Genomic DNA, 57671 nt, shown 5'->3' with positions numbered 1-57671 from the left:
CCTGCTCGATGAGCCCACCAGCGCGCTGGATGACGAAACGGGCAGGCGGCTAGTCAGCGAGCTACGCGCATTCGCCGCAGAGGAATCGAAGACGCTCTTGATCGTCACCCATGACCATGAACTGGTCGAGGACGCCACAGCACACCTCAAGCTCACCGGCAACTCGGTCACGGTATCCGGAGGAATCCGATGAACATGCAGCACACCCAAACCTTCCCGAAGGCGGCTCGGCGCAGACTGGTCCTCATTTCACTTGGTTGGGCACTTGTCGCGCTGGCCGAGGCGACAGCCTACACCGTGCTCGCCCTTGCGATCACACAGCATCAGCCACCGGGAATGGTGATCACGGCAGCCGCAGTCGCACTCTTCATCACCGTACTTGTCTCGCGCACCGGCTACCTCACCGGGGCAAGGCTGGCTGGAGATCTCTTCCAAGGAGTTGGCGCGGCCTTCTCCCACGCCAAACTCTCGTGGTTCACCGAGAAGAACCGGGCTCTTGTCGGCACGGTCGCCGGACAGTCGATCCCCGCCCTGATGAGTGTTCCGGCCCATCAGCTGCAGACATTCATTCTCTCGCCGCTTATACCGCTTCTCTTGCTTGTCGGTATCGCCGTGGTTGCTGGCCCTCTCGCCATGCTTCTGGTGGCCGGGCTTGTGATCATCGCGTTCCTCGCACAACTACTCGCTCAACGAGCCCTCAGGCAAGCAGACGCTGGACGAAACTCAGCCGAGCAGGCCGCCACGGAGGCATCCCTGGAATTCGTCGATCATCTCGAACTGTTGCGGACCGCCGCAGGGCCAGACCGTGCGGTGTCACGCCTGGAAGACACATGGGACACGCATGAGGCTGCGCTCGCGCGTACGAATCGTGTATCGGCTCCCGCGACCTTCGTTTCCAGTCTCGCGAGCATTCTGCCGCTCGCTGGTGTCCTCCTCTTCATCGCGTCCACAGCCATGGAGAACCCGGCTACCGTACTGGCGCTCATCATCCTCACCGCCCGTGCATCTGCACCTTTGGATGCTCTCGCCCTGGCGGGGGTCTCGATCAACGAATTGCGCACCACGATCAACCGGTACCGTGCGGTGCTCTCGGCCCCGGTCTTACCCGAGCCGACCAAATCTGTCCAGAGCGTCGGCCATGCGATGACAGTGAATGATGTCTCGCACATTACCGTGCTGCAAGGGGTCTCTACCGAGGTGCCCGAGGGCTCTACGACGATCATCACTGGTCCGACCGGAAGCGGCAAGAGCACCCTGCTTTCCCTGCTGATGCGGTTCGACGATCCTGACAATGGGCGTATCGAACTCGGCGGGGTCGACCTCACAGACATGCGATACGAAGATCTCGCGAAACAGATCGGCTATGTGCCGCAGGATCCCGTCGTGTTCGACGGAACACTGGCCGACAACATCCGTCTCGGCGACCCATCGGCCACCGATGAAGAGATCATCCATGCGGCAAAACAAGCCGCACTCGGTCAAGTCATCGAACAATCACCGCTCGGGATTCAGCAATCAGTAGGCCACCACGGAAACGCACTGTCAGGCGGTGAGCGTCAACGAGTCGCGATCGCCCGAGCCCTCCTCAAGCAGGCACCGATCCTCATTCTCGACGAAGCGACCTCCGCCCTCGATACCGCCACGGAAGCGAAGATCGCCAAGGCGATCCGCGCGCTCCCGTGCACGAAGATCGTCGTCACTCACCGCGATGCCGAGACAACCTGGCAGCCGACGATTCGCATAGCACTCGGAGAGTCCAGTGGCACAAATAAATGAAATCCCTTCCGCTGTTGAGCCGCAGTGAATGGTGCGCGGAAAAGTTCGCTGAAGTTATGGGCGGATGGTGAGTTGGACATGCAGAAACCTGAAGACCGTGATTCTGCGGCAGGTTACGACGCGGTCGTTTCGGCTGAACCGGATTCCGTAATGAAAACCCGCGGGCGATCAGCATCCCAGATACCGATCATCTTCGTCACTGTTTTTTTGACGTATACCGTGATGACGGTCATGAACCCGCTGATCGCACCGTTGTCACGGGTCATCGGTATGCCTGAATGGCAGATCGGGGTCGGGGTATCGGTTGCGGCTTTGTGCGTTGCCGTCGCCAGCCCGTTTTGGGGGCGGCTATCCCAACGGGTCGGTGCACGACTGATCTTGATCTCGACGATCTGTAGCGCGACTCTGGCGATGGTGGTCTTTGCGGCTGTCGCACACGCAGGTTTTCTTGGGATTGCTTCCGCTGGGGTCGTTTTCGTGGTTCTACTGCTGGTCCGAGGGGTGTGGTTCGGTCTTTCCGAAGCGGCCGTCCTCCCGACCGCACAAGCCTATGTTGCCTCCATAACCCCAGACCCCACCGAACGGGTACGCGGTATGGCCGCTATCGGTGCGGGTGTCGGCACATCATCTATCGCAGGTGCCATCATTGGTGGCCTGCTCGGTGGAATTTCTCTGCCCGTCGCGCTGTGGGCAGTCCCGATCCTCTTAGTGCTGACTCTCGCCATAGTCACTATCTGGATGAAGCGCACCGCCGTACCTGTTCAAGAAGAACCACCCCGGAAGGTCTCCGCAACGGATTCGCGGGTGCGGCCGTATCTGATTGTTTCTTTCGGCCAATACACCGCTTTGGGCTTCATCCAGATCCTCGTCGGGTTCCTGGTTCAGGACCGGTTATTCCTGGGCACCGAACAGGCAGTGCTCGTCACGGGGACCGCATTCGTATGCGCGGGGGTGGGACTTTTGCTCAGCCAGGCGATCGCTGTGACGCGCCTGCGGTGGCAACCAGTTCGGTATATCCGTGTCGGAGCTGTCATCAGCGCCATCGGAATCCTGTTCCTGGTCCCAGACTGGGGTGCCTCCTCGGTGCTGGTGGCGATGTTCATCACAGGGGTGGGCATTGGGATGGCCACCCCTGGTGTCGCTGCGGGGGTGTCGCTTGCAGTTGGTTCCTCAGAACAAGGCAGCGTGGCAGGTCTCGTCGCCGCCACCAATGCGCTCACGTTCATCATTGCGCCCACTGCCGCGACTGCCTTGTATGCGCTATCGCCCCTCGTTCCGCTGATTGCCGCCGCTATTGCGACTGTGCTGGTGATGACGTTTAGTCCCACAAATAGGCGGCTGGCCGTCACCCCCGAGTCCGTTCACGACGACGAAGCGCGTATTTGATGGTATGGACCCAGCATGCTCCTGGTCTGCCAAGGCGCAGTATGAGTTCAGGCAAGGCGAGTCAGCTCATGGATTCCATCCGGTTCTGGCGAGAACTCGCACCTTGCATCGCCCAATCGGGCCTATCGCCTACGACTGCGTGAAAGTCATCATAGTGCGGGACGGCAGCGCACTACTGTTCAGTGAGTTCGGGCAACGGATCGTCACGGCCGGTGACGTCGTGGTGCTCGGCGCGAACGTGCTCTGTGGCAGTGAACCGGAAGGTCACATCACCGCCACCACGATCTACCTCGACACTGACTATGTGATCGACCAGGTGTTCTGGCAACACGCCTGGCTGCTGCACGATCGCTTAGATGCGCAGCGGTTCACTAAGGCTCTCTACAGCGAACCCTCGCAAGTGCTCCGGCTTGGCGAAGACCGCACCGGCATGTTGATGCCGTGGCTGGACGAACTCGTCGCGCGCAGCATCGATGGCGGATTCGCGCATCATTTCCATCGCATGCAGGCACTGTGGTTCGCTATCGCTGACGTGGTCACTCCGTTCGTGAAGGTCACGCCGATACGGCAAAGCCGCACGCAGCGCGCTCACTCCCGCCCGACGCTACCCAGGTGCCGAAATTTCGCACCGGCCAGAGATGAGGCCCACCAAACCCGCGCAACTCTGGCCAGTGACATCGCCACGAACTGGACCCTGGATGTCTTGTCAGCTCGGGTGCATCTATCCCCGAAACAACTCTCGCGCGTGTTCACCGAGGCCTACGGCAAGACCCCGTTGGCATATTTGACGATGCTGCGGGTCGAGGAGATGGCCCACCTCCTGTGTGAAACTCACTTGACGATCGATGCCTCCGCCCGCAGGGTTGGTTGGGCGAGTCGGAGCCGCGCCAATGAGGCCTTCCAAGAGTGCGTGGGCATGACTCCGAGCGACTACCGACGGATGCACCTCGGCGAGAAATGACCGGGGAGCCGGGCGTGGTGGTGCCAATTCGGCGGATCCCTCCTCTCGCCCGGCACGATCACTGTGCTTGCAGAAACCGCACGTGTTTGACGCCACTATCTAGTTTTGCCGACGTCTTTGGTGGAGCACTCCGCAGAATCAGCCCGGTAGTTCCATTCGTACAGGATCGGGTTCGTCGGCCGCGAGATACCCTCGTCATATTTATTCGCGCACGAGTGTCGCCGCAAAGTTCGCAGACCATTGAACAGCGGTATCGAGTGCTGTGTCGAGAGTCTGCCCGAGGATGAGTTGGGTGAGTTGCGGGATCGCGACAGGCCAGGCCGCGAGCCCGATGATCGCGTGGAGCATATGCGCTGCCTGTGAGCGTTGGAGCCCGAACGCATCCGCGAAGGAGTCGACTTTGTTGGAGTACTTCTCACGTCGCTCGCTGTCAATTTCGTTGCCCGGGCGCAGTTCCAGGGCTTCCCATTGCAGCAGGCGCAAGAGTTCGGGATGTTGCCGGTGATATGTGGCCACTGAGGTGACGTACTCGATCACCTTCTCGGTGCGGGTCCCTTGATTAGGTAAGGCAACGATCTCTAGTAAATCGTTGAGGGCATCTGCAACAACGGCAGTGAAGAGTCCTTCCTTGTTCCCGAAGTACGCATACATGCGCTGCTTATTCACCTGTGCCAGCGCGGCAATTCGATCCGTGCGAGCACCCGCGAGCCCGTGCTCGGCGAACTCGGTGCGCCCCGCTACCAACAGGGCCTCTCTGGTGCGTGCCGCCTGCGCCGAGATCGTCATGTTCTTAACCCTACGGGTCACCAACCATCGATGCAACCAACTAGATAGTTGTCCAACTAACTGGTTGGTTGGTATGGTGGTGGCATGACAGTCCAGGAACACCAGAAGGCCGAGACTCGTGTGGCTCCGTTCGGTGCGACGGCGACCGTGATCGCAGTGACCGCGATCGTGGTGCTCTCTCAGCTGTACGGGGCGATTCCCTTGTTCGCGCCGGTGCAGGAGTCGTTCGATTTTGCTGGTGGTGCGGTCGCCTGGGTGCAGACCTCGTTCGGAATCGCCTACGCCGCAGGGTTTATCGCCTGGGGGCCTGCGGTGGATCGCTTTGGGCCCAGGCGAGTCATGCTCGTGGGGTTGTGCGCGTTGAGCGTCGCGACGGTGGCCACGTCCGTTGCGCCCACCGCCTCGTGGTTCCTCACCGGCAGGGCCGTGCAGGGGGCTTTGGCGGCGAGTTTCGCTCCGGCGGCATTCGCCTACCTCGGTGCGAGACCTGCACGAGCGCGCCGTGCTGTGTCGATCACCGTGCTCACAAGCTCCTTTCTCGCGTCGGCGGTGATCGGACAGGTCGCCGCACAGGTGGCGACCGAACGTCTGGATTGGCCGTGGTTTTTCTGGCTCGGCGCCGCAGCCCTCGCCCTTTCGGCTTTCGCAGTGAGGGCCGTGCTCCTCCCCGACATCCCTTCTTCTCAGACAGCCAACAACCCGGCGCGTATCCTCGGTCGCCTCCTCCGGCGAGTACCGGTGATCGTACTGCTTGTCGCGACAGTGCTGGTGCTCGGGCCGATGATCGCCCTCTACACCGCGATCGGCGCTGCTGCCGTGACCGACAGCAGTGAACTTCTCCTCCTGCGGGCCAGCGCGCTGCCCGCTTTGGTGTGGGCTCCGTTCGGCACTCGGTGGCTGAGCCGCGTCTCCCCACCGCGCAGACTCACCGGCGCGTTCATCATGGCCGGGATCGCCGCCGCGGCCGTCGCTCTGGTACCCGATAACGTTATCGGCACGGGGATAGCGATGTTCGGCGTCGCCGCAGCCGTCGCCGTGGCGGCTCCGGCAATGATCCAAACACTCGCCGGGCATGCCCCTGAATCACAAGGGTCAGCCACAGCTCTCTATACCTGTTTCCTCTTCTTCGGAGCCAGCATCGCGCCCGCCATCGTTACGACAACAGCGGCTTCGGTGCCCTCAACCGCGGTGACTTCTGGGCTCATGTCGGTGGCTGCCGCAGCTCTTGTTATCCTCTCCCGCACCCACCCCATTCAAACCTCATCCCGCCGCTCTCGAAAGGAATCATCATCATGACCACTCACGCCACCAGCACGCTACCGGCCGGGCTGACAATCCCAGAAGATTTCACCTACGAGTTCGTTCGGCACGAGTTGCATGAGAACATTCAGGTGACCGTCACGCGCTACCAGCGCACCCCGGGCTTAACCTACGGACATGAACACGTCACCACCGTGATCGGCACCGCCGACGGCATCCTTTATGGCTACACCAATCAGACCGCCACGGTCGCCGAGCACACGCTGCCAGAGGCTAACGCCGCCCGCAACATCGCGTTCGGCTTCCTGAACAGAGTCGACGCGGACTACGCGGCTCGGCTGAGCGAGCGGTGGATCGACCGCCACGATGAACTGATCAGAACCGGCCGGAACGAACAGGCAGTGGTAGCCGGAATCAAAGTCAAAACGGCACACACCAACGGGCTCTACGCTTGGGTCATCGTCAGCGAGCACGGCCAGGTGGTCACGTTCGAGCGCGACGTCGCCTGGAACAGTGCCGAGGCCCGCCGCCACACCCACATGTGGCTCCACGACCAGTGGATCATCGCCCACGACAACGGCGGCCCAGAACTCGACCCGCCCCTCGCTCGCCTCACTCAATAGCCCGCGCAAAGATATGTGCTATGCGGTGAGCCACTAAATTCACGAACCACGCCGACTACAAATATCCCGCAATGAGGAACGAAATCATTGCCCGATCCCATGTGTCAGACTGCGAAGCTGGCCCGTGATGCATGGACGGGAAGCGGTCGGGAATGGGACATCTCCGGTGTCCTTCGGGACGTCTTCCGCGACACCGCCGCCCGAGGCTGGATTTTGACTGGTAAGCCGGTAAGGACTGTCGGGTTCAGTGTTGTTCCTGGCGGTCGTCCCGTACTTTGACTTCCGTCTCGTCGCCCATGTGTTCCCGGCGTACCTGGTAGTCGCAGGCCCTGCTCGAACGGTGGCCTGTGCACAGACAGGTTTCTGGGAGAGGCGGACGCGATGGCAAAGAAGTGGGAGGAAGCACGAGCAGCGCGTGAAGCGAAGCTTGACGGGATCCAGGAGCGCTTGGCCAGCGCGGTCGATGGCCTCGTAACTGGTGAGGATTGGCAGCGCGCGATGACGTTCGCGGCGAGGTTTCGGTCGCGGTCGTTCAACAACACATTGCTGATCTGGTCCCAGCATCTCGATGCGTTCGAGGACGGGCGCGTACCCGTTGCGGAGCCGTCGTATGTGGCGGGGTTCCGGCAGTGGCAAACGCTCGGCCGTCAGGTGGATAAGGGCCAGTCGGGGTACATGATCTTCGCCCCGGTCACCGCTCGGTTTGCTTCGGCAACTCCTGCCGATGCGGCGTCGTGGCGCAGGTTGGAACGCGGTGAGAAACCGCGCGCGGGTGAGGTCGCCCGTTCGAAGATTGTCGGGGTGAAACCCGCTTACGTGTGGGATGTTTCGCAGACCTCGGGTGAGCCAATTCCTGAACGCCCATTGCCGGTGCTGTTGGAAGGCGAAGCCCCCGATGGGCTCTGGGACGGCCTTGCTGCCCAGATTGAGGCCCGCGGGTTCACGGTGCTGCGGGTACCGCATGAGGGCATGATCCACGGCGCGAACGGGCTCACCGACTACGGTGCGAACACGGTCGCGGTGCGGGAGAACATGTCAGCTGCGGCGCAGGTGAAGACGCTCACGCATGAGCTGGCACATGTGATGCTCCACGGACCGAATAATCCCGATACATCAGGGCATCGCGGGGTTGGTGAGGTGGAGGCCGAGTCGGTTGCCCTCATGTTGGGTGCTGCGCATGGAATGGACACTGCTGGTTACACGATCCCGTACGTGACCGGTTGGGCCAGCACCGTGAAGGACTCATCTCCGGTCGAAGTCGTACAGGCTGCCGGTGAACGGGTGCGCAAGGCCGCGACCGAGATTCTCGATCAGCTCGACACCGTACAGGTTGGGGCTGGTGACCCTCCCGGTCTGGTGCGGGACACATCGCGACGCGAAGCGCGTCAGCACTCAACTCCACAACCATTGCCTGAGCCGTCACCGCCCTCGGCTGTAGGTAGCCGTGAACCGGTGAGGGGGCTGTGACATGGCGACCGTGTTCAATGCTCTCGCCCGCATTCAGCACCTACCACTGCTGGATGCTGCGCGGTTGCTCGCGTCGGCCGGGGTGCCGGTGTTTCCATGCGTACCGGGTGAAAAACGCCCTCTGACCAGGCGTGGCTTCCATGACGCGACCACCGATCTGAACCAAGTGTCGGCGTGGTGGGATCGGTGGCCGAGCGCGAATCTCGCGATCCCCACCGGTCCCGCCTCGGGCATCGAGGTCGTAGACGTCGATATCAGTTCAAGCGGTTCTGGGTTCCCTGCGTTCCAGCGTGCACGCCGCGAAGGAATCGTGCACGGGTGGGCGGCGCTGGTGCGCACCCCGTCGGGCGGGTTGCACGTCTATTTCCCCTCCGGTACCTCGCGGGAGCAGCCTTCGTGGCAGGCACCCACGGCACAGATCGATTTTCGTGGCACCGGCGGCTACATCCTCGCCCCGCCGTCACAGGTGCGCCAGCCCGATGGTCACTTGAGACCGTACGAGTTGCAAAGCACCGGCTTGATAGAACCATCGCCGGTGGATGCGTCTCGCCTGCGGGACTTCCTCGACCCACCACGCCCCTCACTTACCCACCAAGATTGGATGGAGCCGCGTCGAGGTCTTGATGTGCAGCGGCTGGAACGGTGGGTCGCAGCCCTGGGTGAGGGCGAACGGAACCGGGGCTTGTTCTGGGCAGCGTGCCGCCTCGCCGAAAACAACACTGCCGTTCGTGACACCCTCGCGGCGCTGGGGCCTGCGGCGGCACACGCGGGACTGGGAGCGCGGGAGATCAGCACCACGATCCGCTCCGCATACCGTCCCACCGATTCCGCTCCTCGTGAGCCAGCAGGCAACGAATTGGCACCGCGCCGTTCTCCACCGCAGCAGGCTCTGGGCCGGGTGATTGCATGACGACCCCGATGTTGCGGCGTGGTGGGCGGCTCGCGGTGAGTACCGCCGTGGCAGGAACGGTGTTGATCGCCCTTGGCGCGTTCTGGTTGTCGTTCACCGCGCTGGCGGACCTCGCGCGTAGGTCTGGGATTAGTGAGGGGCAGGCGTGGGCGTGGCCGTTGATCGTGGACGGCATTATCGTCGTCGCCACTGTCTCCGTCGTTGCTTTGGCTGGTCACCGTGCGGCCTGGTATCCGTGGATGCTACTGGCCGCAGGGGCGCTCGTATCCGTGACCGCGAATGCGCTGCACGCAGTCATCGCCGCCGACGCCGACGTACCAGGGCTACTGGCCGCCGCTGTTGCCGCAGTGCCGCCACTGGTGCTCCTTGCGATCACTCATCTGACCGTCATCCTCACACGCCCGATCGCCCCGAACAGTTTCCCGTCCACGGCCGCGACCACCCTGGAGTTCGTCGAGGAAGCAGATGTCGATGGCGAGCAGGAGGATGCCGCGTGGCTTCCCGTTCCTGACTCTCCTAGCACTGCGACGCCGCCGTCCACTGATGAAGCACCTTCCATCAGCCCCGATCCGGGTGAGCTGGACCGGCGCACGGTTGCTGCTGGGCTTCGCGAGCAGGGCTGGTCAAACAAGCGCATCGCCACACATTTCGGGGTGCACCCCTCGACCGTGGGGCGATGGCTGCCCCAACCGATTTCCATCACGAATGAACAGGAGACATCACCATGAATACCAAGCAACCCCCTCACGTCACCAACCTCCGATCATGGGTCACTCGTGACGACGCGAAAACACTACGCGCCGACCGCACCGAGATCGAAACCTTCCTCCAACAACGCCCATAACCCTGACCGGGCTGGGGAGGGTCGTGCACCTGTCTGACACGGGGCGATCTTCAAACCGAGAAGGCCGCCGCTGAGTTGTCAGGAGGACGGGACCGATGGCTATTCACACGCAGCAGTCCTTTTCAGGCTTTATCGCATCGCAACCGCAGCTGACCTACACCGAGAACGGGGATGCTCGTTTGTTCGTGAAGGTCGGCAAAGAACATTTCCGCCAGGAACAAGATGGGTCGTTCACTGAGCTGGAGCCGACCTTTCACAACCTTGTCGCGTTCAAGGCCGCTGCTGAGCAGGGGCATGCCCGACTGTCGAAGGGCGACCGGTTTATTGCGGAGGGTTTCGTTCGCGAATACACCTACGAACGTGATGGGCAAACTATCAAGGGCGAAGAGTTCACTGCTCGCAGAATCGACCATGACATGGCCCGCACCCGGTACGAGGTGGACCGCACACCGAGAGGGAAGACAGCCGAACGCGAAGCGGTTTCTCGCGATGCATCCGCATTCGATCTTCCAACCCAGTCACGCTCCGGCGCTGCTTCACCCGGTATGGGGATCTGAGGCGGCGATCATGAGCGACTACAGCATTGGACCTGATGAGATCGACGTTGATGCTCTCGGGAATGAGAGTTTTGATGTTTCCTCAGAGCCCCCACACCCGGTGAACTGGAACCCCCTGAGTGCTGATGATTTGGAGGCCGAGTGGCTTGAACTTAACCGATGGGTTGACTGGGTCCGTAAAACATATGGGCTCCCGGCAAGCGTGATCCCACCGTTCTGGCATCACCACCCTGAACTTGTGTGGGAGCTGTCTGCACTACACCTGCACTGGCTCTGTGCCTACGACCCAGAGCAAAACGGATCAGCACCTCTGGGATGGCACCGTGATTTCGTGGATGCCCGACAGCGTCTTCGCGACTGGGTCGCAGCCTCCGGCACACGCCTCGACCGAGACCGCCCGACGCGGCAGACCACCTGGCCCGGCGAAGAACCGGCACCGCACGTCGAAGACATTGTCATCGAGGACCGCGATGACGAGTTCACTGATTTCGTGCTGGCTGAAGTGAACGTTCGGCGTGCACAAGAAGATGAGTTCTACCGAACACTCGATCCTGAAACCGGGGAAGTGTCATGAGTGCCCCCGATCCGCGTCTCCCGGCCCGAATGCGAGACTATGAAGTGCATGCCGAGCTTCGGGAATCCCCCGACCTGCAACGTCTTGCCCAAGTCTTTATCGGAATGGCTCTCACTCGCAGCGAGCAGACCCGCATCGGCCGCGAGGGCTCGGGCAGCGCATCTGGGAGCTGTCAGCCCGGTGAGATAGAATCTAGAGACGTAAGAAGCTAGCGGTCAGGCCTTCGGCTTGTCCGTGGTGCGCAGTCCTGTTTGGCCTATCGTGGCTTACCTGGCTGGCTCCGCTGAGAGTCGTCCAGGTCTTGTTTCCTTTTACGAGTCGCACCGCACGAGCGGTACAGGCTGCTCGTGTTGGCCCCACCTATGGGGAGAGGAAACACAACCCGTGAGCACCACACAGCAACCTGCCGCCAACGACTTCACGCACCTCGGTGCAACCACCGCCGTCGCGGTCTCATACCTACGCGTCTCCACGAAAGAGCAAGCTGAACGCGGAGGTCGTGACGAAGGCTTCTCTATTCCCGCTCAACGCGAAGCGAATCTACGCAAAGCCCGCGACCTCGGCGCGATCGTGGTCGAAGAGTTCGTCGACGCCGGTGAATCAGCCCGGAAGGCCGACCGCCCGGAACTGATGCGGATGATCGAGTACGTCAAAACCAACCACGTGGCCTATTGCATCGTGCACAAGGTTGACCGCCTGGCACGTAACCGAGCCGATGATGTCGCGATCCATGTCGCGCTCAAAGACGCCGGGGTCATGCTGGTCTCGGCAACAGAGAACATTGACGAGACTCCCTCGGGCATGCTGCTCCACGGCATCATGTCCACCATCGCCGAGTTCTACTCCCGCAACCTCGCCAACGAAGTCTCTAAGGGCATGAGCCAAAAAGCGATGACCGGTGGCACCAACGGAAAAGCACCCATTGGGTATCTCAACGTGACCACGCGCGATGAACTCGGCCGCGAGCTGCGCATCGTTGAACCTGACCCCACACGTGCAGAGATCGTGAAGTGGGCATTCGAGGCATACGCGACGGGCAACTACTCAACTGCAATGCTCCGCGAAGCCCTCATCGACCGGGGCCTCACCACACCGCCCACACCGAAACGACCAGCACGGCCACCCGCGCTATCGACGGTGCAGAAAATGCTCTCCAACCCGTACTACAAGGGCAGCGTGTCGTTTCGGGGTGCCACTTACGACGGCATCCACGAACCACTCGTCGGCCCCGAAGTCTGGTACCGAGTCCAATCAGTGCTCGGCGCAAAACAAGTATCAGGCGAGAAAACCCAAACCCACGATCACTATCTCAAAGACACCGTGTTCTGCGGTGAGTGCGGCTCCCGACTCATGGTCACCAACGCCAAGAGCCGCCGTGGCGTCATCTACCCGTACTTCATCTGTGCCGGTCGTCACGCCAAACGCACCAACGGTGAACGCAAAGCAATGTATGTGCCTGATGTTGAAGCCGCGGTCGAAGACTACTACCGGCGCATCCAAATCCCTGAGCACACCATCCAGGGATTGCGTAGCCTCATCACCGCGCAATTCTCTCAACTCCACGCCACCGTCAAGCAAGAACGCAACGCACACGTGCTCGAACACGACGACCTCCAGGCAGAGCGTTCCAAACTTCTGCAAGCCCACTACGCGGGGGCGGTGCCGCTTGATCTCCTCAAGTCAGAGCAGGATCGCATCGGCAGACGGCTCGCGTTCCTCGAAGCACAGATCGAAGCCGGTGACATGGAGTACGAACTGGCAAGTGCCCACCTGGACGACTGCCTCGCACTGGGCAGAGACTGCTACAAGCTATACATGAGCATCGATGACTCGCTGCGGCGCATCGCCAACCAGGCGTTCTTCGACAAGCTCTACCTCAGCGAAGAGGGCACCGTGATCGGTGAGCCAGGCGAACCGTTCAACGCGTTCTTCGACCCGGGTGTGCAGACAACAGCGGCCCGCCACGAGGGGCGGGCCGCTGAGTCGAGGTCTCAAACCGGTAATGTTGCCGGTTTGAACAACGACCTTCTGGTGGGTCCAGAGGGACTCGAACCCCCGACCCTCTCGGTGTAAACGAGATGCTCTAGCCAACTGAGCTATAGACCCAACTGTTTGTTCTCAGTTCACTTTCGATCCCTGAGCACGAACATTCACCTTACCCTAGTTTTTCTGATTTACCCAACTGGGGCGCCCGATGTGGCAATCACCACATCGAACGCCCCAGTTTAGAGCCCGAATTCCAGCCCGCTAGATCCACATCGCCGGGTCGACGTATTCGCCCGGATCGACCGCCGGTTTGCGCTCGTCCGGTTTAGCCGCACGCGCCCTACCTGGCACGCCTGTGATGATCGACCCTGGATCGGCGTCCTTGACCACAACCGCGTTAGCGCCTATCTGCGAATCCGCGCCAATCACAACCGGACCCAGAACCTTCGCGCCAGCGCCGATAGTGACGCGGTCACCGATGGTCGGGTGCCGTTTGATCTTCGCAAGCGACCGCCCGCCAAGGGTCACGCCGTGATAGAGCATCACATCGTCACCGATTTCCGCGGTCTCACCGATCACGACACCCATGCCGTGGTCGATGAAGAAGCGGCGGCCGATGCGCGCGCCAGGGTGGATCTCGATGCCGGTCGCAAAGCGGGTCAGCTGCGAAAGGGCCCGGGCAGGGAGCCTCAACAACGGCGACGCGTTCCACATGCGGTGTGCCAGCCGATGCATCCAGATGGCATGCAGACCTGAATACACGATCGCGATTTCGGCGCCAGAGCGCGCCGCCGGATCGTGTTCCCGCGCGTTCTTGATGTCTTCCCGGAACGTGGAGATGAATCCCACAGAGGGTCCTTTCGGCCAAAGAATGAGCTAAACCGTTTTAGCCGCGGATGTCATCGTAAAGCATCGTGGAGATGTAGCGCTCACCGAAGTCCGGAACAACCGCAACAATGAGCTTGTCACGGTTTTCTTCGCGCTTAGCAACCTCAAGCGCTGCCCACACGGCAGCGCCCGAGGAGATACCGCCAAGGATGCCCTCCTTTGCACCAAGCGCGCGAGCAGTTTCGATGGAAGCGTCGAGCGGAGCGTCGATAACTTCGTCGTAGATCTCGCGGTCGAGGACCTCAGGGACAAAGTTCGCGCCGAGGCCCTGGATCTTGTGTGGGCCCGCGTTGCCTTCGCTCAGCAGTGGGGAATCGGCTGGCTCTACTGCAACAACCTTCACGCCGCTCTTCTGCTTCTTGAGGTAGCGGCCGGCACCCGTGATGGTTCCGCCGGTGCCAACACCGCCGACGAGGATGTCAACGGCGCCATCGGTATCGTTCCAGATTTCCGGGCCGGTGGTTGCCTCGTGGATTTCCGGGTTGGCTTTGTTGGAGAACTGGCTGGCCAGGATTGCGTTATCGGTCTCCTGGACGATCTGCTGGGCCTTCTCAACTGCGCCGCGCATACCGTCAGCACCGGAGGTCAAAACGATCTCCGCGCCGAAAGCGCGCAAGATCACGCGACGTTCGCTCGACATTGTCTCTGGCATCGTCAAGACCACACGGTAGCCACGTGCGGCGCCAACCATCGCGAGTGCGATGCCGGTGTTGCCGGAGGTGCCTTCAACGATGGTTCCGCCCGGCTTCAGAGCTCCGGACTTCTCTGCGGCGTCGATGATCGCGCGACCGATGCGGTCCTTCACCGAGTTAGCGGGATTGTAGAACTCGAGCTTGACCGCGACGTTACCTGGAAGGTCGGCATCAAGATTGTTCAGACGTACGAGCGGGGTGTTTCCGATTGCTTCAGTGACGTTGTTCAGGATTGGCACGTCAGTGCTCCTTTCCTAGAAGAAATGCTTCCAAAAGACGTTTGGGAAGTGGAATGTGGGAGTTGTGGACTGGCGAGTCAGTCACCTTCGTGAGCGAGCCACGTTTGCCTTGGGATGAGAGGCCTCCCGACTGGTTTCGCTGTTCAGCCTAGGGAATTGCTTGCGGGCGTGTCGCTTTCAAGAAACTTAACGAAACGTGCCCTGGCAGCGCTCAGTTTGGGGTCGATGATGACATGGCAGTAGCCGGCCTGCCGGTTGCGTTGGTAGTAGTTTTGATGCTCGGTTTCAGCGGCGTACCACGGGCCTAGCGGTTCGATGTTGGTGACAATCGGCTCTGCCCAGTTGGGTTGATTACGTTCGATGGCCGCCTCAAAGAGCTTGGATTGTTGCTTGCTGTTGGTGAACAGCGCGGAGCGGTATTGGGTCCCGACGTCGTAGCCTTGCCGGTTCAGCGTTGTGGGGTTGTGCATCGTGAAGAACATGTCGAGCACGGTGTCATCGCTGATGACGGTGGGGTCGAAGGTCACGGCGACGGCTTCTGCGTGACCTGTGGTGCCGGTGCACACGCTGTAATAGTCCGCGGGTGCGTCGCCGCCTCCTGTGTATCCCGATTCGACGTGGTTGACTCCTCGTACTTGGCGGAACCAAGCGTCGAGGCACCAGAAGCATCCGCCTGCCATGACGATCGTGTGGTCGCTTTGTTGATTCATCAATTGGTTCAACACGTGCGGCGTTGGGAGTGTTCCCGAGACGGGGTTCACGGGTAGCTTAATTGTTATGAGTTCTACTGCATCGGATGTCTCAGCGGGCAAGGCTCCTACGCTCGCCACGGTTTGGGAGCACATCAATCGGCTGTGGCCTGAGTCTCTAGCGGAGTCTTGGGATGCCGTGGGCCCGGTGACGGGGCGACCTGATCAGCTGATTCGACGCATCGTGTTCGCGGTTGATCCGACCGAGGACGTCGCAGTTGACGCGATCGAACGCGGCGCTGATCTGCTCTTGACACACCATCCTCTGATGTTGCGGGCGGTGAACTCTGTTGCCGGCGACCGCTTCAAAGGCCGCGTAGTGCACACGCTGATCGAGGCTGGTTGCGCACTCTATACCGCTCACACCTCAGCGGATTCCGCTTTGGGCGGGGTTTCCGACGTCATCATCCGCGGCTTGGGCGTCGAACAATCCGAGCCGCTGGCGCCCGTTGATCGCGGTGTTGAAGGTGAAGGCATCGGCCGGGTGGGCGACCTGGCTGAGGAATGCACGCTAGCGGAGTTCGCCGAACGGGTCTACAGCATCATGCCGTCCGTGGCTGGCGGTGTCCGGGTTGCCGGCAGCCCGGAAGGGGCAGTCAAACGCGTTGCAGTGTGCGGCGGGGCAGGGGACTCGCTCTTCGATGCCGTACGCGAATCCAAAGCCGATGTGTACGTAACAGCTGACCTACGCCACCATCCCGCATCGGAAGCCCGCGAAGCCGCGGTGAATGACCGCCCGTACCTCATCGATGTATCGCATTTCGCATCGGAATGGTTATGGCTACCAGCAGCGGCCGATGCGTTGAGCCGTTCCCTGCAAGATGACGGCTTTGATGTTGTATGCCAGGTGAGCCAAGTCAACACGGACCCGTGGGATTTCATTCTGACCCCCTGAAATAGTCTCGCAGTTTGCAACGTTTCCAGCCCCGGCTTCTAGATGCGGGTTCAGGGAAGCGTGGGAGAATAGAAAGATAGGCAGTGAGGCCTCGGATACGGAAGTAGGGATCGTCGTGGTTACTGCAACACGTGAGCATCAAGAGCTGTTGCTTGAGATTCAGGATTTGATCTCCTCGGTGGCTCAATGGCGCCGCGAACACGATGCGGTTGCCACAGCCGAACGCGTCCGTCAGGCGCGCGCCGATGCGATCCAAGCGCGTGCTGAACGTGACGATGAACTGCGCCAGCTTGAGGTGCTGAACCGTTCGGTTGCCGACCTTGAGAACGCGATCGCCGAGCTCGCAACAGATATCGACGTGAAGGAAGAGCAACTGCTTGCCGGTGTGGAGCCCCGAAGCGAGGCCGACCGTTTGGCGCGGATGCTCGATATTTTGCGTGAACGACGCTCCACCCTCGAAGAAACCCTTGTTGACACGGCCGAAGAGCGTGAAGAGAAACGAGCCGACGCTCAAGCCGCTGAACGTGTCCTGAGCTCGGCCGTGGCGGAGAACCACGCGGCACAAGTGTATGTGCGCGATACGCGGGCATCTCTTGTTGAACGTATTAACGAAGCCGAAGCTCAACGGCAAGAAGCGAGCGCCAAACTAGCTCCGGAACTGCTTGAGCTTTTTGAGAAGCTGGTCGCCGAACACGGGGTTGGGGTTGCCCGCCTCGATAACGACACCTGCACAGCGACCGGGTTGCCTTTGAACCCGCAAGAACTCGAACACATCCGGGCACTCGGGGAAGAGGAACTCGCGTTCTGCCCCCAAACCGGGGTTATCCTCGTGCGTGAGCGCGGCTAGTTTTCGTCGAGAACGATCGTGAGTTGTCCAGCCTTGCGTGGGGTGGGTTCGGTGAGTTCTGTTTGTGGCCAGTGTTTTTGCATCGCGGTGAGTAGGGCCTGCGGAGTTTGAGGGCCGTCGCCGCGGGTTTGCATGAGTAGACGAGCGACTATCCCGCGCGTGTGTTTAGCGTGATGCGAGACGACCTTGCGTTTCCCGTCTTTGATCTGGACTACGTTGACGGTCACGGTCTGTTGGGGGTCTGGAACGTAGGCTGCTTGATAGGCCGCTGAGCGGCAATCGACGATGAGCTCGCCTTCCGCGCGGTCTGCAAGCGCTGTGGCGAGCCGTGGTTTCCAGTAGGTCCCGAGTTTGCCGAGCTCAGGCAGCTTCACGTCCATCGACAATCGATACGCCGGGATGCGATCGGCTAGCCCAACAACACCCCACAACGCTGAGATCACAAAGATCCGGTCTGCGGCCTTTCTCTTCTGGGTTGGGCTCATACCTGCGTAGTCCAGCGCGTCGTAAAGCACACCAGTGTAGATATCGTGCGCGGGAGCGGCTGGGGCATCGAAGATATCGATGTTGCGTTCAATCTCGTGAGCAACAGCCTTGCCGACTCCAAGGACTTCCGCGGCATCAGCCCCCGCAGAAACCTCTTCAAGGTGGCGAGCCACTTCACGGCGGGCCTCGGCAAGTTCAGGGCATGCGAGCGAGTCAAGGTCGATGCTCGCGCCGTCGCTGGCGGGTGTCTTACCTTCGGAGGGCGGCAGAAGAATCATCACGATGGCCATCATAGCCGCGCAGAAACCTGAGCGGGCCGCATGCATGGGTAGGATGAAGAATGCGGAAGGAGACGGACAGACGATCGCGACACAGGTGTCGAGGAAAGTCCGGACTCCACAGGACAGGGTGGTGGATAACGTCCACTCAGGGTGACCTGCAGGAAAGTGCAACAGAGAGCAGACCGCCGCGATCCATGATTGGGTGCGCGGTAAGGGTGAAAGGGTGGTGTAAGAGACCACCGGCGCGCTAGGTGACTAGCGCGGCCAGGAAAACCCCACCCGGAGCAAGACCGAGCAGACTACGTGATCAGGCGGTCCGCCGAAGTAGTCGGGTTGGTTGCTTGAAGCCGCCAGCAATGGCGGCTCTAGATAGATGATCGTCCCGCGGGGTGCGGTAACGCGTCACGCGTACAGAATCCGGCTTATGGCCGTCTTCTTCCGCCACAGCACCGTTCTGGTACGCCCCCCTCAGGCGCTTCACGTCCAAGCTAGTCTTTGCGTGGAAGCGGGTGGCTTTATGGCTCTCTTAGCCAGGGCCGCTCCCTTAGGTAGAATGGTATGCGGATTAGCGCGCGCACCGAACAGGTGGGGCGGGCACCACATCGTCTTGGCCAGCGAACGCTCACAACATGCGTGGTTGCTGGCTGATCCAATCAACCAGGAGTTGTCAGTGACCCAGCAGACTGAAGCTGTATACGCAGACTGGAAGAACCGTGAGGCTCTAGCGGAGAAGATGATTCCGCTGATCGGTCGTCTCTACCGCGAGAACAACGTGGTGACCTCGATCTACGGTCGCAAACTGATCAATGTTTCAGTAGTCGACATCCTCAAGGCTCACCGTGTGGTTCGCCGCATTGAGGGCAAGGAACTCGACCCGCAGCGCACCTACGATCTGCTGGTGAAGCTCGATGAACTCAACCCAGGCAACGTTTCGATCGACCTGGGCCGTCTGAACCGTGCACTCGAAGAAAAGGGTGCAGACGACGCGGATGCGTTCCTCGCTGAACTCTACGCAGACGTTCTAGGTCAGAAGGCAGACGCGAGCGGCGCTCGTGACGTAGTCCTTTACGGTTTCGGGCGCATCGGCCGTCTCCTGGCCCGCATCCTCATCGAACGCGGCGGTGTAGGCCTGCGCCTGCGCGGCGTTGTAGTACGTAAGGGCGCAGATAACGACCTGCAGAAGCGCGCATCCCTGCTGCGCCGCGACTCCGTCCACGGTGCATTCGACGGTTCGATCGTTGTTGACGAAGAGAACAACACGATCACCGCTAACGGCACCCAGATCCAGTTCATCTACGCTAACGATCCAGCCCAGGTGGACTACACCCAGTACGGCATCGAGAACGCCATCGTGGTTGACAACACCGGCCGCTGGCGCGACGAAGAAGGCCTCGGCCAGCACCTGCAAGCCAAGGGCACGAGCGCCGCTCTGCTGACGGCCCCAGGTAAGGGCGAGATCAAGAACATCGTGTTCGGCGTCAACGACGACGACATCACCGCCGAAGACACGATCCTCTCAGCAGCGTCCTGCACGACCAACGCGATCACCCCAGTCCTGAAGGCCGTCAACGACCGCTACGGCGTTGTACAGGGCCACGTCGAGACCGTCCACGCGTTCACTAACGACCAGAACCTCATCGACAACTTCCACAAGGGCGAGCGCCGCGGCCGCTCCGCAGTCCTGAACATGGTGCTCACCGAAACCGGTGCCGCGAAGGCAGTAGCGAAGGCCCTGCCAGAGCTAGAAGGCAAGCTCACCGGTAACGCCGTACGCGTCCCAACCCCGGATGTTTCGATGGCGATCCTCAACCTGACCCTTGAGAAGGAAACCTCGGTCGAGGACATCAACAACTTCCTACGCGAAACCTCGCTCTCGGGTGAACTGCACAAGCAGATCGACTACACCGACTCCCCAGAGGTTGTGTCCACTGACTTCGTCGGTTCCCGCCGCGCCGGCATCGTTGACGGCCGCGCAACCATCGTTGCAGCCGACAAGAAGCACGTGATCCTCTACGTTTGGTATGACAACGAGTTCGGTTACTCGTGCCAGGTGGTACGCATCATCGAGAAGATGGCAGGTAGCCACCCGGTCGCAATCCCAGCCGTCAAGTAAGGCAGCCGATTCAGCCCGAGTAGCGGCATAGAACGAAAGGTGTGGCCCGGAGGAAAACCTCCGGGCCACACCTTTCTCCGTTGCATGCCTGTATCTGTCTGGCAGCGGGCGGGTTCCTAGTGTCCGAAGGGGTCAGGGTCAACACCGGGCATCCAGGTTAGCCCTGGCTCGGTCATCCCGGCTTTCTTCCGTTCGCGTTTCCACCGGCGGGTCCAGCGGTCATTGAGCATGTCAACATAGAGCTTCCCTTCAAGATGCCAGTATTCGTGTTGCAGGATGCGAGCGAACCAACCGGTCGCTTCGAAGTCAACGGGGTTACCGTCAACGTCGATACCGGTCAGGTGCGCGTAGTCGGCGCGCTGCAGCGGGAAATCCAGCCCGGGAACTGACAAGCACCCTTCGGTGTGCCGCTCCGGGTCAGGGTTAGCACCCGAGACCTTCGACAGCGTGATCTGAGGGTTGATGACCACGCCGCGGCTCGGTGCATCGTCATCATGCTCATCGTAGTCCCACGTGAAAATCCGCAAGCCCACACCAACCTGAGGTGCTGCAAGACCCACACCGTTAGCCGCATCCATGGTTTCGAACATGTCAGCAACCAAGGTGCGGACCTCGTCGTCAATCTCTGTGACGTCAGCGGCACGCTGATGCAGAACCGGCTCTGTATAGATCACGATGGGGCGTACGGCCACGAGGGAAGCTCCTGGTGTTGTTGGAAAACTGTGGGGTTTAGCGTTTGTTGTAGACGCCACGTGCTTGGAACACAGGCTCGGACGTCACCTGCACACCAAGGTTACGGAAGATGCCTTCGTCGACTGAGCCGAGGATTGTGGTTGTGTGGACGTCGCACCCGCGTAAGGCCTGGAGCTGGTCCAATGCGGCACGTGCGTTCGGGTCACGCTCCGCGGAGACCGACAACGCAATCAGGACCTCGTCGGTGTGAAGCCGCGGGTTCTGGGATCCGAGGTGATCGATCTTCAGCGACTGGATTGGGCGGATCGAGGTAGGCGCGAGCAACTGCACTTCTTTGGGAAGCCCTGCAAGATACTTGAGCGCATTCAGCAGGGTCGCCGAGCACGTGCCGAGCAGAGCGGATGTTTTACCCGTGATGATGGTGCCGTCGTGCAACTGGATAGCTGATGCCGGGGCGTCGGTTGCTTCAGCGACTTCGAGCGCTGGAGCGACGACCGCGCGGTCTTCGGGCGCGCAGCCTACCTTACCCATCACCAGAGAGATGCGGCGCGAATAGATCGGGTCAAGCCCCTCGCGGCGCTCTTGGACTCGAGCCTTATACCAGCGGCGGATGATCTCTTGGGTCGCGGCATCCCGGCAGACATCGTCGTCGATGATCGCGTCAGCAACCATGTTGACGCCCATGTCGGTGGGGGATTCGTAGGGGGAACCGCCAGCGAGTTCATCGAGCAGGGTCTTCAATAGCGGGAAGACCTCGACGTCGCGGTTGTAGTTAATGGCTTGCTCACCGTATGCGGCGAGGTGGAACGGGTCGATCACGTTGACATCATCAAGGTCCGCGGTCGCTGCCTCATAAGCGAGGTTGACCGGATGATTCAACGGCAGGTTCCAGACCGGGAAGGTCTCAAACTTCGCGTAACCAGAGGTCGTGCCGCGTTGGTGATCGTGATAAATCTGCGAAAGGCACGTCGCAAGCTTGCCAGACCCTGGCCCCGGGGCAGTGACCACGATGAGATCGCGGGTTGTTTCGACGTATTCGTTGCGCCCTAAGCCCTCGGGGGAGACCACCTGGTCTGTGTCGTCCGGGTAACCGGAAATGGTGCGGTGCACAGCGACCTTGAGTCCGAGCTTGATCAGGCGCGCCTTGAAGCGCTCAGCGGCCTCATTGCCTTCTTCGAAACGCGTCAAGACGATGTGCTCCACAAGGAAGCCCATATCGCGGAACGCGTCGATCAAACGTAGCGCGTCTTCTTCGTACGGGATGTTCAGATCGGCCCGGACCTTGTTCCTCTCGAGGTCTTTAGCGTTGAGCGTGATCAAGATCTCGAGTTCATCCGCCAGCGTCTGGAGCATCCTGATCTTGTTATCAGGGGTGAAACCCGGCAACACACGGGAGGCATGGAGGTCATCGAAGAGTTTGCCGCCCATCTCCAAATAGAGTTTGCCGCCGATCTGCTGGCGGCGTTCCGCGATGTGTTTGGATTGGAGGTCGATGTAGCGGAGAGGGTCGAACCCGACTTTGCGCTGGATCTGCGTGGACACGGTGCTACATCCTCCAAACTGTCGGGGGCGATTCAACTGCGGCATAGCCACAAGTTCCGCACCCTCCCAGCAGTCCGCGTGTGAATGCGGGCCTGGGCCATACAGAGGATAAGTCTAACCCCCGGAAGCGCCCGGAAAGGTATTTTGCTAGAAATGGCATGAGGTGGCCGCATAGTTGCGCCGCACTGAGGAGAAATGTTGTGCCGGCCACACCAGGAATGAGCGCTTCACGAACTTGGCAAGAAAGGTGTGTAACTTTCACTGATATTTTGCTGGAGATGTGGGCAACGTTGAGGATTCTTCTGGTTCGAGAAGGCGTTGAATGAGTCGGCGAGGAATAGCATGTTGGTTACGGCATCGAATACGTAGACCAGACGCGCGGGTTTGCACCGCGTACCGTCTCTAGTAACGCTAGTTCCCATACTGTCGGGAATCTCCGGGGCGGGCTAGTTCAGCTCCCGACCTGCCAACATCACTCGTTGTGAAGCGTCCTGGGTTTAGTTCCTACCTCAGCTAAGGAAGGATTGAACTATGCCTAGAAAGTATTCCGTCGAGTTCAAGGAGAAGGCGGTCCATCAGATCATCGAAATGGTCCGCCTGGAGTCCTGCTCACTGCAACGCGCCTACACGGAGGTTGGTGAGCTGCTTGGAGTGTCTCACCATACGTTGCGGGCTTGGTACCGTGACAGCGCTTCAGTACGCGATGACTCTGGCGCGTCTGGCGGCGAAACGATGGAAGAAGAGCTCAAGCGTCTGCGCCGCGAAAACCGTGAGCTGAAACGAGCAAACGGGATTCTTAAGACTGCTTCGGCTTTTTTCGCAGCGGAACTCGACCGACCCACGACCAAATGATCTCCTACATCGACGCATACAAGGATCAGTTTGGGGTCGAGGCCATCTGCCGAGTCCTCAAACAAGCAGATCGTGGATTCATTACTTCACGTGGCTACCGCAAAGCCACCACACGTGTTCCCAGTGCAAGGGCCTTAAGCGACAGCCTTCTCATCCCAGAGATACAACGTGTGCATGCGGAGAATTTCTCGGTTTACGGTATCCGCAAAATGTGGCACGCGATGAACCGTGAAGGCTTTCATATCGGCCGCGATAAGACCGCCCGATTAATGAAGCTAGCAGGTGTTTCCTGCCGCAGGCGTGGGCGAACGCCCGTGACAACGATTAGCCCGAAGACACCGGATCATCGCCCGGACCTAGTGCAGCGAAACTTTCGTGCACAAGCGCCAGGCAGGTTGTGGGTTGCTGACATTACTTACGTTCGCGCCCTGTCGGGATTCGCCTACACCGCGTTTGTCGTGGATGCCTACAGCCGAAAGATTGTTGGTGTTGCTACACGCTCGACGATGCGTACCGATGCGCTGCCCATGGAGGCCTTGGAGCATGCGTTAACGACTGCAGGGCGAATCCATGGAAACCGGTTAATTCACCATAGCGATCGGGGTAGCCAGTACGTGTCACTGAAGTATTCCACCGCGCTAGCGGAATCCGGAATCCGTCCGAGTGTGGGAACAGTCGGCGATTCTTATGACAATGCACTTGCCGAAACAGTCAATGGCCTCTACAAGGCGGAACTGATTCATGCCCAAGGCCCGTGGACATCGGTCGGAGAAGTCGAACTGGCCACCTTGCGGTGGGTGCATTGGTGGAACACTAAGCGGCTTCACGAAGCTTTGGACTACGCCACCCCACAGGAAGTCGAAACCGAGTACTATCTCACCCAGCCCATCAACACAGGGCCGTAAAAGAAGCGGAACTAAACCCAGGACGCTTCATTGCGTGCTACCCAAACTCAGATCACGCACAGAACACACAACCGTCTCCACGCTGGGACTGACTCGCAAGTTTAAGGCGACAGTAGGACCTAAGACTCGACGATTGCTAAGGATAATTAAGTATCTCGCGACATACGCAAAAGCCGCTCGAGCGGTTCCGCTGGCGTGTCAGTCTTCAGGCTACCTGGGTCGTTCGGAACACTTAGTTGCGAGAGCTCCGGTCCACATATATTAGGGCAAATATAGGTTTCCGTTTTTGTGGAATTGCTGCAGTCTGAACTCGGGCTTGCATTCGAGTAGTTGGGGGAAGGCTAGATCGGAAGCGCAGCACTTCGAGAACAGCCAATCTCTTGCTAGTGCCGGGCGTGTTCTTTATAAACGGCAACAAAGAGACGAGCACTGTCAGCAGTATGTATGCACACACAGCGAATGCAAGGGCGTAGTAGTTGTCAGTGAGCTGCATCGAATCATTCGCTTTAGAGGAAGCGATCACGCTCTCAAGCGCTGTCCCAAACGCGAATATGGTTGTGACTAGTAGCGCTGAGAGCGTTATTACGATCGTGAGGATCTGCGTTGCTGAATGAGCGTACGCTGCCTTGTATGACAAATAGGCGATCGACTGCTCTTGTGGGTCAGCAATATGTTCTTGTTCTTCCTTGGACATCAGCTCATTCACCGAGTCAAGGATCCGACGCCGCTTCCGCGTAGGACTAAAACGGTCAGAAACCCTTTTATAAAAACCTTTCATGCAGAAGATATTATCGCTTGATGAAAGGGGGGTCCATAAACATTTTCCAGCAAAGGCGCCCTATAGGACGTCTAAAATCACAACGAGAAGCGGGAGAAGTTGTGGTGACCATGAGTCCATTGACCTGGTACCAAGGATACGTGGGGACTAACTATCGAGGTAGCAACGTGTATCCATATCTCGCTTGCTCGGGTAGGTATTTCGGCAAGGATGAATTTAGAACGCCTGTACCACTGAGCCAAAGAATCTAGTGCCTCTTGGAGAACTGCTAACAAGTCAGCGAAGTCTCGCCCGGTTCGTCGCGAAGGAGATGAAAAAGGTCTCCCGACCTACAGGAGAAGCGGGCAGCACAGTTACGAGCCTCTCCGTTTCGCTCTTGGGTAGTGATGCTTGGTGAAGGATCTGAGTTGAAGGCCCGAAGCGAACAAAACGACGAGGCCCTATTCGTTGAGACAAGTATGTTGCTTGTCTCAACGAATAGGGCCTCTCGTACCTGGGTGAGTGACGGGGCTTGAACCCGCGACCTTCTGGACCACAACCAGACGCTCTACCGGCTGAGCTACACCCACCATATTCAGTTGTCAGCCTCCCACGTTGGTTTCGGCTGGAACCGAAGCGCCTGGGATTGAGGCAACAGCAGAGACTCTACACGTTAAAGTGTTGGCAACCTAATCGCATGCGTTCACCGTGGCGAAAGCAACACAAAAACGGGGTAGGCCTCGCTGCTGCTCATCGTAGCGCTGTGTTTCATGATCTCGCTGCCTTCATGATGGTGCGGCGGTAGTAAGCGAGCTCATCGATCGAGTCTTGAATGTCACCCAGAGCCCGGTGGTTACCGGTCTTAGCGGGTGCCGCATCGAAATCTTGCGGGTACCAGCGGCGGGCAAGCTCCTTGATCGAGGACACATCGACGATGCGGTAGTGCAGATGATCAATCACCTCAGGCATGTCCCGGGCCAAGAACAAGCGGTCATTGCCTACCGAATTACCCGCAAGCAGCGCGATGCCCGCCTCGGGGACGAACCGTTGAATATAGCTCAGAACAGAATCTTGAGCCGCTTGCATCGAAACACCGGCATCGAGCTCTTCCAACAACCCCGAATTCGTGTGCATACGAGTCACGAAATCGTCCATACGCTCAATCGCCCCAGCAAGTGGCTTGATGACCACGCTGATGCCCTCATCAACCGGCTGCAACTGCGCGTCAGTGATGATCACAGCGACTTCGATCAGGGCATCGTTAACCGCATCCAGGCCCGTCATTTCGCAGTCGATCCACACCAGCGGCATGTCATCGCGGCCCAACGTCCGGCTGTTGTGTGAGGTGGGTTTTGTTCCGATTGCAGATCCGGAATGATGAACCAGGTCAGATTTCGTTGCATGATCAGAGCGAGATTCCATAGATCTCAGCGTAACCTTAGGAGAGCACGGTTGTAGAGAACCGGGCTTATAAACAGCGCCTCATTGAGCTCGAATCGAACAGGGGAGTCATGGATCACAGCGTTACAGCGCACGAAAGCCCGCAGGCTTCGTCTCGGCCACGCTCCTCACGTTCGGCGTGGTCGCGTATGCGTAGACGCGTGCTCCCTGATGCTTTGCGGCTCAACACCACCGTATGGGTCGGTTTCCTCGCATCGGTGCTCGCAGCGGTTTCCGCTTGGGCCATCGGGTTTGTAGCCAACACGCCAGATGCGACCTTCACCGGCTCTACATTCGTGAATGCTTTGCGCGCTAATGACGCGGTCCTCTGGGCGGCAGTCATCGGGCTCGCTACGGCCGTTGGGCTCGCAAGTCACGCCTGGATCCAGCTTGCCCGCCGCCTCTCGCTATCGGACGGGCACCACGTCCAGACCCGCATCGTGGTTCTATGGAGCGCGCCGTGGTTCTTCGCGCCACCGATCTTCAGCAACGACATGTATTCCTACCTCGCCCAAGGTCGGCTCTTGATGCTGGGTAAAAACCCATACACGGACTGGGTCTCCCAGGTTCCGGGCTGGTTTGGGCAAGGTGCCGCCTCAGTATGGGCAGAATCCGCCTCCCCTTACGGGCCGCTGTTTCTGATCATGGCGGCAGCCGTCGCGCTTGTTTCGTGGGGTAACCCAGACATCGCGCTGTTCCTCTTCCGTCTCATCGCGCTGGTCGGGGTCATCATCTTCATGAAGATCATCCCCAAACTCAGCCGCGACCACGGCGTGAACCCAACCTGGGTTCAATGGCTCACTGCAGCGTCACCGCTTTTCCTGTATTCGATGATCGCCTCAGGGCATAACGATGCGCTCATGGTCGGTCTCATGATGTGGGCATTCGTAGCGCTACGGCGCAACAAAGTAGTCGCTGGGCTGTTGCTGGCTACAGCTGCGATCGCGATCAAACCCATCGTGGTTCTATGCCTGCCGTTCATTGGCCTCACCTGGGCGGGCAAGAACGCGAGCTGGGGCCGCCGCTGGATGTGCTGGATCATTACCGGCGTGACCGTAGCCTTCGTCTTGACCCTCCTCGGAATCGTGACCGGGACGTGGTTCGGTTGGATCACCGCGATGGCTGGACAAGGCATGGCGATCTTCCCCTTCGCTCCGTTCGGGCTGCTCGGTCTAGGGTTCGGCAAACTCGTATCCTTCGCGGGTGGAGCACAAGCAGGTTTGATCGCCCAAGCCCTCTTCTATGCGGTCGGTAAACTCATCGCTATCGGGCTCGCCGTGTGGTTCGCGCTAGCCCGCCCCAAGATCTCGCCACTGACGGCATCCGGCCTCGTACTCCTGGCGGCAAGCCTGCTCAACCCCGTCATCCAGCCGTGGTACTTCTACTGGTTCTTGCCGTTCTTGCTGTGCCGCCGCATGTACTTCGGATTCGTTGAACAGCTCATCGTGTGGGGAAGCATTGCCCACGTCATCTGGACTACCTCAACACAGATCTCACTACCGCCATGGCAAGAACTCGGTAGCTTCCAGCTCGTATTCATCCTGATCTCTACCACCATCAGCATCCTGGCAGTGAGCCTTCCACGTACTCAACGCAAGCTACTTGTTCCACCAGCATGGCGTGACGTTCGCACACCAGCCAGGACCAGCATCGTTGTACCAACCCTAAGCAGATGGCACAGAAGCACCATCGGGCCTGGCATCTACAGCAGCCCGCGTGTCATTGACGAACGCGTCTGGTAACCCCGCGCGTGCGTCCCTCATGGTGAGAAACCGCATTGGTGAGCAACTACACAGTGCAGTCATGAAACCTTCAGGTTCAACCGGTAGTCTAGAGCGGGTGCCTGAAGCGGAATAGTGCGCGCTCTAAAGAACTCGCGCTTGGTCCTGTATACGGCACTGCACCCGTTCGGGAACACCGCTTGATCTAAGGAGCTGGCAGCACCGGTGACGAGAGCATGGAAAGAACTAGACGACCGCTTGCGCGAAAAAGTCGTTGCATACATCGACGAATACCGCGAAATGCGGCCAGAGCTGGAAGTCATCACCGAACAGTTGCGTGTGCAGATCAAACAGCTTTTCAATGACACCGATGTGCGGCCACTCTTCGTGGCGGCACGCACCAAATCGGTTGAATCTTTTCGGCAGAAGGCCTCCCGCACGGTGTATTCGAAGGAAGAAGGCCAAGAGCGGGAACTTGAATTCCCGGACCCCATTTCGATGATGCACGACATCGTGGGCATCCGCGTGATCGTCCAGTTACCACGCCAAGTCAGGGCCGCAGCGCAGATCATCAAACGCTGCCGCAACGAGTTCTATATCGAATCTGACCGCGAGAAAGACACCGGCTCGGTGGAGACTGGCACCTACGGCTACTCCTCACGGCACCTCATCGTGCGGCCCAAAGACAATCCAATAGTCGCCGAATATGAAGCGCGGCACCCTCAACGTGTCTTACCGTTCGTGTTCGAAATCCAGATCCGTACGATCCTCACGCACGCTTGGAGCGAATTCGAGCACGAAATCCGGTTCAAACGCAGAAACTCGGAAGCCTGGACTCCATACCTTGACCGTGAGTTCACTGGTGCTGCTGCGATGCTTGATTCAGTTGAGCACCTGTTCACCGACATCGATCACCGTCACCAGCGCATCCTCGCTTTCTGGGACGCGAACGGTGTTGGGGGAGAAGAGCTAACGTCTGAACTGATCGGTGAAGTGTGGTCCACGATGTGGCCGCACCTTGAATATAAAGAAGACTCCGACTGGGGTTGGGCGCTCGAATTGCTCGCCGCGCACAACATCACCACACCTAAAGGGCTTGCATCCCTACTAGATGCGACAACGATCACGCATGTGCGCCAGGCCCTGGACCACCGATTCTCTCCAGGCCCGGAGCGCCTACTTGATGACCTGTTGCTGTGGAAGTTCGGCTACAACCATCTCGACTTGACCGCCCAGGACGATCCGCGGCGACGCGCATCGCTCTCGCGGCGTCTGCAACAGATCCGTACATACCGGCGGCAAGGAATGCAGCCGGAGTGATGCCGCAACCCCGAGTAGCACCGTAACGCCGAGTAGGGGACGCAACCTAGGGGGCGGAGCTTAAGCCCGGGGATACGCCGGTGTGGTGTAGCGGCTGGTGAGGCGTGGCGGCTAGTAACGCGCCGCTAGAAACCGGGCTTGGAAAACTAGATGAGAACTAGATGCGTGGCAGGTTGTTGCGGGACCATTGGGCCTTGCGCACAATGGTTGCCGGGATACCTCGAACCAGTGAGCCGGCAGGGATTTCCTCATCGATCAACGGGGTCATTTCCAGAATGCTGCCGGTACCGATATGGGAACCTGCGCGCAGCTGAACGTCCGAGCCGGTCACCAACACCTGGTTTTCGATCGTGACGGCGTTCTTGCTCGCTCCACCGAAAGAGGCCTCGGAATCCGCATCGATCCACACGTCCGTGCGGAAGTAGCAGTCTGATCCGACTGAAACCTGGGCCTCGGGGACAGTGGCGATGTTCAACACGCCCTCTGTCGTAACGTTCTCTCCGATCACGATGTTAGCGCTTTCGGCAACAATCACTTCGATGTTGAGGTTCTTATTGCCTGAACCGATGACGAGCTGACCGTTATCGCCAAGGAAACGGGCCTTCAAGCCAGAAAGCATGACGGAACCATCGATCACTACACGGTTGTTACGACCTTCAAAGGTGAACTCGACGTCGGAAGGGAGCGTGTTGTGGTGGGCCACGAAGTTGCCGCGGCTATCCAGGGGAGAGGTACGGAAGTCGTGTTGACCTTTCGCCGCACGGTTCGATGAAGCGGTGTTGGAGGCGGTCATCGTGCCGCGGTATTGCTGTTGCATGGTCCCTTCCCTGATCTGAACAGAACCAAAACTGTGGCTCGTGTACATCAAATTCTAAGACCTTTTCTGTGTTGTGCCGATATTCCTACTGTGCACGGTCCCGTGAGCCGCCAGTAAGCGCCCCCGGCGCGACTCGAACGCGCGACCGGCAGATTAGAAGTCTGCTGCTCTATCCAACTGAGCTACGGAGGCCGGATGCCTCAAGGCTGGGATAGAGGCAACCCCTTCAGCATAACGGTTTGATCCGTTGTTCACATTCCCCAACTCACAAGGATTCATCCACAAATCTGCGCTCCACCGTCTTTTTCGGCCCTGTTTTCGTGAACCTGATAGTGCAAGAGCTCTCAACGCAATCGCTATACGGAGCACTACCTAAGGAGAAGAAGATGACCGATTATGTATCGCTACGGGGATTCGTTGCAACAGAAATCCAACTGAAACACCACGAGAACTTCAAGGTCGCCTCGTTCCGGCTAGGGTGCCCCGAATCACGTTTCAACCGGGAAACCCAAGAGTGGGAGGAAACGGGGATCAACTGGTATTCGGTCTCCGCTTTCCGTGACCTTGGCAGCAATGTGATGTGCTCGCTATCGAAAGGGGATCGCGTCATGGTTTCGGGCCGTCTCAAAGTCAGGCAGTTCACACGGGAGGACAACAGCACCGGCACCACTGTTGAAGTTCTGGCGGATGCGGTTGGGCCGGACCTCCTGTTCGGTACCGCTTCATATGTCCGTACCTCCCAAGCCAAGCGTGGCACTGGCGCGGCCAATGGGGAAGCCCGAAGCGAAGAAGTCCGTAACGGGCTCAGCAACGGTATTGGCAATACGGAGACAGGCAACGAAAGCCCCGCCGGCAACGTGGACTCATCCGCATCACCGTCCACCACGCTCGCTTTCGGTTCCACCACACTCGTAGAAGACGATGCGGATGAGGATGTGACTGCGCGGCTCACTGCCTGAGGCTGAGCTTGAGTGCCCGCACCCGTAAGTGTCAGGCGGCAATAGCCGTTGCACATTATTGGTGCCCTGCTTTGGGTGATGTAGTGCTTTGCTGATGTAGTGCGACAGGGCCGTGGTAGGGGACTAGAATGGTTGATGGCCGCACCCGGCCCTGTCCGCGCGCCCAGGAACTGATCTCTTGCGGCGGAATAGCAACCGAAAGGAAACATGGCGGAGTTCATCTACACCATGGTCAAAGCCCGCAAGGCGGTGGGCGACAAAGTCATTCTCGACGATGTCAGCATGTCGTTCTATCCCGGGGCAAAGATTGGCGTTGTCGGCCCGAATGGCGCCGGTAAATCCACGATTCTGAAGATCATGGCGGGCCTTGACCAGCCATCCAACGGCGAAGCCCGCCTCAGCCCTGGCTATTCCGTAGGGATCCTGTTGCAGGAGCCACCTCTCAACGAAGAAAAGACCGTACTGGGCAACGTCCAGGAAGGCGTTGGGGAGATCTACGAGAAGCTGCAACGCTACAACCAGATCTCTGAAGAGATGACCCAGCCAGACGCTGACTTCGATGCGTTGCTTGAAGAGATGGGGTCGCTTCAAGCCGATATCGACGCAGCTGATGCGTGGGATATCGATTCGCAGCTTGAGCAAGCGATGGACGCGCTCCAGCTACCGCCAGCAGATGCTGATGTAACCCACCTCTCCGGTGGTGAGCGTCGCCGTGTCGCCTTGTGTAAGCTCCTGCTGCAGAAGCCAGACCTGCTGCTACTCGACGAACCAACCAACCACCTGGACGCCGAATCCGTCTTGTGGCTCGAACAGCACTTGAAGACGTACCCAGGTGCTGTGCTCGCTGTAACCCACGATCGTTACTTCCTCGACCACGTTGCCGAGTGGATCGCTGAAGTCGACCGCGGCCGCCTCATCCCGTATGAAGGCAACTACTCAACCTACCTTGAGAAGAAGCGTGAACGTCTCGAGGTTCAGGGTAAGAAGGACGCGAAGCTCGCCAAGCGCCTGCAGGACGAGCTTGAATGGGTCCGCACTAACACTAAGGGACGTCAGTCCAAGCAGAAGGCTCGCCTGGCTCGCTATGAAGAGATGGCGGCTGAAGCAGAGAAGATGCGTAAGCTCGACTTCGAGGAAATCCAGATCCCGCCAGGCCCGCGCCTAGGCAATCTGGTACTTGAAGCCAACGAGATCAAGAAAGGCTTCGACGGCCGCACGCTCTTCCACAACCTGTCTTTCACGTTGCCTCGCAACGGCATCGTTGGTGTGATTGGACCGAACGGTGTAGGTAAGTCGACCCTGTTCAAGTGCATCGTTGGGCTCGAAGAGATTGACGAAGGCACCCTCAAGGTCGGCGAAACCGTGAAGCTCGCCTACGTCGACCAGAACCGTGCCGGGATCGATCCTGAGAAGTCCGTGTGGGAAGTGGTCTCTGACGGCCGTGACTACATCAACGTTGGTGAAGTCGAAATGCCATCGCGAGCCTATGTTTCCGCGTTCGGCTTCAAAGGCCCGGACCAGCAGAAGAAGTCAGGAGTGCTCTCTGGTGGTGAACGTAACCGTCTCAACCTGGCACTGACCCTAAAACAGGGCGGTAACCTGTTGCTACTTGACGAACCGACCAACGACCTCGACGTTGAAACCCTCGGTTCCCTGGAGAACGCCCTCGAGAACTTCCCGGGCTGTGCCGTGGTCATTTCCCACGACCGTTGGTTCCTCGACCGCGTGGCAACCCATATTCTCGCTTACGAAGGCACCGAGGAAGATCCAGCCAACTGGTACTGGTTCGAGGGTAACTTCGAAGACTACGAGAAGAACAAGGTTGAGCGCCTCGGCCCAGAAGCCGCGCGCCCAACCCGAGTGACGCACCGCCGCCTCACCCGCGACTAAGGTAGTCGAGAATCCAAATGCTGGTGGCTCCCTCGTTTATACAATGCGGGAGCCACCAGCATTTAAGTGCCGCCCAGCAGTGAACATGCCAGCGGTCCAGGGGAAGCTAGGAGAGCGGATACTCGTGGTCTTCAGACAGGCGGATCATCGCTTCCTGAACGACCGAAGCGACCAGCTCGCCCTCTCGGGTGAACACTGAGGAGCGGATCAAGCTGCGGCCATCCTGAGCCGTGCTGGCGTGGTGGTCGAAGAGCAGCCACTCATCCACGCGAGCTTCGCGGTGCCACCACATCGAATGATCCAGGCTCGCATATGAGGCCCCGAGCTGTTGCATCCCAATCCAGGATGTACCCATACGGCGCAACGCAGTCTCCACCTGGGTGAAGTCAGAGCCGAAAGCTAACGCGGCACGGTGCAGAAGCGGATCATCAGGAAGCTGAGCACGCGTCTTCATCCACACGAGATGACGCTGCGGGGTGCCTGCTGGGCGGGCATAGAGGGAGCCCTCCGGATAACGCAGGTCAAAAGGACGATACTTGGTGACCATGTCCTTCAACGGGTGATCGATATCCGCTAGCTCTTCATCCAGCGTCGGCACATCCTCAGGGGCCGGGACGCCTTCAGGCATCGCATCCTGGAAGATCGGGCCGGCACCTGGTACCTGGAAGGATGCGGACATCGAGAGGATCGGTGTCCCGTCTTGGTAAGCGTTGACGCGGCGCGCACTAAAGGAGCGACCGTCGCGTAGCTTCGCGACACCGTACGTAATGGGCTTCTCAGGATCGCCGGGGCGTAGGAAGTAGCCGTGGAGGGAGTGGATCGGACGGTCATCACCGACCGTGCGTTGCGCCGCAACAACCGACTGCCCCAACACCTGACCCCCATAGATACGTGGCGGCCCGATTTTAGGGGTGTGCCCAACCGAGATGATTTCGTGGGTTTGAGCGCCTGGTTCTGTGAGGTCCAGTAGGTTCTTGAGAACATCGGTTGGCGATGCCATGAAAAATGACCCTCCGCTTGCGTGGTCTTGACGAAAGATGTTGTTCAGATCATAGCCGCAACCTCAACGGTGGAGGTGCCTGGCACACTAAGAGGGTGGCCACTAGTTTGATCTTGTCTGAAGCGACAGACCTCGAGGACGTGGGAACTTTCTTACAGAGGTCTGCCAGTATTCGTGATGGAGTGTGTCGGATTGTTGCGCGCGGCCGGGTCGCGGCATTACACACCGCGTTTTCTTTCCCGATGATGTTGACGGACCCCGCGCCTGTGATTATCGCTCAGCGCGGGGTGCGTCTCACTCAACAAACAGAACTCGTGGACGTTGTGGTCCCGATGGCTGAACTGCGTGATCGTCTGCCGCGGGCAACGACCGCGGGCCACGGGCAGTTACGCATCCCGCCGCAGCGTGTGAACGCACCATGGACGTCGCTGGTGCCGCTGCAATCGCAATGGGAGCAAGCGGGGACGGTGGTTGATGATGCAGTGCACGATGCGGGTGCTGAAGTCGCGCGAATCGTCAGCGAGTCCTTGCCGGATCAGCCGGGGCAACCGGTGCTCGTGCAGGCACGCAATGCGGTGTGGGGGAAATCTCTAAGCGAATTGGGCGTGGTTGAGCTGAGCGATCGTTTGGCACCCATGCTGGCGGGGGCCGCGTTCACGGCCTACGCCCTCGGATTTGTGCTCAAAGGTGGGCGTTCCCGCCTTTTCACGGCAGGCATGTGGCGGCGGCTATCCTGCCATGGCGGAACCTTGTTATACCGGGCGGGGTTGAGCTAGTCGGCTGTGTTCAACATCGCGGTCGCGGCACGCTCAAAGTAGTCCCACATCAACGCGTCGATTGCTGGGGGCAATGAGACTTCGTCCATCGCGGCGCGCATGTGTTTGAGCCAGCGTTCGCGAGTGTCTCGGTTGACGGTGAAAGCGAAGTGGCGGGCCCGCAAGCGTGGATGACCACGGTGTTCGGAATAGGTGCTGGGTCCGCCGAAGTACTGGATGAGGAACAGGCGCAGGCGAAGTTCTGCCGGGCCTAGGTCTTCTTCGGGATATTCAGCCCGCAAGATCTCATCTTTTGCAACGCCGCGATAGAACGCGGCAACCAGATCCACGAACTTCTTTTCACCTAGCTGGTGATACACGCTGCCCACCATCGCCTCGGTGCTGTTGAGACCAGCTGGACGCACATTGCCTAGAGGGATTGCGCCTTTGAACTCACGCTTTTCAACACCTGGGGTGGGTTTCTCGTTCATCTCCATACCAGCATTGTCTCAAGCCCTAGCGTCCGCCGCTCACGTAACGCCACCGCTCAACTATTCGCTACTGACTGCTGCGCCGATGTTGTCTGCGCCGCTGTCCGGGTGGACGAGGATCTTGCATGCGGTGCTGTTAGCGATAAAACACCATTTGTGAGCCTGGCTGTGTAGTTGCCTGTATTCTTCCGCGTGGGCCCGTGCATCGAGCCTTGGAATGAGGGTAGCAGGCTGAATCTCTATGAGTGTGAATCGGCCTGAACCATCAGGGGAGAGGGTTAGCTCCCCGCTGACGTCCACGCCCGTCCAGGCAACATCGAACCCTCGCATTCCGGCTGCGCGCAGAAACGAAAGCACATGGCATTGCCCCAAAGCCGCCAGCATGAGCGTTTCCGGATTCCACTGAGCGGGGTCACCGAAGAACACTTTTGCTGCCGAGAGCGCAAGCCCTGTTGTATGCGAGGACGAATCCGAAACCGGCGGACGCCCGAGCCCCGGTGTGGTTGCTACGGATTCACGTGAGAACGCACGTAGCGAGCTCGTTGGCGGGCCGTCACCGGCCCGCCAAGCCACACTCACCTGAAATCGGTGGGGTTTCAGTGCGTGGCCTTAGTCCGGTGTGCGGCTTCGTCTGCCTTGCGGGCGGCGATGATGCGTTCAAGCCCGTCGCGGGCCTCAAGCAGGGGACGCTTGAGCCCTGGCTTGTCAGCGGCGAGGGTCTCGATTGCCTGAGTTGTCGCCTGCAATGTGGCCGGTGTGGCCGCGAAGTACGGGTAGAGCCCCGTCACTAGTCGTTGTGACATCTCATAGCTTGCGTCATCCCACATCGCGGCGAGGTTCTCGAAGTAGAGCTCAGCGTATGGCGCCAAGAGGTGATCGTCGTGGCAACGGTTGAAGCCCAAGAGCGTGGCTCGCTGCATAGTGTTCGTCAGGTTTTGCTCCTTGACCATCGCTTCCCACGCCTTCTGCTTAGCCTCAGGATTTGGCAGTGCAGCTTTAGCGGTTTGCGCGCTCGTCGCGCCTGTTGCCGAGGAATCCTTCGCGTACTCAGCATCGATCTCGGCTTCGCCGATGCGGCCACCGGTCGCGAGGGAAATCAGGAGGGTCCAGGAGAGGTCCTGATCGATCTCAAGACCGGACAGCGAAGTCTCCCCGCTACGGAGATCTTCAATAATGCCCAACTGAACATCGCTATTGGCGAGGCGAGCGAAAGCGTTGACGAGCTGGAACTGCATGTCGCTACCACGGGCAGCCTCTTGAGCTGCACCCCACAAAACATTGCCGGCCCGCTGCCGCAGCGTCTCGGCCTTAGAAGGGCGCACATAGTGCTTGAGTGCGTACTCAAGCTGACGCACCAGAAGGTTGGCAAGGGTCGCGTCAGTCTCGGCAGGAAGGTGGGTCAGGACGGTATCGACGAAGGTTGTTGCCGCGAGCTCCCCATCACGGGTAGCGTCCCACAGCGAGGACCACACAACCGCTCGATCCAGCGGTTCCTGCAGCCCGGACACGTGCCGGATAGCGGTATCTAGAGAGGCTGAATCCAAGCGGATTTTCGCGAATCCCAGATCAGCGTGATTAGGCAGAACAAGGTCAGGGGTAGGTACCCGCCCAGCCTGCTCTATGACGGTCTTCTCACCCTCGATATCCACATCAAGGCTCACATCACGTGTGAGGTTATGTGCAGCATCAAGCGTGTAGAAAGCGAGCTTGATGTGCTGTTTACGCAGATGCGGGTGCGCCTCGGGCGCACTCTGGGTCACGGTGAGATCGGCAAGGTATCCGTCTTCGTCGATGTCATAGTCGATCTTAAGAGTGTTGACACCGCAGGTTTCCAGCCACTGCTGAGACCACTCGCTCAAGTCTCGCCCGGAAGCCTTTTCAAGGTGGCGCAGCAGATCTTTAAGCTCGGCGTTGCCCCACGCGTTCTCCGCGAGATACGCCCGGACGCCCTCCATGAACGCTTCCTGGCCAACCCAAGCAACCAGCTGACGTAGCACAGCGGCGCCCTTAGCGTAGGTGATGCCATCGAAGTTCGCGTTGACCGCGTCGAGATCCACCATGTCGGCAGTAATCGGGTGTGTGGTCGGCAACTGATCCTGAGCGTAGGCCCAGGTCTTCTCGGAAGCCGCGAACGTCGTCCATGCGTGAGGGGACACGCCAGATTCAACCGCGCAGAGGTGAGACATGAACTCGGCGAAGGACTCGTTAAGCCACAAGTCATCCCACCAACGCATCGTGACGAGGTCGCCAAACCACATGTGAGCGAGCTCGTGCAAAACGGTGATGTCGCGGCGTTCACGTAACGCGCCGGAAACCTTGGAACGGAACACGTAGTCTTCCAGGATCGTCACACAACCGGCGTTCTCCATCGCGCCGGCGTTGAAGTCTGGAACAAAGATCTGGTCGTATTTAGTGAACGGGTACGGGGTCCCGAACTGCTCTTCAAAGAACCTGAACCCGGCCTTAGTGGTTTCGAACAGGTTCTGGGCGTCTACGTATTGTGCAAGTGAAGCGCGAGAATAGACGCCGAGCGGCACGCTACGGCCATCTTCTGCCTTGTAGACGTCCGTGGTTCCCTTGTACGGGCCTGCCACGAGCGCTGTGATGTAGGACGAAATGCGTGGCGTGGCTGGGAAGACCCAACGCGCGATGTCGGTTTGGGGTTGCGTGCCCTGTTCCGTTGGGGTCGCCTCAGCAGGTAGAGGTTGCGGCTGTGGGGTCGGCTGATTGGAGATCACTGTCCAGTGAGCCGGGGCATCGACCGTGAAGCTGAAGGCCTGCTTGAGGTCCGGCTGTTCAAAAGTAGGGAAAACACGGCGTGCATCCGGAACCTCGAACTGGGTGTATAGGTAGACCTCGTTATCGACTGGGTCTACAAAGCGGTGCAGACCTTCACCGGTGGAGGAGTAGTGGAAATCCGCGTCGATCTCCAAGAGGTTCTCCGATTTCAGATCCGGCAGCTGGATCCGGTATTCATCCGCGTGGGTTGCGGGATCGAGGTCTTTGCCGTTGAGGGTAATCGAATGGATGCGCGCTGTGATTGCGTCGATGAACGAGGACGCGCCTGGAACGGAACGAAACGCGATGGTTGCTTTAGTCCGGAACGTTTCGCTACCTGTGGTGAGATCCAGGTGGATGTGGGAGGACTGAGCCACTAACTGACGGGAGCGTTGCATCGCTTCGTCGCGGGTCAGGTTAAGTCCAGGCACAGGTAGTCTCCTCTAGTTTTTGGTGCTCTCGGGGGCGCAGGTGAGTGGTGTCAAGGCTTTCTTGAATAGTTTCCCACTTGGGATGCAATCTAACCAGACGTGCGCGCTTGCTTCTTGCCTAGAATACTCTTTGAGAGTTTCGATTACGTCGCCTTGGAGGAAATGTGCGTATCCACATCGCTACAGATCACGCGGGTCTCGAACTGAGCCACCATCTGATCAAAGTCCTGGGGGAGGACGGTCACGAAGTTATTGACCACGGCCCGCAAGAATACGATCCACTCGATGACTACCCAGGGTTCTGCATCAACGCTGCGGTAGCCGTCGCTCAAGATTGGGATAACGGTGTCGAAGCACTCGGTATCGTTTTGGGTGGCTCAGGTAACGGTGAACAGATCGCCGCGAACAAGGTCAAAGGAATCCGCGCAGCACTCGTCTGGAACGAAGAGACCGCAAAGCTCGCCCGCGAACACAACAACGCCAACGTCGTAGCCGTAGGCGGCCGCCAGCACACGGTAGATGAAGCAACCGAACTCATCCGCACATTCATTTCCGAGCCGTTCCCAGGAGACGAACGTCACCTACGTCGCATCGGGAAGATCGGGGTTTACGAGACCACCGGCGACATCCAGATGTAGCGGAGCATGATGCGGGACTAGACCGGTAGCGAAGTTAGTTCTGTACTGAAAACGGTTCTGTACTGAAAAAGGTTCTCCCGAAACACTTCCACGTGTTTCGGGAGAACCTTTTTGCCCTAGGAACCCTACTTGTGCCGGGAACCCTAGATGTCCATTCCAGAGCGGGTGACGAGAATCGAACTCGCGTAACTTGCTTGGAAGGCAAGGGCTTTACCATTAAGCTACACCCGCATGGCACGCTCATTAGAGCGACCGGATCCACTCTAACAGTGCGAACGAGTTCACCAAAATTTCGCCTCGCGAGGCAAACAGTGGATTTCGTAAAAATAAAAACCTCGTATACAGTGATCACTGGTCCTGAACCGGCCACGGTCAGCAGTGCATCGCTGGATCTACCAGCCATGTGAATGCGTCACGACATATAAGTCTAGGCTTTATAGCCTAGAGCCAATAGTTTCAGGAACTTTCGGAAATAGGGTACGATTTCAGTTTGGCGCACAGATGTGCTTAGATGGATCGGTGCCTATCCCGGGATGTAGCTCAGCTTGGTAGAGCGCGCGCTTTGGGAGCGTGAAGTCGCAGGTTCAAATCCTGTCATCCCGACTCTTTCAATATCTTGCAAGGCCCGCCAGCCGAATCTTCGGACGGCGGGCCTTACTTGAATCACTTTCATAATTGACTAGACGTCAGGAGCATCAGCACAGTGAAAACCTCGCTCGAGCGTGTGACGCCCACCCGGGTCAAGCTGAACATCGAGGTCCCATTTGCCGACTTCAAGCCGGCTCTGGATGCCTCGTATAAGGAAGTAGCCCAGCAGATCCAGGTCCCTGGCTTCCGCCGCGGCAAGGTTCCTGCAGTGATGATCGATCAGCGCGTAGGCCGCGAATACGTCGTCGAGAACGCACTGAACAGCCAGCTGGACTCCTACTACCAGCAGGCGCTGGCTGAAACCGGCGTTGTCCCACTGGCTCGCCCGGAGGTTGAGGTTGAGCAGGCTCCTTCGCTCAACGAAGCTGACAACGAAGCCGACGTTTCGCTCACCATCACTGTCGATGCTCGCCCTGAGATCGAGGTACCAAACTACGAGGGCATTGAGCTGACCGTTGAGCCACGCGAAGCTAAAGACGAGGACGTGCAGAAAGCCCTCGATGAGTTGCGCGGCCGCTTCGGCACACTCAAGACCGTGGACCGCCCTGCTCAGGATGGCGACTTCACCACGATCGATATCGCAGCTTCCATCGACGGTGAGACCGTTGATGAGGCAACCGGCCTCTCGTACGAGATCGGCTCGGGTACCATGCTCGAAGGCATCGACGAGGCGTTGATTGGCTTGTCCGCTGACGAGGACGCCGCATTCGAAACCAAGCTGGCAGGCGGTGAGCACTCCGGTAAGGACGCTACCGTGAAGGTCACCCTGACCGCTGTCAAGGAGCGCGAGCTACCGGAAGCTGATGATGAGTTCGCTCAGCTGGCCTCCGAATTCGACACGATCGAAGAGCTCCGCGACTCCCTGCGCGAAGGTGCGGAGAAAGACGCAGTCATGCAGCAGGGCGTCGAGGCTCGCGACAAGGCACTTGATGCGCTCCTTGAGAAGGTCGAGGTCGCGCTACCAGAGAGCGTCATCGAGGAGCAGGTTGAAGCGCACTTCAACTCGGCTAACCAAGATGATGACCACGACACCGAAGAGCACCGTAAGGAAGTTCGCCAGAACACCGAGAAGGCTTTCCGCGCCGAGGTAGTCCTCGACAAGATCGCTGAGGAAGAAGAGATCGGCGTCGAGCAGAACGAATTGCTCGAATACATCTTCCAGACCTCCCAGCAGTACGGCATGGACCCACAGCAGTTCATGCAGATGCTCGGCCAGGGCGGCCAGATCGAGGCAGTTGTAGGCGAGGTTCGCCGCCGTAAGGCCCTCGCTAAGGTCCTCGAGTCAGCGAAGGTCACGGACACCGACGGCAAGGACGTCGACCTGACCCCGTTCGTCACCCCAGAAGGTGAACAGGAGACTGAGGAAGCAACCGAGGAGAACTAAATCCTCGTGCAGAACCCCGTGTGGCCCCGCTAGATCATCTAGCGGGGCCACATCCACGTTAAAGGCACGGAGTTGTCTGTGAGGCATCCGCGTTGTCGTCAGCGATCCGCGCGATCGCTGAGTCGTGGACCCGGTGCCTGGGTTGTCCGCTCCTAGCGAGTGAGCTCACGCCGTAAGCGAAACACCCTGTTTTCCCCCTGATAAGCAACGGCCCCCTAGGTAATGTCGTTAGCAAGCAATTCACGTAGACCCGCTATGGGTTTACCTCTGAGGACCTCACAGAGAGGGAGAAGTATGACGAGCTCTGAAGAGACACCGAGCATGTCCTCCGTAGACCCGGCAATGCAGGAAGACTACATTTACAAGCGCCTGCTGAAGGAACGCATCATCTGGTTGGGTAGCCAGGTAGAAGACAAGATCGCCAACACGATCTGCTCCCAGTTGCTACTACTCTCCGCGGAAGACCCGGAAGCGGACATCTACCTCTACATCAACTCACCAGGTGGCTCGATCACCGCGGGCATGGCCATCTACGACACGATGAAGTTCATCCCGAACGACGTCGTGACCGTCGCTACCGGCCTCGCAGCATCGATGGGCCAGTTCCTGCTGTCCTCCGGAACCAAGGGCAAGCGCTATGCGACCCCGAATGCCCGCATCCTGATGCACCAGCCATCCGGCGGCATCGGAGGCACCGCATCTGACATTCGTATTCAGGCTCAGCTGATCCTGCACATGAAGAAAGTCATGAGCGAACTGACCGCGGAACAGACCGGCCAGCCACTTGAGAGGATCCTCAAAGATAACGAGCGCGACTCCTGGTTCACAGCAGAAGAAGGCAAGGAATACGGCTTCTTCGACCACATCGCCGTGAACGCATCCTCCGTGACTGGCACCGGCGGCGTCCAGAACTAAGCCCAACGTCTTCTAAGGAGAACTCATGAACTTTGATCCACAGAACTTCTCTGCGGCGGCGGGCAACCTTCCTGAAAACCGCTACATCCTCCCACAGTTCGAGGAACGCACCCCGTACGGCTTCAAGCGTCAAGACCCTTACGCCAAACTGTTCGAAGATCGCATCGTGTTCCTCGGCGCACAGGTCGATGACGCATCCGCTGACGATGTGATGGCGCAGCTGTTGGTCCTTGAATCGATGGACCCGGAACGCGACATCACGATGTACATCAACTCGCCGGGTGGCTCATTCACCGCGATGACTGCGATTTATGACACGATGCAGTTCATCCGTCCCGAAATTCAGACGGTATGCCTCGGCCAGGCCGCATCAGCTGCCGCAGTACTTCTCGCTGCAGGTACCCCGGGCAAGCGCCTGGCATTGCCGAACGCTCGCGTACTGATCCACCAGCCTGCGATGGGCGGGGGAGAGCGCGGCACGGCGACCGACCTGCAGATCCAGGCCGATGAGGTCCTGCGTATGCGTCAGTGGCTTGCAGACACGCTCGCGGAACTGTCGAATCAGACCTCCGAACAGGTCGACAAAGACATCGAACGTGACCTGTTCATGACCGCGGCAGGCGCGAAGGAGTACGGCCTGATCGATGAGGTTGTCACCTCGCGTAAGATGACCCGCTCATAAGCGCAACGCTTCGCGTGACGCACCTCAGCGCACACAGTTAATGAGTGTGACTCAATCGAAGAAGGCGCGCGCACAGATAAGGCGCGTGTTTGCCTCAGCTTCCTCATAGAATAGGGGAGTCGAAGGGTGAACACGCGCCTTATCTATGCATAAGTGTCAGACCCCTGGCCTAGAGTGGAAGCTAGTCAGAGCGCAGGCGAGTTGCCTGCGCAGAAAAGTTCTAAGGAGTTCTCGTGAGCGAAGCTACGGATCTGTTGAAATGCTCTTTCTGTGGGAAGAGCCAGAAGCAGGTTCGCCGTCTCATCGCGGGCCCAGGGGTTTACATCTGCAATGACTGCATCGAGGTATGCAACGAGATCATTGAAGAGGAAAGCGTAGAGGTTGAGGAAACCCAAGAGATGGAGTTGCCTCGCCCGCAAGAGATTTACGAGCACCTCGAGAAGTTCGTTGTAGGGCAGGAAGCCGCCAAGCGTGCCTTGTCTGTTGCGGTCTATAACCACTACAAGCGCATTAACGGCAACGGTTCGGCAGGTAGCGAATCGCTCAAGGACTTTGACGAGGTTGAGGTAGCGAAGTCCAACATCATGCTCGTTGGGCCAACCGGTTCAGGTAAAACCTATCTCGCCCAGACCTTAGCGCGTCGCCTCAACGTTCCTTTCGCTGTTGCTGATGCCACGAGCCTGACCGAAGCCGGCTATGTTGGTGAAGACGTTGAGAACATCCTCCTGAAGCTTCTCCAAGCAGCTGACTTCGATGTTGAACGTGCCCAGCACGGCATCATCTACATTGACGAGATCGACAAGATCTCACGTAAGTCTGAGAACCCATCGATCACCCGCGACGTATCGGGTGAGGGCGTTCAGCAGGCTCTGCTGAAGATCCTGGAAGGCACGGTCGCTTCCGTCCCGCCCCAGGGTGGACGGAAACATCCGCACCAGGACTTCTTGCAGATCGATACGACCAACGTTCTGTTCATCGTGGCTGGCGCGTTCGCGGGTCTCGACGACATCATCGCCGCCCGAGCTGGCCGCAAGGGGATCGGCTTTGGCGCTCCGCTGACTACGCTGAAGGCTGACGAGGTTTCCTATGCCGACGTTCAGCCAGAAGACCTCCTCAAGTTCGGTTTGATTCCAGAGTTCATTGGTCGCCTCCCCGTGATCACCGCGGTAGAGAACCTTGACCGTGATGCGTTGATCTCGATCCTCACCGAACCTAAGAACGCTTTGATCAAGCAGTACCAGAAGATGTTCATGTTCGACGGCGTGCGCCTGACCTTCGAGGAGGGTGCGCTCGGTGCGATCGCCGATATGGCTTTGGAACGCGGAACGGGTGCCCGTGGCCTGCGTTCGATCCTCGAAGAATCGCTTGGCTCGATCATGTTCGATGTTCCGGGCCGTAGCGATGTCGCCGAAGTCATCGTGACTGAAGACGTCATCACTGACGGTAAAGAACCTCAGTTGGTTCTGCATCCGGGCATCGAAGAACGCAAGTCTGCATAGACGCAGTATTGCCCTCTCAGGAGAGGACTGCTGAGTAACGCGAGTCTTCCAAACATGAAGGTCCCTGTCACGCGCATAGTCGCGTGACAGGGACCTTCATGTTCGCTATCCGTTAGGTTATGCTTCCTCGGCCTGTTCTAGCTCGACGTCGGAGACAACCAGTTCGGTGCCGCCAACAACAAGCTCGAGCGAATCCGCTGCTGTAGCAGCCGAGAGATCTTCGAGCGCTGCACGCACCCGTTCGATTATGGCATCCGGACCCGTGATCGTTCCGGAAAGAACACGCGTGCGCTGCTTGACCTTCGCATCGGACTTAGCCTTACGCAAGCCAATGAGGGCTTGACCAACGCTCGGCAGAATCTCGGCATCGGCATCTGCAAGGCCAGCGCGGATCTCCTCAGCCTTCGGCCAGGCCGCACGGTGCACAGAACCAGCACGCCACCAGGACCACACTTCCTCAGTAGCGAACGGCTGGAACGGTGCCAGCAGGCGAAGCAACGCATCCAGGGTTGTGGCGAGAGTAGCGCGGACGGACGCGGTCTCAGCCTCCGAACGGCCGCCGTATGCGCGGTCCTTAATGAGCTCAACATAGTCGTCGGTGAAGTCCCAGAAGAAGGACTCCGTGAGATCGAGCGCGCGCGCATACTCATAAGCCTCAAACGCCGCGGTGGCTTTCTCAATCACCTCAGCGAGGCGGACCAAGAGCGAGCGGTCCAACGGGTTCGTGACAACATCAGCGGAGCCGTGCAGGATCTGCGATTCGTCAGCGCCCAAGTTCAAAGCGAACTTCGATGCGTTGAGCAGCTTGATCGCAAGGCGACGGCCGATCTTCATCTGACCGACCTCATACGCGGTGTCCGCACCCAAGCGGGCCGAGGCGGCCCAGTAGCGAACTGCATCGGAGCCGAACTGGTCCAGGATCTCGGTTGGAACAACCACATTGCCCTTGGACTTGGACATCTTCTTGCGGTCCGGGTCCAGGATCCAACCCGACAGTGCCGCGTTCTTCCACGGCGCAACACCTTCGAGCGAGTTGGATCGGACCACCGTGGAGAACAGCCAGGTACGGATGATGTCGTGGCCCTGCGGGCGCAGATCGAACGGGAAGACATTATGGAAACGCTTCTCGTCCACACCCCAGTTCCCAACGATCTGCGGGGTCAAGGACGAGGTAGCCCACGTGTCGAGCACGTCAGGATCCCCCATGAACCCGCCCGGCTGATCGCGCTGCTCTGCCGTGTATCCAGCAGGGACGTCTTCGAGCGGATCAACAGGAAGCTGCTGCTCATCCGGGATGATCGGGTTCTCGTAGTCCGGTTCGCCGTCCTGAGTGATCGGGTACCAGATGGGGAACGGCACGCCGAAGAAACGCTGGCGAGAAACAAGCCAGTCACCGTTGAGGCCCTCAACCCAGTTCTCGTACCGGGAACGCATGTGGCCGGGGTGCCATTCGAGTTCACGCCCGCGCTCAATGAGTTCGTCACGGCGCTCGGCATCGCGGCCACCGTTGCGGATGTACCACTGGCGGGAGGTCACGATCTCGAGCGGGCGTTCGCCCTTCTCAAAGAAGTTCACGGCATGCTTGATCTTGGTCGGCTCCGCGAGCAACAGCTCAGCCTCGCGCAACTGGTTCACCACGGACTCTTTAGCGGAGAAGATCGTCTTCCCAGCCATCTGCTCGTAGGCTGCACGCCCGGCATCGGTAGTGATCCACTCTGGGGTTTCGCGCATGAGGCGGCCATCACGGCCCACAATAGAGCGGGTCGGGAGGTTGAGTTCACGCCACCAGGTCACGTCGGTAGCGTCACCGAACGTACAGATCATCGCGATACCAGTACCCTTATCAGGCTTGGCAAGCGGATGCGGATGCACCTCAACCTCAACACCGAATAGCGGCGAAGTAACGGTGGAACCGAATAGGTCTTGATAGCGTTCATCATCCGGGTGAGCCACCAACGCGACGCACGCAGGCAAAAGCTCAGGGCGCGTCGTCATGATTTCGATGCCGCGGCCATCTGCCGCAGTGAAGTTGAAGCGGTGCTGTGCGCCGTCCACCTCGCGGTCCTCAAGCTCCGCCTGGGCTACAGCGGTGCGGAAGGTCACGTCCCACATCGTTGGGGCCTCGGCCATGTAGGCGTTGCCTGCGGCAAGATCACGCAGGAAGGCACGCTGGCTGGTGGCGCGGGAGTGCTCATCGATCGTGCGGTAGGTGATGTTCCAGTCGACCGAGAGGCCGAGCCGGGTGAAGAGGTCCTCAAAGACTTTCTCGTCTTCTTCGGACAGCTTCAGGCACAGGTCGATGAAGTTGTGACGCGAGATCGCGTCCCAGTCACGCTGGTTCTTCGCAGGCTGAGCTGGCGGCTGATAGTCAGGGTCATAGGGGACTGCCGGATCGCAACGCACACCGTAATAGTTCTGTACGCGGCGCTCCGTTGGCAGGCCGTTATCGTCCCAGCCCATGGGGTAGAAGACGTTCTTGCCGTTCATGCGCTGGTAGCGGGCCAGTACGTCGGTCTGCGTGTAGGAGAACACGTGTCCTACGTGGAGGGAACCAGAGGCCGTAGGCGGTGGCGTGTCGATCGAGTAGACATCAGCGCGGGTGGTGTCCTCGTTGAAGCTGTAGGTGCCTTCTTCGGCCCAACGCTGATTGAGTTTCTCTTCGAGGCCTTCAAGGCCTGGACGGTCGGGAACATTGATTTCAGTGGGCGTGTCTGTGCCCTGAGGATTCTCAGACATGCGGCCATTCTCCCATGTATGTAGGGGGATTACGGCAAGGGTGTAGTGGGGTTTGCGTCACGACGTACAGTTGATGCCATGGCTTCTGATATTCCCGCATCGAGTATTTCCGCAGCGAGCAGTTCTTCATCCTTGCCCCTTGCCTCGGCTGGTTCCCATTGTGCTGTCGTCACGGGTGCCTCGGCCGGTATTGGTCGCGCGACAGTGGTTGCTTTGCGTCAGGCTGGCTGGGAAGTGATTGCAGTTGCCCGTCGGGCTGAGAAGCTGGAGGCCCTGGCGGCAGAGACCGGATGCCGTGTGGTAGCTGCTGACATCACCTCGGATGTTGAAGTTGACCGTATTGTGGCCGCAGCGGTCGATGCGGGAGCGGACACCCTCATCAACATCGCCGGTGGCGCACGCGGCCAGGAACCGGTAGCTGAAGCTGACCTTGAGCACTGGCAGTGGATGTATAACAACAACGTGATCGGTACGCTCAAGCTCACGAAGGCTTTGCTTTCGCATCTGCGTGCGGTTGATGGCGGCGGTACGGTTCTGAACCTCACCTCGACCGCTGGAATCGTCTCGTACGAAGGCGGGGCTGGCTATAACGCGGCGAAGTCGGCAGAGCGCGCGTTGACCCAGGTTCTGCGGCTTGAGGAGGCAGAGAATAACGTGCGTGTCATCGAGGTTCTGCCTGGGATGGTTGCGACCGAGGAGTTTTCACTGCGGCGTTTCGGCGGCGACCAACAGCGGGCAGACGCCGTATATGAGGGTGTCGAGAATCCACTTACCGCGGAGGATGTGGCTTCGGTTGTTTCCTTCGCGGTCAACGCTCCGCATCACGTGAATATCGACGAGGTTGTTATCCGGCCTGTAGCGCAGGCCGCGCAGCACAAAGTGATTCGCGGCACACTCGGCCAGAAGTAGCTCGCGGCTGTGATGGCTTTTGCCGCCAATTCAGCTAAAATCATTGACAGACAATTGAGGCACTGACCCGGCAATCACCGGTGAGCCTTCCGGAAGAAAACCCACTATCAACATGGTGGGTGAGTAGAACCGGACGGGACAGCCCGTTACAGCTGAGCACGAGTGGCTGGCGTTTTCTTGACTCCAGCAATCGGGGTGGTACCGCGGATCACCGATGCGTTGCATCGTGTGGCTCGTCCCCTTTCCCACGACGATGACCTGGCCGTACTAGGTCTAAGAGCTGGAAAGGCACCCATGCATAGTCCTCGTGAATCTCACTATCCTCGCGTCACAACCGACCCGTCGGGTGAGACCCCGTCGTCTCCGCATTTCCCGTCAATCGAAGAGCGGATCCTCGAGTTCTGGGACAAGGACGGAACGTTCCAGGCCTCGATCGATCAGCGTGAGGGCGGCGAGAACGAATTCGTCTTCTACGACGGCCCTCCCTTCGCAAACGGCCTGCCTCACTACGGCCACCTGTTGACCGGCTACGTCAAGGACCTCGTGGCCCGGTATCAGACGCAGCGTGGCCGCCGCGTGGAACGTCGCTTCGGTTGGGACACCCATGGTCTGCCGGCTGAGCTTGAGGCGATGAAGCAGCTCGGCATGACGGATAAGAACGAGATCCTCGAGATGGGGATCGACAAGTTCAACGCGGCCTGCCGTGAGTCGGTGCTCAAATACACCGAAGAGTGGCAGACGTATGTGACCCGCCAAGCGCGTTGGGTGGATTTCGAAAACGACTATAAGACGCTGAACCCGTCCTTCATGGAGTCGGTCTTGTGGGCGTTCAAGACGCTCCACGAGAAGGGCCTCACGTATGAGGGTTTCCGCGTCCTTCCGTACTGCTGGCGTGACGAGACCCCGCTGTCCAACCACGAGTTGCGCATGGATGAAGACGTGTACAAGGATCGACAGGATCCAACGGTCACGGTCACGTTCCCCATCACCGCTGAAGGCGATAACCCGCTGGCAGATGAACTGACCGGTGTCGCCGTGCTCGCCTGGACCACGACCCCGTGGACTCTGCCGACCAACCTCTCGCTGGTAGTGGGCCCACAGATCGAGTACGCAGTGCTTCCCGCCGGGCCGGAGCAGCCTAAGACCAACACGGTCGCCGCGGGCGCTCGCTACCTGCTGGCGAAGGATCTGATCGCGGCTCACGCTAAAGACCTCGGCTACGCGGATGCTGATGCAGCGCACGATGCGGTGGTCGCCACATACTCCGGCGAGCAGCTGGCGGGATTGCATTATGAGCCGCTGTGGCAGGTTCTGGCTGATAACGAGAAGTTCGATACATCCAATGCCTACCGGATCCTGGTAGATGACTATGTCACGACTACGGACGGTACCGGCGTTGTTCACCAAGCCCCCGCATATGGTGAGGATGACCAGCGGGTGTGTGAAGCCAACGGGATTCCTGTGATCTTGTCGGTGGATGAGGGCGGCCGTTTCTTGCCGTTCTTCAAAGGCACCGAGCTCGAGGAGATCGCAGGCGTCCAGGTTTTCGATGCGAACCCGGCGATCATCGCGAGCCTCAAGGCCAACGCTCGCCTCATGCGGCAAGCGACCTACAACCACTCCTATCCACACTGCTGGCGTTGCCGCACACCGCTGATCTACCGCGCGATCACGTCGTGGTATGTCAAGGTCACCGAGTTCAAGCAGGACATGCTGGATCTGAACCAGCAGATCAACTGGATCCCTTCCAACGTCAAGGATGGCCAGTTCGGTAAGTGGCTTGAAAATGCGCGTGACTGGTCGATTTCCCGCAACCGTTTCTGGGGTTCCCCGATCCCGGTGTGGAAGTGTGACTGCGGCGAGTGCGAACACATCGAGGTTTTCGGTTCGCTTGCTGAACTTGAGGAACGCTTCGGTCGTCTGCCACGCAACCATGAGGGCGAGGTAGACCTGCACCGCCCATTCATTGACGAACTCACCGTCGAGTGTGGCGCTGAATGCTGTGGCGATGGCTGCCAGGGCGTGATGCGTCGCGTCGAGGACGTTTTGGATGTGTGGTTCGATTCCGGTTCGATGCCCTACGCTCAGGTGCATTACCCGTTCAGCAACGAAGAGTGGTTCGATACCCACAACCCGGCGGACTTCATTGTTGAATACATCGGCCAGACCCGTGGCTGGTTCTACACGATGCATATCCTTGCGACCGCGCTGTTCGGTCGCCCGGCGTTCACGAACGTGATCTCTCACGGTATCGTGTTGGGCTCGGATGGTCAGAAGATGTCGAAGTCGCTGCAGAACTATCCGGACGTCAACGAGGTTCTGGACCGCGATGGTTCTGACGCGATGCGCTGGTTCTTAATGTCTTCGCCTATCTTGCGTGGCGGTAACTTGATCGTCACCGAGGAAGGCATCCGTGAGGGCGTCCGCCAGGTTCTTCTGCCGTTGTGGAGCACGTGGTATTTCTTCACCCTGTACGCAAACTCCTCGTTCGGTGGCAAGGGCTATGAGGCTCAAGAACGTTACGACGCGAAGGATCCGTTGGATCGGTTCTTGCTCGCTGCTACCGGCGAATTGGTTCGCGATGTTCGCGCTTCGATGGATCGCTACGAGGTTGCAGGCGCTACCGAGGCTCTGCGTCGCTTCACCGATTTGCTGACCAACTGGTATGTGCGCCGCTCTCGTCACCGTTTCTTCGAGGAAGACACGGAGGCGATGGATGTTCTGTACACCGTTTTGGAGACGGTGTGCCGTGTTGCTGCTCCGCTGTTGCCGCTGGCTACTGAGGAGATGTGGCGTGGCCTGACGGGTGGCCGTTCGGTGCATTTGACGGACTACCCGGATGCGGATAAGTTCCCGCAGGATCCGCAGCTGGTTGAGCTCATGAACCTGACGCGTTCGATCACTTCTCAGGGTTCTAGCTTGCGTAAGGCTCACCAGTTGCGTGTTCGTTTGCCGCTAGCCGCGATGGATGTTGTGGTCGATGGCGCGGCACAGTTGCAGGGTACGTTCGCTGACATCATCGCTGATGAGCTGAACCTCAAGGAGGTTCGCCTAGCTGATGCCGCTGAGGTCGACGAGGCCGCCTACGGCATCACCCGCACGCTGGTGGTGAACGCTCGCGCCGCCGGCCCGCGTTTGGGTAAGCAGGTTCAGCAAGCGATCAAAGCGTCGAAGACAGGTGACTGGTCTGTTGCCGAGGACGGCACGGTGACCGCTGGCGGGCTTGAACTGCATGAGGGTGAGTACACACTCACCACGGTTGTCGATGAGGCCTCGGCTGGCGCTCGTGCGGCAGCGGTTCTGCCTTCGGGTGGCTTTGTGGTTCTGGACACTCACGTGACCCCGGAGCTGGAAGCCGAAGGTGTTGCCCGCGACGTGATCCGTGTGATCCAGGCCGCGCGCCGCGATTCCGGTTTGAGCGTGGGCCAACGCGCCAAGGTCGTTGTCCGTGCTGAGCAGGCGGTAGTCGATGCGGTTGAAGCGCATCGTGAACTGGTTGCGGGGGAGACCCTTGCTGTCGAGCTCGCAACTGAAGCCGCGGATGTTGAATCGCCGAGCGCTACGGTCGAGGCGGCAGATGCCGCTGATGGTGCCGGGCAGGAAGGCTGAACGTTTCGTGTCTGAACACAACGCACCGGATCTGAAAGACCCGGAAGGTGTGGCTCGGGTGTACGCGCAGTTGCTTGCGCGTGCCCCGGAGAACAAGATAGAACCCCGCATGAACGCGATGCGGCGGGCCATGGATGTTCTGGGGGATCCGCAGAAGGCGGCCCCGGTCATCCACATCACCGGAACGAACGGGAAGACCTCGACCGCCCGCATGATTGAGTCGCTCCTGCTTGCTCATGACATACGCACGGGCCGTTTCACAAGCCCGCACTTGGTGAGCGTCACCGAGCGGATCGTGATAGACGGGCATCCGGTCGCTGACACCACACTGGTTCGGATATGGGATGAGATCCAGCCCTACCTTGAGATAGTGGACGCCGAACTGCGTGAGCAAGGGGAGAACCCGATCACGTTCTTCGAGGCGGTCACGATCCTCGCCTTCGCTGTCTTCGCTGATGAACCAGTTGAAGTTGTTGTGCTTGAAGTCGGTTTGGGCGGGGCCTGGGACGCCACCAACATCGCCGATGGTCAGGTTGCCGTGGTCACGCCGATCGACCTTGACCATACGGACCTTCTTGGCGATACCCTCCACGACATCGCTTCTGAGAAGGCAGGCATCATCAAGCAGGACGCGATCCTGGTTTCGTCCGTTCAGGATCCGGAGGCCGCGCAAGTTCTGCTCGATGCCGCCAAAGAGAAGGGCGCACAGTGGCGTTTCGAAGGTGTTGAGTTCGGTACTACCGAACGTCAGCTGGCTGTAGGTGGCCAACTGCTGACCATCCAGGGGCTCGCCGAGCGTTATACCGATATCGCGTTGGCTTTGCACGGTGAGCATCAAGCGCAGAACGCCGCGGTCGCTTTAGCTGCTGTGGAGGCGTTCCTCGGCGGGGGAGATAAACCACTCAATATCGAGGTTGTGCGTGCAGGTTTCGGTGCTGCCGAGAGCCCCGGACGGCTCGAAACAGTGCGCACGTCCCCGACGTTCATTTTGGATGCTGCGCACAATCCCGCCGGTGTCATTGTGACAGCGAAAGCGCTCAAGGAAGCCTTCGGTTTCTCTCGTCTCGTATTGGTTTTGGGCATTCTGCAAGAGAAGGATGCCTTAGGGATGCTGATTCGTTGGCGTGAAGAGCTCGGTGAGCTGGTGCGTGACGTCGCTATCACGCAGTCGGATTCACCGCGCTCGATCCCGGCTGGGGATCTTGCCGCGCTGGCTGTGGACGCCGGCTTCGATGAAGAGGATATTTTCATCACGGAGTCGGTCCCGGACGCGCTGGATTGGGCTGCCGCGAAGGCAGATGAGGCCGAGGACATGGGCGGCGGAGTTCTAGTGACCGGCTCGATCACACTGATTGGTCAGGCGCGTGCCTTACTGAACCCGACGAAGGAGGTATAGGTGGCCCAGAAACGCTATACGAAGAAGCAGCTTGCTTGGCGGCCGGGTCAGCGCAAGCAGCAGCGGTCGATCGCTGTCATGTTTGGTTCCTCAACCTTGACGCTTGAAGCCCTCGTAGTGGTTTTCGCAGGCCTCGCACTTTTCGGTAAGCACGGCCTGATGGAAGGCGGCGGACTGCCGTATCTGCTCACGTGTGTAGTGATCGGTGTGGTGATGATCCTCACATGCGCTTTCTTGCGTTACCCGTGGGGCATCGCACTGGGGTGGAGCTTGCAAGTCGTGATGATCGCGCTCGGGATCTTGGAGCCGATGATGTACTTTGTTGGAGGGCTTTTCGGATGTATCTGGGCCTACGGGATTATCAAAGGCAAACAGATGGACCGGGAGAACGTCCAGCGGGCCCGGGAGCAAGCCGAATGGGAAGCTCAGCACGGAGAGGCCTAGCTACCAAGAGGGCGCTCGGTCTCGAAGGTGACGCTTAGGTCTGCCAGGTAGCCTCATATACGCTGAAGAGCAGAAGTTCCTCAAACATCTCCGAAAGTTCTAAGGACTCATTTTCATGGAATCCACTCTTGTATTGGTTAAGCCAGACGGCGTTGAACGTGGCTTGACGGGCCAGATTATGGCTCGCATCGAAGCTAAGGGCTACGTCATCACTAAGGCCAAGCTCGAGACCCCGTCCCGTGAGCTGCTCGCGAAGCACTACGAAGAGCACGAGGGTAAGCCGTTTTATGAGCCGTTGCTCGAGTTCATGTCTTCGGGCCCGGTTTTCGCGATGCAGGTTGAAGGCAACCGTGTCATCGAAGGCTTCCGTTCGCTTGCTGGCGCGACCGACCCTACCGAGGCAGCTCCAGGCACGATCCGCGGCGACCTCGGCCGCGACTGGGGCGAACGAGTCCAGAAGAACCTCGTACACGGTTCCGATTCGACCGCCTCTGCAGAACGCGAGCTGGGTCTGTGGTTCGCTGACGCCTAAGCCGCCACCGGTTTCCAGGAACGCCTTGACATAGCGATGGCGTGGTCACCTACTAAAGGTGACCACGCCATCGTCATGTATGGAGGCCTACACGGTTATGAATTCAGGTCTGTGCGGTTAGGCACTGAGGTGTCTGTGCGCGGGCTAGCCGAAAAGCTGCTTCGAGAAGACCACCATGATGGACCCAGCACAGGCAACCAGGACAATGAACGAGGTCAGCCAGGCGCCGTGTTGGGCCCACCCGCGCAACACCTTCGGTGCAGGAAGATCATTGGTGAGGATATTCCTCGCCACATGGACCGGCAACAGAAGACCCATGAAGAACCAGCACACCATGCAGTAGAGGCACAGCGAACCGATCTCGTAGACCGCCTGGGTGTAGAGCCACACCAAAAAACCGGTAGCGGCGGCAGTCCCCAGCAAGTGGGCGTTCATGAACCAGCGCGGCAAACGCGTACCTGTGGCCAGCACAACCCCGACCACGATCAAGACAGTGAAGCCGACCAGGCCAATAAAAGGATTCGGCGGCCCGAGAACGGATGCCTGCGCGGACTTCATGACCGTGCTACACGAGAACGCGCCACCCACATCGCAGGCAGCAATGTGATTCGGGTTGATGTAGAGCTGGATCCGCTCAAGCGTGAGCTCCACAGCACCATAAAGCGAACCAACACCGCACACGAGCACAACCCACCCGAACCCGCGGGTGCTTGCCCACCATGGAAGCTCGTGGACACGCCCGGAACGATCAGCCGCCAGATTCTCACCGGAACCCTGATGATTTGTTGAAGCTAACGAGTTCATTGAAGCGAATTCCTTATCAGCATCTAGTGGTAGCGAGAACAATCTATGGTGATGTGAGACAATCAGTGTCAGAGCCTTCCGGATCCACAGGCCGGGGCGCTCTACTCACCGATTGTGTGTTTCCTTTTCGATAATACGTGTTTTGGTGGGTTTCCCTGGGCGGAGGGACACCGCAGTCAGATCCTTCGATCTTAAGCGGGCGTTCTGAACGCGGCTATGTGCTTGCTGCTGCACGCGCGCCGTAGCCTCGTTGCCAGGAAACCCGCATGAATATCGCATGAGCATCTCATGAGTTACCGGGGCGCGAGATCGCCCTCACCGCCGCACCATGACGCGGCTGGAATCATCCTCAAGGATGATCGAAGCGGATGAGACCGTGCGCTATTGAAGCCCGAATGGGCGCGAGGGAACACCGAAACGGTGGGTGCTTCGGTGTGAGAGGCCGAGCCGGACAATGACTTCCGGATCAAGCCGTTGCGTACACGCACTCTACGGCTTAGATCTGATGACGAGTACGAGGCCCCTGGCTGTGGCAGGAGACCCGCTGGGAGTAGCCACCTATGGCGAAGAATAAAGAAGCAGAGACACAAGAATCTGCTGAACATACAGCCTCTGCTGAGAACGCGACATCGGCAGAAAACACCGCGACGGCTGAACAGGCAGCTAACGTCACGTACGATCCGTTCGCTATTCCAGACGTGCCGCTCGGTGACCTGCTGAGCACAGATGACCTTGTGAACGCAGAGAACGAATCCGCGCCCAAAGGTTCCCGTAACCATGACAATCATGAGCCGGAGCAGACAACGACCTCGCGTCGTCGCCGTCGCCGCCGCAGGGGAACTGAGGACATGGAGATCGAAGGCGGAAGCCACGACGACCCGCCAGGCACAGTCACTCGCGTGAGGGCTCCACGTTCCTCCGTGGATAAAGCACCCGACAAGGTCACGGCCGTGCGCGGCTCAACCCGGCTGGAAGCAAAGCGTCAACGTCGCCGCGAATCACGCGATATGGGCCGTCGCCGTCACGGCATCTCAGAAGCCGAGTTCCTCGCACGCCGTGAATCTATGGACCGCAAGATGGTCGTGCGTGAAGACGAGGACCGGATCCAGATCGGTGTGCTCGAAGACGACATCCTGGTTGAGCACTTCGTCTCCCACACAACCCAAGATTCTCTGATTGGCAACGTCTACCTTGGACGTGTGCAAAACGTGTTGCCTTCCATGGAAGCGGCCTTCGTCGATATTGGTCGGGGACGCAACGCTGTGCTTTATGCGGGCGAAGTCAATTGGGATGCCGCCCAGCTGGATGGCCAGGCAAAGCGAATCGAGAACGCACTCAAATCCGGCGACTCCGTCCTGGTTCAGGTCACTAAGGATCCGGTAGGGCACAAGGGTGCACGCCTGACGAGCCAGATTTCCCTGCCTGGCCGCTACCTGGTTTATGTTCCGGGCGGATCGATGACTGGGATTTCCCGCAAACTCCCTGAAGTCGAGCGCACGCGTCTGAAGAAAATCCTGCGTGAGCACACCCCGGACGAGGCCGGCGTCATCGTTCGCACGGCTGCCGAAGGCGCCTCCGAGCAGGAACTCATGAACGACATCAACCGGCTGCGCGTTCAATGGGAAGCGATCGAAAAGGCTGCCAACTCGACGAAGACCCGCGCACCAGAACTGCTGTATGCAGAACCTGATCTGACCATCAAGACCGTTCGCGACGTGTTCAACGAGGACTTCTCTGAGCTCGTGGTTCAAGGCGAACACGTGTGGGACACGATCGAGGCATACGTTACCTACGTTGCTCCTGACCTGCTGGATCGTCTTTCCAAGTGGGAAGGCGAAGAAGACGTCTTCGACGCTAAACGCATCAACGAGACCCTAGCTAAAGCACTGGACCGGAAGGTCAACTTGCCATCGGGTGGCTCCTTGGTGATCGACCGCACCGAAGCCATGACGGTCATCGACGTCAACACCGGCAAGTTCACAGGAACCGGCGGAAACCTTGAAGAGACCGTCACCAAGAACAACCTTGAAGCCGCCGAAGAGGTAGTCCGCCAGCTTCGCTTGCGCGACATCGGCGGCATCATCGTGATCGACTTCATCGACATGGTCCTAGAAGCTAACCGCGACCTCGTGTTGCGTCGCCTTGTCGAATGCCTCGCCCGGGACCGCACCAAACACCAAGTCTCCGAGGTTACGAGCCTCGGCTTGGTTCAGATGACGCGCAAGCGCGTCGGAACCGGCCTGGTTGAAGTGTTCTCGACCTCGTGTGAGGCCTGCTCCGGCCGCGGCATCCTGATTCACGACGAGCCACTCATCGGTGGCGGACGCCAACAGCACGTGCACCGCCCGAATGACCGCCCAACACGTTCGGAACGCCGCAAGGCCCGCCAAGCAGAGCGTGAAGCCCAGCGTCAACAGCACGAAGATAAGGGGCACGAAAATTCAGGCAACGGCAACAGCGAAGAGTCTGCTGAGCAGGAGCGTGAACGCGAGAAACGTGCTGCCGCCACGCGCGAAGCTTTGACCAAAATTGCGGCGGCTTCCCAACACGGTGACGACGCTGGAGGCGAGACGGCGCTCAAGGAATCCGACGGTGCTGAAGCAACCCAGTCGGTGACTGAAACAGACCACGCGGAGCAGAAACACAATCCCGATGCGAACGATCGAGACGGGAAACGTGCCTCAGAGACCTCGAGCGAGGGGCGCAGCCGCCGGCGCCGCCGCGGACGCCGTGGCCGTGGAGGACGCGGACGCCAGCGTAGCGAGCAACACGAGCGCACCGAAAATAGCGAGCACGCCGAGCAC

The 57671-nt window shown here is 59.2% G+C and carries 47 protein-coding genes, 5 tRNA genes and 1 other RNA gene (2 of these 53 running past the window's edge); 34 read left to right on the top strand and 19 right to left on the bottom strand.

What is annotated here, in order from left to right; all coding sequences use genetic code 11:
• The 4 genes from MHJ63_RS03355 to MHJ63_RS03340 form a co-directional block, all read left to right on the top strand.
• Positions 1-193, top strand: partial view of an ATP-binding cassette domain-containing protein gene (locus tag MHJ63_RS03355; RefSeq protein WP_035754243.1) — the final stretch only. It extends 1415 nt beyond the left edge of the window; the window shows 193 of its 1608 coding nt (coding positions 1416-1608); its start codon lies off the left edge, out of view; its stop codon occupies positions 191-193.
• On the top strand, positions 190-1776 hold the full coding sequence (locus MHJ63_RS03350) for an ABC transporter ATP-binding protein (RefSeq protein WP_052048183.1): 1587 nt from the start codon (positions 190-192) through the stop codon (positions 1774-1776). Before MHJ63_RS03355 ends, MHJ63_RS03350 begins: the two co-directional genes overlap by 4 nt.
• 78 nt (positions 1777-1854) lie before the next feature.
• Positions 1855-3162 carry an MFS transporter gene (locus MHJ63_RS03345; protein ID WP_035754304.1) on the top strand — a complete coding sequence of 436 codons (1308 nt, stop codon included), beginning with the start codon at positions 1855-1857 and terminating at the stop codon, positions 3160-3162.
• Positions 3163-3166: 4 nt separating this feature from the next.
• Positions 3167-4123, top strand: a complete 957-nt coding sequence (locus MHJ63_RS03340) for a helix-turn-helix transcriptional regulator (RefSeq protein WP_084590270.1) — start codon at positions 3167-3169, stop codon at positions 4121-4123.
• A gap of 201 nt (positions 4124-4324) precedes the next feature.
• On the opposite strand, the gene MHJ63_RS03335 is transcribed toward MHJ63_RS03340, so the two are convergent.
• The gene (locus tag MHJ63_RS03335; protein ID WP_052048184.1) at positions 4325-4909 is read right to left on the bottom strand and encodes a TetR/AcrR family transcriptional regulator; all 585 of its coding nucleotides are present in this window, start codon (positions 4907-4909) and stop codon (positions 4325-4327) included.
• Positions 4910-4993: 84 nt separating this feature from the next.
• Between MHJ63_RS03335 and MHJ63_RS03330 the strand changes: the two genes are divergently transcribed.
• The 8 genes from MHJ63_RS03330 to MHJ63_RS03295 all read left to right on the top strand — a co-directional run bounded on the left by MHJ63_RS03330 (position 4994) and on the right by MHJ63_RS03295 (position 13217).
• A complete protein-coding gene (locus tag MHJ63_RS03330; protein ID WP_084590272.1) occupies positions 4994-6205 on the top strand; it encodes an MFS transporter in 1212 nt (403 codons plus the stop codon).
• Positions 6202-6792, top strand: coding sequence for a hypothetical protein (locus tag MHJ63_RS03325; protein ID WP_035754245.1), 591 nt, complete (start codon positions 6202-6204; stop codon positions 6790-6792). The genes MHJ63_RS03330 and MHJ63_RS03325 overlap by 4 nt, the downstream gene beginning before the upstream one ends.
• Before the next feature lie 381 nt (positions 6793-7173).
• Positions 7174-8259, top strand: coding sequence for an ArdC-like ssDNA-binding domain-containing protein (locus MHJ63_RS03320; RefSeq protein ID WP_035754247.1), 1086 nt, complete (start codon positions 7174-7176; stop codon positions 8257-8259).
• A gap of 1 nt (position 8260) precedes the next feature.
• A complete protein-coding gene (locus MHJ63_RS03315; RefSeq protein ID WP_035754249.1) occupies positions 8261-9169 on the top strand; it encodes a bifunctional DNA primase/polymerase in 909 nt (302 codons plus the stop codon).
• Positions 9166-9897 carry a DUF2637 domain-containing protein gene (locus tag MHJ63_RS03310; RefSeq protein ID WP_052048186.1) on the top strand — a complete coding sequence of 244 codons (732 nt, stop codon included), beginning with the start codon at positions 9166-9168 and terminating at the stop codon, positions 9895-9897. The genes MHJ63_RS03315 and MHJ63_RS03310 overlap by 4 nt, the downstream gene beginning before the upstream one ends.
• Before the next feature lie 211 nt (positions 9898-10108).
• Positions 10109-10570, top strand: coding sequence for a single-stranded DNA-binding protein (locus MHJ63_RS03305; protein WP_035754251.1), 462 nt, complete (start codon positions 10109-10111; stop codon positions 10568-10570).
• Positions 10571-10580: 10 nt separating this feature from the next.
• Entirely contained in the window at positions 10581-11144 is a 564-nt protein-coding gene (locus tag MHJ63_RS03300; protein WP_035754253.1) for a hypothetical protein, read from the top strand.
• Positions 11145-11378: 234 nt separating this feature from the next.
• On the top strand, positions 11379-13217 hold the full coding sequence (locus MHJ63_RS03295; RefSeq protein ID WP_338110371.1) for a recombinase family protein: 1839 nt from the start codon (positions 11379-11381) through the stop codon (positions 13215-13217).
• Here the strand turns inward: MHJ63_RS03295 and MHJ63_RS03290 are convergent.
• The 4 genes from MHJ63_RS03290 to msrA form a co-directional block, all read right to left on the bottom strand.
• Positions 13174-13250, bottom strand: a tRNA-Val gene (locus MHJ63_RS03290). The genes MHJ63_RS03295 and MHJ63_RS03290 overlap by 44 nt on opposite strands.
• 141 nt (positions 13251-13391) lie before the next feature.
• Positions 13392-13979: a serine O-acetyltransferase EpsC gene (epsC, locus tag MHJ63_RS03285; RefSeq protein WP_035754261.1), complete on the bottom strand. Its 588-nt coding sequence runs from the start codon at positions 13977-13979 to the stop codon at positions 13392-13394.
• A 37-nt stretch (positions 13980-14016) separates the two neighbouring features.
• On the bottom strand, positions 14017-14949 hold the full coding sequence (gene cysK / locus MHJ63_RS03280; RefSeq protein ID WP_035754263.1) for a cysteine synthase A: 933 nt from the start codon (positions 14947-14949) through the stop codon (positions 14017-14019).
• 143 nt (positions 14950-15092) lie between these two features.
• Positions 15093-15659: a peptide-methionine (S)-S-oxide reductase MsrA gene (gene msrA / locus MHJ63_RS03275; protein ID WP_035754265.1), complete on the bottom strand. Its 567-nt coding sequence runs from the start codon at positions 15657-15659 to the stop codon at positions 15093-15095.
• 67 nt (positions 15660-15726) lie between these two features.
• Here msrA and MHJ63_RS03270 point away from each other — a divergent pair, with 67 nt between their 5' ends.
• Complete coding sequence (locus MHJ63_RS03270; protein ID WP_239446166.1) at positions 15727-16593, top strand: Nif3-like dinuclear metal center hexameric protein; 867 nt, start codon at positions 15727-15729, stop codon at positions 16591-16593.
• A 115-nt stretch (positions 16594-16708) separates the two neighbouring features.
• Positions 16709-17440, top strand: coding sequence for a zinc ribbon domain-containing protein (locus MHJ63_RS03265; protein WP_052048187.1), 732 nt, complete (start codon positions 16709-16711; stop codon positions 17438-17440).
• Here MHJ63_RS03265 and MHJ63_RS03260 read toward each other — a convergent pair.
• A complete protein-coding gene (locus MHJ63_RS03260) occupies positions 17437-18204 on the bottom strand; it encodes a YaaA family protein (protein ID WP_275435863.1) in 768 nt (255 codons plus the stop codon). The two genes, MHJ63_RS03265 and MHJ63_RS03260, sit on opposite strands and share 4 nt — an antisense overlap.
• A gap of 70 nt (positions 18205-18274) precedes the next feature.
• On the opposite strand from MHJ63_RS03260, the gene rnpB reads away from it, so the two are divergent.
• Positions 18275-18647, top strand: an RNA gene (rnpB, locus tag MHJ63_RS03255) — RNase P RNA component class A.
• Positions 18648-18940: 293 nt separating this feature from the next.
• Positions 18941-20320: a glyceraldehyde-3-phosphate dehydrogenase gene (locus MHJ63_RS03250; RefSeq protein ID WP_232219233.1), complete on the top strand. Its 1380-nt coding sequence runs from the start codon at positions 18941-18943 to the stop codon at positions 20318-20320.
• Between the two features lie 116 nt (positions 20321-20436).
• Here MHJ63_RS03250 and def read toward each other — a convergent pair whose 3' ends face one another.
• Both def and MHJ63_RS03240 read right to left on the bottom strand, forming a co-directional pair.
• Positions 20437-21012: a peptide deformylase gene (def, locus tag MHJ63_RS03245; RefSeq protein WP_035754274.1), complete on the bottom strand. Its 576-nt coding sequence runs from the start codon at positions 21010-21012 to the stop codon at positions 20437-20439.
• 37 nt (positions 21013-21049) lie between these two features.
• On the bottom strand, positions 21050-22600 hold the full coding sequence (locus tag MHJ63_RS03240) for a DUF1846 domain-containing protein (protein WP_084590276.1): 1551 nt from the start codon (positions 22598-22600) through the stop codon (positions 21050-21052).
• A 486-nt stretch (positions 22601-23086) separates the two neighbouring features.
• Between MHJ63_RS03240 and MHJ63_RS03235 the strand changes: the two genes are divergently transcribed.
• Positions 23087-24312 (top strand): IS3 family transposase gene (locus MHJ63_RS03235; protein WP_239446165.1). Its coding sequence is split into 2 segments (ribosomal slippage): positions 23087-23366 and positions 23366-24312, totalling 1227 coding nucleotides; the frame shifts between segments, so codons are not numbered across the junction.
• A 1274-nt stretch (positions 24313-25586) separates the two neighbouring features.
• Here the strand turns inward: MHJ63_RS03235 and MHJ63_RS03230 are convergent.
• Positions 25587-25659, bottom strand: a tRNA-His gene (locus MHJ63_RS03230).
• Positions 25660-25837: 178 nt separating this feature from the next.
• Positions 25838-26380, bottom strand: a complete 543-nt coding sequence (gene orn, locus MHJ63_RS03225; RefSeq protein ID WP_084590360.1) for an oligoribonuclease — start codon at positions 26378-26380, stop codon at positions 25838-25840.
• A 200-nt stretch (positions 26381-26580) separates the two neighbouring features.
• Here orn and mptB point away from each other — a divergent pair, with 200 nt between their 5' ends.
• Positions 26581-28251: a polyprenol phosphomannose-dependent alpha 1,6 mannosyltransferase MptB gene (gene mptB, locus MHJ63_RS03220; protein ID WP_239446164.1), complete on the top strand. Its 1671-nt coding sequence runs from the start codon at positions 26581-26583 to the stop codon at positions 28249-28251.
• Positions 28252-28455: 204 nt separating this feature from the next.
• Positions 28456-29550, top strand: a complete 1095-nt coding sequence (locus tag MHJ63_RS03215) for a GTP pyrophosphokinase (RefSeq protein ID WP_035755052.1) — start codon at positions 28456-28458, stop codon at positions 29548-29550.
• Positions 29551-29707: 157 nt separating this feature from the next.
• On the opposite strand, the gene MHJ63_RS03210 is transcribed toward MHJ63_RS03215, so the two are convergent.
• Both MHJ63_RS03210 and MHJ63_RS03205 read right to left on the bottom strand, forming a co-directional pair.
• Entirely contained in the window at positions 29708-30367 is a 660-nt protein-coding gene (locus tag MHJ63_RS03210) for an LbetaH domain-containing protein (RefSeq protein WP_141739790.1), read from the bottom strand.
• Positions 30368-30485: 118 nt separating this feature from the next.
• Positions 30486-30559: transfer RNA gene (locus MHJ63_RS03205), tRNA-Arg, on the bottom strand.
• A 194-nt stretch (positions 30560-30753) separates the two neighbouring features.
• Between MHJ63_RS03205 and MHJ63_RS03200 the strand changes: the two genes are divergently transcribed.
• Both MHJ63_RS03200 and ettA read left to right on the top strand, forming a co-directional pair.
• Entirely contained in the window at positions 30754-31326 is a 573-nt protein-coding gene (locus MHJ63_RS03200) for a single-stranded DNA-binding protein (protein ID WP_239446163.1), read from the top strand.
• Positions 31327-31533: 207 nt separating this feature from the next.
• Positions 31534-33216: an energy-dependent translational throttle protein EttA gene (gene ettA / locus MHJ63_RS03195; protein ID WP_035755056.1), complete on the top strand. Its 1683-nt coding sequence runs from the start codon at positions 31534-31536 to the stop codon at positions 33214-33216.
• A gap of 106 nt (positions 33217-33322) precedes the next feature.
• Here ettA and MHJ63_RS03190 read toward each other — a convergent pair whose 3' ends face one another.
• A complete protein-coding gene (locus tag MHJ63_RS03190) occupies positions 33323-34216 on the bottom strand; it encodes an acyl-CoA thioesterase (protein ID WP_239446162.1) in 894 nt (297 codons plus the stop codon).
• A gap of 95 nt (positions 34217-34311) precedes the next feature.
• On the opposite strand from MHJ63_RS03190, the gene MHJ63_RS03185 reads away from it, so the two are divergent.
• Positions 34312-34992, top strand: a complete 681-nt coding sequence (locus MHJ63_RS03185; RefSeq protein ID WP_239446161.1) for a DUF8185 domain-containing protein — start codon at positions 34312-34314, stop codon at positions 34990-34992.
• Here the strand turns inward: MHJ63_RS03185 and MHJ63_RS03180 are convergent.
• The 3 genes from MHJ63_RS03180 to pepN form a co-directional block, all read right to left on the bottom strand.
• Entirely contained in the window at positions 34989-35363 is a 375-nt protein-coding gene (locus tag MHJ63_RS03180; protein WP_239446180.1) for a globin, read from the bottom strand. The genes MHJ63_RS03185 and MHJ63_RS03180 overlap by 4 nt on opposite strands.
• Before the next feature lie 159 nt (positions 35364-35522).
• Entirely contained in the window at positions 35523-36035 is a 513-nt protein-coding gene (locus MHJ63_RS03175; RefSeq protein WP_239446160.1) for an OsmC family protein, read from the bottom strand.
• Between the two features lie 23 nt (positions 36036-36058).
• Complete coding sequence (gene pepN / locus MHJ63_RS03170) at positions 36059-38671, bottom strand: aminopeptidase N (RefSeq protein ID WP_083285567.1); 2613 nt, start codon at positions 38669-38671, stop codon at positions 36059-36061.
• Positions 38672-38835: 164 nt separating this feature from the next.
• Here pepN and MHJ63_RS03165 point away from each other — a divergent pair, with 164 nt between their 5' ends.
• Positions 38836-39309 (top strand): ribose-5-phosphate isomerase, encoded by a 474-nt coding sequence (locus MHJ63_RS03165; RefSeq protein ID WP_239446159.1) that lies wholly within the window; start codon positions 38836-38838, stop codon positions 39307-39309.
• A 160-nt stretch (positions 39310-39469) separates the two neighbouring features.
• Here MHJ63_RS03165 and MHJ63_RS03160 read toward each other — a convergent pair.
• Positions 39470-39540: transfer RNA gene (locus MHJ63_RS03160), tRNA-Gly, on the bottom strand.
• A 298-nt stretch (positions 39541-39838) separates the two neighbouring features.
• On the opposite strand from MHJ63_RS03160, the gene MHJ63_RS03155 reads away from it, so the two are divergent.
• From MHJ63_RS03155 to clpX, 5 genes are all read left to right on the top strand, one after another.
• Positions 39839-39912 (top strand) — tRNA-Pro (locus tag MHJ63_RS03155).
• Positions 39913-40012: 100 nt separating this feature from the next.
• Positions 40013-41341 carry a trigger factor gene (tig, locus tag MHJ63_RS03150; RefSeq protein WP_035755073.1) on the top strand — a complete coding sequence of 443 codons (1329 nt, stop codon included), beginning with the start codon at positions 40013-40015 and terminating at the stop codon, positions 41339-41341.
• 321 nt (positions 41342-41662) lie between these two features.
• Positions 41663-42256: an ATP-dependent Clp protease proteolytic subunit gene (locus MHJ63_RS03145; RefSeq protein WP_035755075.1), complete on the top strand. Its 594-nt coding sequence runs from the start codon at positions 41663-41665 to the stop codon at positions 42254-42256.
• Positions 42257-42281: 25 nt separating this feature from the next.
• Entirely contained in the window at positions 42282-42938 is a 657-nt protein-coding gene (locus MHJ63_RS03140) for an ATP-dependent Clp protease proteolytic subunit (protein ID WP_035755078.1), read from the top strand.
• A 233-nt stretch (positions 42939-43171) separates the two neighbouring features.
• Positions 43172-44437: an ATP-dependent Clp protease ATP-binding subunit ClpX gene (clpX, locus tag MHJ63_RS03135; RefSeq protein WP_035755080.1), complete on the top strand. Its 1266-nt coding sequence runs from the start codon at positions 43172-43174 to the stop codon at positions 44435-44437.
• Positions 44438-44554: 117 nt separating this feature from the next.
• Here clpX and valS read toward each other — a convergent pair whose 3' ends face one another.
• Positions 44555-47173, bottom strand: coding sequence for a valine--tRNA ligase (gene valS / locus MHJ63_RS03130; RefSeq protein WP_239446158.1), 2619 nt, complete (start codon positions 47171-47173; stop codon positions 44555-44557).
• A gap of 78 nt (positions 47174-47251) precedes the next feature.
• On the opposite strand from valS, the gene MHJ63_RS03125 reads away from it, so the two are divergent.
• The 5 genes from MHJ63_RS03125 to ndk all read left to right on the top strand — a co-directional run bounded on the left by MHJ63_RS03125 (position 47252) and on the right by ndk (position 54063).
• Entirely contained in the window at positions 47252-48082 is an 831-nt protein-coding gene (locus MHJ63_RS03125; RefSeq protein ID WP_239446157.1) for an SDR family oxidoreductase, read from the top strand.
• 294 nt (positions 48083-48376) lie between these two features.
• Positions 48377-51691: an isoleucine--tRNA ligase gene (gene ileS / locus MHJ63_RS03120; protein WP_239446156.1), complete on the top strand. Its 3315-nt coding sequence runs from the start codon at positions 48377-48379 to the stop codon at positions 51689-51691.
• Positions 51692-51722: 31 nt separating this feature from the next.
• Positions 51723-53087 carry a bifunctional folylpolyglutamate synthase/dihydrofolate synthase gene (locus MHJ63_RS03115; protein ID WP_275435851.1) on the top strand — a complete coding sequence of 455 codons (1365 nt, stop codon included), beginning with the start codon at positions 51723-51725 and terminating at the stop codon, positions 53085-53087.
• Positions 53088-53531: a DUF4233 domain-containing protein gene (locus MHJ63_RS03110; RefSeq protein ID WP_035755086.1), complete on the top strand. Its 444-nt coding sequence runs from the start codon at positions 53088-53090 to the stop codon at positions 53529-53531.
• Between the two features lie 115 nt (positions 53532-53646).
• Positions 53647-54063, top strand: coding sequence for a nucleoside-diphosphate kinase (gene ndk / locus MHJ63_RS03105; protein ID WP_035755088.1), 417 nt, complete (start codon positions 53647-53649; stop codon positions 54061-54063).
• A 144-nt stretch (positions 54064-54207) separates the two neighbouring features.
• On the opposite strand, the gene MHJ63_RS03100 is transcribed toward ndk, so the two are convergent.
• Entirely contained in the window at positions 54208-54867 is a 660-nt protein-coding gene (locus MHJ63_RS03100) for a vitamin K epoxide reductase family protein (protein WP_239446154.1), read from the bottom strand.
• Positions 54868-55427: 560 nt separating this feature from the next.
• Between MHJ63_RS03100 and MHJ63_RS03095 the strand changes: the two genes are divergently transcribed.
• Positions 55428-57671, top strand: the 5' portion of a protein-coding gene (locus MHJ63_RS03095; protein ID WP_239446153.1) for an Rne/Rng family ribonuclease. The gene runs 363 nt beyond the window's last position; the window shows 2244 of its 2607 coding nt (coding positions 1-2244); the start codon lies at positions 55428-55430; the stop codon falls past the right edge of the window.

The sequence above is a fragment of the Pseudoglutamicibacter albus genome (assembly GCF_022346425.1).
Taxonomy (GTDB): domain Bacteria; phylum Actinomycetota; class Actinomycetes; order Actinomycetales; family Micrococcaceae; genus Pseudoglutamicibacter; species Pseudoglutamicibacter albus.
This window is presented reverse-complemented; position numbering and strand designations above follow the sequence as displayed.

Bases quoted from the DNA above. Each gene is read 5' to 3' on its own strand.
- MHJ63_RS03350 (WP_052048183.1), top strand. From the start codon at position 190: ATGAACATGCAGCACACCCAAACCTTCCCGAAGGCGGCTCGGCGCAGA.
- MHJ63_RS03345 (WP_035754304.1), top strand. From the start codon at position 1,855: ATGCAGAAACCTGAAGACCGTGATTCTGCGGCAGGTTACGACGCGGTC.
- MHJ63_RS03340 (WP_084590270.1), top strand. From the start codon at position 3,167: ATGGACCCAGCATGCTCCTGGTCTGCCAAGGCGCAGTATGAGTTCAGG.
- MHJ63_RS03335 (WP_052048184.1), bottom strand. From the start codon at position 4,909: ATGACGATCTCGGCGCAGGCGGCACGCACCAGAGAGGCCCTGTTGGTA.
- MHJ63_RS03330 (WP_084590272.1), top strand. From the start codon at position 4,994: ATGACAGTCCAGGAACACCAGAAGGCCGAGACTCGTGTGGCTCCGTTC.
- MHJ63_RS03325 (WP_035754245.1), top strand. From the start codon at position 6,202: ATGACCACTCACGCCACCAGCACGCTACCGGCCGGGCTGACAATCCCA.
- MHJ63_RS03320 (WP_035754247.1), top strand. From the start codon at position 7,174: ATGGCAAAGAAGTGGGAGGAAGCACGAGCAGCGCGTGAAGCGAAGCTT.
- MHJ63_RS03315 (WP_035754249.1), top strand. From the start codon at position 8,261: ATGGCGACCGTGTTCAATGCTCTCGCCCGCATTCAGCACCTACCACTG.
- MHJ63_RS03310 (WP_052048186.1), top strand. From the start codon at position 9,166: ATGACGACCCCGATGTTGCGGCGTGGTGGGCGGCTCGCGGTGAGTACC.
- MHJ63_RS03305 (WP_035754251.1), top strand. From the start codon at position 10,109: ATGGCTATTCACACGCAGCAGTCCTTTTCAGGCTTTATCGCATCGCAA.
- MHJ63_RS03300 (WP_035754253.1), top strand. From the start codon at position 10,581: ATGAGCGACTACAGCATTGGACCTGATGAGATCGACGTTGATGCTCTC.
- msrA (WP_035754265.1), bottom strand. From the start codon at position 15,659: ATGAATCAACAAAGCGACCACACGATCGTCATGGCAGGCGGATGCTTC.
- MHJ63_RS03270 (WP_239446166.1), top strand. From the start codon at position 15,727: ATGAGTTCTACTGCATCGGATGTCTCAGCGGGCAAGGCTCCTACGCTC.
- MHJ63_RS03260 (WP_275435863.1), bottom strand. From the start codon at position 18,204: ATGATTCTTCTGCCGCCCTCCGAAGGTAAGACACCCGCCAGCGACGGC.
- MHJ63_RS03250 (WP_232219233.1), top strand. From the start codon at position 18,941: ATGATTCCGCTGATCGGTCGTCTCTACCGCGAGAACAACGTGGTGACC.
- MHJ63_RS03240 (WP_084590276.1), bottom strand. From the start codon at position 22,600: ATGCCGCAGTTGAATCGCCCCCGACAGTTTGGAGGATGTAGCACCGTG.
- orn (WP_084590360.1), bottom strand. From the start codon at position 26,380: ATGCCGCTGGTGTGGATCGACTGCGAAATGACGGGCCTGGATGCGGTT.
- mptB (WP_239446164.1), top strand. From the start codon at position 26,581: ATGGATCACAGCGTTACAGCGCACGAAAGCCCGCAGGCTTCGTCTCGG.
- MHJ63_RS03210 (WP_141739790.1), bottom strand. From the start codon at position 30,367: ATGCAACAGCAATACCGCGGCACGATGACCGCCTCCAACACCGCTTCA.
- MHJ63_RS03200 (WP_239446163.1), top strand. From the start codon at position 30,754: ATGACCGATTATGTATCGCTACGGGGATTCGTTGCAACAGAAATCCAA.
- ettA (WP_035755056.1), top strand. From the start codon at position 31,534: ATGGCGGAGTTCATCTACACCATGGTCAAAGCCCGCAAGGCGGTGGGC.
- MHJ63_RS03190 (WP_239446162.1), bottom strand. From the start codon at position 34,216: ATGGCATCGCCAACCGATGTTCTCAAGAACCTACTGGACCTCACAGAA.
- MHJ63_RS03180 (WP_239446180.1), bottom strand. From the start codon at position 35,363: ATGGTGGGCAGCGTGTATCACCAGCTAGGTGAAAAGAAGTTCGTGGAT.
- MHJ63_RS03145 (WP_035755075.1), top strand. From the start codon at position 41,663: ATGTCCTCCGTAGACCCGGCAATGCAGGAAGACTACATTTACAAGCGC.
- MHJ63_RS03140 (WP_035755078.1), top strand. From the start codon at position 42,282: ATGAACTTTGATCCACAGAACTTCTCTGCGGCGGCGGGCAACCTTCCT.
- valS (WP_239446158.1), bottom strand. From the start codon at position 47,173: ATGTCTGAGAATCCTCAGGGCACAGACACGCCCACTGAAATCAATGTT.
- MHJ63_RS03125 (WP_239446157.1), top strand. From the start codon at position 47,252: ATGGCTTCTGATATTCCCGCATCGAGTATTTCCGCAGCGAGCAGTTCT.
- ileS (WP_239446156.1), top strand. From the start codon at position 48,377: ATGCATAGTCCTCGTGAATCTCACTATCCTCGCGTCACAACCGACCCG.
- ndk (WP_035755088.1), top strand. From the start codon at position 53,647: ATGGAATCCACTCTTGTATTGGTTAAGCCAGACGGCGTTGAACGTGGC.
- MHJ63_RS03100 (WP_239446154.1), bottom strand. From the start codon at position 54,867: ATGAACTCGTTAGCTTCAACAAATCATCAGGGTTCCGGTGAGAATCTG.